We start from the raw sequence: 56680 nt of genomic DNA, 5'->3' as shown, positions 1-56680 counted from the left end.
CCGGCGCCCGACGAGATAGCGGGCCCGGGCCGCCGCCGGGCCCCGGTCGCGCCGGTCCTCGTCATCGGCTCCCCCTTCCTGTGGTGGATGCGCGTCGGCGAGCTGCGCGCGGTCCTCGCCCCGGTCATCGCGGGCACGGGTCCCTCGGCGCACCCGGACATAGCCGCCGCCCGCCGCTTCGTGCGCGGGCTGGACGCGGCCGTGGCCGTCGCCTCGACCCCGGGCCGCTGCCCGCTGACCCGCGGGGTGTGCGCGGTCCTCGGCCGGGTGGCCCGGCTGCTGCTGCGCGGCTGCCGGGAGCACGCGACGCAGATGGAGCGCGGGGTCGCGGCGGCGGCGGCCGAGCGCGCCCAGGCCGTCGACTACGGCCTGCGGATCGTCGCGCAGGAACAGGTCGGGCTGGCCTACGCCGGCTGGGACCGGCTGCTGACCAGGGTCGCGCTACCCGCCTGGCGCATGGGCCGCTGGCCGTCCCGGCTGGACGCGGGCGTGGTGGCGGCGCTGACCGAGCTGTCCCGCCGCGACCGGCTCGCCGAGGGCTTCGCCTCCCGGCTCGGCGAGCGACCCGCGTGCGACCTGCTGGAGGAGCCCGGCGCGGTGGACGAGGCCGCCTCGCTGCTGGCCGCCCGTCTCTTCCACGGCGGCCCGGCCGAGCCCGGCCCCCACTGGGCTCCGGTGGACTGGCAGGCGTATCCGGAGGAGGTCGTGGACCGCACCTGGCGCGCCGACGCGGCCCGGCTGCACCGCGTCCTGGACTCTCTCGGCGTCCATACCTCCCCCGACCCCCGGGAGCCCGGCCCCGGCAGCCCCACCCTGGCCCGTCTCCTGGACCACCTCACCGAGCCGTCCACGGCACGCACGAGCCCCGGCCGCCCGACCGACGCCCACCCGGAACCCCCGGAGCCTCTGGCCGACGGAGCCGACGGAGCCGACGGAGCCGACGGAGCCGACGGAGCCGACCGAGCCGACGGACCGGCGCCCGGCGGCACCGCACCCGGCACCTCCGCCGACACCGTCGGCCTCCCCGCCGACCCCTCTCACCCCGCCTCCGCCGCCGACTCCGCCTCCCACGACACCCCCCTCCCCGGCCCCGAGCCCGCCCCCTGTCCCCGCTACGGCGACGAAGAGGACTGCGACCCCGCCACCGAGCGCAGTGCCGCCCTCGCCGCCGGGCTGAGCGCCGAGCTGGCCCGGGAGGAGGCCGCCGTGCCGGGCGGCGACGCGGCGCCCAGGAGCCCCGAGAGCGCCCTGTGGGACGACTGCGGCTGCGTGCTGCCGCCCTTCCCGCTCCAGCCCCAGCGCACCGCCCGCGAACTGCTCGCCGACCACGTCACGGCGATGGTGTGCTGCGCGGCCGTCGACACCGCGGGTGCGGTCCCCGCGCTGGACTGGCTGGACGGCCCGTCCCTGCTGCTCGGCGGCGAGCGGGCCGCCGATCTGGCACCGAAGGTTTTCCGCCTGATCGAGGAGGGAGACCCGGGCCCGCTGCGCGACTGGCTGGTCCGGTCCGGAATACGCCCCGAGAAACCCGTGCGGCTCGTGTGACCCCGTCGTAGCGCCGTTTTCACCGCCGTAACGGAGAGTCGACTTCCACTTCAGGTCAATTCGCAACGACTAGTGACCGGGCCCGTGCGTTATGTGATGTGCTGGGACCGACCACGCCTTTGGCAAAGGCACGCGACATACGACAGCACGGTCGAGCACAGCGAGGACAGCGAGCACCACCGAGACAGGCACGGGGGTATGAGGGAGGGGAGCGACCATGGCCTCGGACCACATTCGCCGCTGGGAGTCCGGAGCGCTCGCGCACGCCGTCACGGACCCCTTCGGGCAGGGCCCGGTGCCCTGGCTGCGGGGCAGTGAGACGTACTTCGACGACACCGGCCACGTCGTGCCCTGGTACGTCGACCCCGGCACGCAGCAGCCGGCCCGCGGCGGGGCGCGCGTCCCGGCGCCCCGCACGGCCGGGGCCGGCCCCCGGGCGGCCGACGACGTGCACCGCCAGATCAAGGGCTTCGCCTCCACCGGCGCGGTCTCGCCCGGCGAGGCGATCGACTTCCACATCACGGTCGACCCGCCGCAGGAGTTCGGCGTCGACATCTACCGCATCGGCCACTACGGCGGTGACGGCGCCGCCAAGATCACCACCAGTCCCCGGCTCTCCGGGATCGTCCAGCCCCAGCCGCTGGCCGCCGACCGCACGGTCTCCTGCCATCACTGGTGGCTGTCCTGGCGCCTCCAGGTGCCCGCCCACTGGAGCATCGGCGCCTACGTGGCCGTCCTCACCACCCGCGACGGCTACCGCTCCCACGTGCCGTTCACGGTCCGCGACGACCACCCCGCCGACCTGCTCCTGCTGCTGCCGGACATCACCTGGCAGGCGTACAACCTGTATCCGGAGGACGGCCGCACCGGCGCCAGCCTCTACCACGCCTGGGACGAGAAGGGCCGGCTGCTCGGCGAGGCCGACGCGGCCACCACGGTCTGCTTCGACCGTCCGTACGCGGGCGCGGGCCTGCCCCTGCACGTCGGCCACGCCTACGACTTCATCCGCTGGGCCGAACGCTACGGCTACGACCTCGCCTACGCCGACGCCCGCGATCTGCACGCCGGCCGGGTGGACCCCACCCGCTACCGGGGCCTGGTCTTCCCGGGCCACGACGAGTACTGGTCGGGACCGATGCGCCGGGCCGTGGAGGCCGCCCGCGACCACGGCACCTCGCTGGTCTTCCTCTCCGCCAACACCATGTACTGGCAGGTGGAACTGGGCCCCTCCCCGTCCGGTGTCCCGGACCGGCTGCTGACCTGCCGCAAGCGCAAGGGCCCGGGCCGGCCGGTGCTCTGGCGGGAGATCGACCGTGCCGAGCAGCAGCTGATCGGCATCCAGTACGCGGGCCGGGTCCCGGAGCCGCACCCACTGATCGTCCGCAACGCCGGCCACTGGCTGTGGGAGGCGACCGGCGCGCACGAGGGCGACGCGATCGAGGGACTGGTCGCCGGCGAGGCCGACCGCTACTTCCCGCGCACCCCGCTGCCCGAGCACGACGAACGCATCCTGCTCGCGCACTCCCCCTACACCGACAACGACGGCGTCCTGCGCCACCAGGAGACCTCGCTCTACCGCGCGCCCTCCGGCGCCTGGGTGTTCGCCTCCGGCACCTTCGCCTGGTCCCCGTCCCTGGACCGCCCGGGCCATGTGGACTCGAGGATCCAGCGGGCCACGGCGAACCTCCTGGACCGCATCTGCAAACGCGACTGACCCCCTGGCCGCACCCCGATCACCCGCATACGGGAGAATCGAGGCACTTGGACAGAGCCACGGGGAGGAACCGTGTCCGGATTCGTAGAAAAGCCCGAGCCGATCGAGGTTCCGGGCCTGGTGCACCTGCACACCGGAAAGGTGCGCGAGCTGTACCAGAACGAGGCGGGCGACCTCGTGATGGTCGCCAGTGACCGCATGTCGGCCTACGACTGGGTGCTGCCCACGGAGATCCCCGACAAGGGCCGCGTCCTCACCCAGCTCTCCCTGTGGTGGTTCGACCAGCTGCGCGACCTGGCCCCCAACCATGTGATCAGCACCGAGCTGCCCGAGGGCGCCCCCGCCGACTGGGCGGGCCGCACGCTGGTGTGCAAGTCGCTGAAGATGGTCCCGGTGGAGTGCGTGGCCCGCGGCTACCTCACCGGCTCGGGCCTGGTCGAGTACAAGGAGTCCCGCACGGTCTGCGGCCTCGCCCTCCCCGAAGGTCTCGTCGACGGCTCCGAACTGCCCGCCCCGATCTTCACCCCGGCCACCAAGGCCGAGGTCGGCGAGCACGACGAGAACGTCTCCTACGAGGAGGTGGCCCGCCAGGTCGGCGCCGAGACCGCCGCCCAGCTGCGCCAGTCCACCCTCGCGGTGTACGCGCGGGCCCGGGACATCGCCCGGGACCGGGGGATCATCCTGGCCGACACCAAGTTCGAGTTCGGCTTCGAGGGCGACACCCTCGTCCTCGCCGACGAGGTCCTCACCCCGGACTCCTCCCGGTTCTGGCCGGCCGACGAGTGGCAGCCGGGCCGCGCGCAGGCGTCGTTCGACAAGCAGTTCGTCCGTGACTGGCTGACCTCGGCCGAGTCCGGCTGGGACCGCAAGAGCGAGCAGCCCCCGCCGCCGCTGCCCGAGCGGGTCGTCGAGGCGACCCGGGCCAAGTACGTGGAGGCGTACGAGCGGCTGACGGGCGCCGGCTGGTCGTAGCGGCGAAGAGCCCCCGGCTCCGGCCGGGGGCAACGCCAGAAGCCCCCGGCCGGAACCGGGGGCTTCTCCATGGAGCGGACGACGAGGCTCGAACTCGCGACCTCAACCTTGGCAAGGTTGCGCTCTACCAACTGAGCTACGTCCGCAGTGCGCCGTGGCGCGAGAGCAACTATACCCAACCTCGCTCCCGTGCGAGACGCACTGCCGCATGACGGTTCTCCGCGCCGAGTTTCGTGACGGCCGCGGAGAGGTAGTTCCGCACGGTCCCCGGTGACAGCGCGGCCCGCTCGGCGATCTCCGCGACCGGTGCCCCGTCGGCGGCCAGCTCCAGCACCTCGGCCTCCCGCGCGGTCAGCGGCGAGTCCCCGGCGGAGATCGCGTCGGCGGCCAACTCCGGGTCGACGTAACGGTTTCCGGCGTGCACGGTGCGGATGATCTCGGCGAGCCGCTGGGCGCTGACGGTCTTCGGGACGAAACCGCGCACACCGGCCGCGAGCGCCCGTTTCAGATGCCCGGGGCGCCCGTGCCCGGTGACGATCAGCACCTGGCAGCGGGGCAGTTCGGCGCGCAGCGATGTGGCGACCTTCACACCGTCGGCGCCCGGCATCTGGAGGTCCAGGACGGCGACGTCGGGTTCGTGCGCCCGCGCCATCGCCAGTGCCTCGGGGCCGCTCGCCGCCTCCGCGACGACCAGCAGATCGTTTTCCAGCGACAGCAGCGCGGCCAGCGCGCCCCGGATCAGATGCTCGTCGTCGGCCAGCAACAGCCGTACCGGAGCGCTCACGAGGTGACTCCTCTCACAGTCGTCAGGGGTACTTCGGCCCTCAGCCGGAACCGGTCCCCGTCGGCGGCGACGAGTCCCGCCTCCAAGGTGCCGCCCACGGCGGCCAGCCGCTCCCGCAGTCCGGCGAGTCCCGAGCCGCCGCCACCGCCCGGTGCCACGGCACCGTCGTTCTCCACCGTCAGCACCGCACACCCCTGCCGTATCCTCAGCCCCACCTCGCACCGGATCGCGTCCCCGTGCCGCAGCACGTTGGTGGCCGCCTCGCGCACCACCCAGCCGAGCGCGGACTGCACCTCGGCGGGCAGTCCGGCGGCCTCCGCCCGGACCTCGCAGGCGATGCCGGCCGCCGCCAGCACCCCTTGGGCCCCGGCGAGTTCGGCGCCCAGGTCGGCCTCTCGGTAGCCGCGTACGACGGCCCGGACCTCGCGCTGGGACTCCTGCGCGATGCGCTGCACCTCGATCATCTGCTCCACCGCCTCCGGCCGCTCCCGCCGGGCCAGTTGGACCGCCAGCTCGCTCTTGAGGGAGATGACGGACAGGTTCCGCCCCAGCACGTCGTGCAGATCCCGCCCGAACCGCAGCCGCTCCTCCGCCACGGCGAGCCGGGCCCGGGTCTCGCGGGCCTCGTCCAGCTCGTACACGCAGTTGAGCAGCCAGACGGAGAAGATGCAGGTGAGGGCGAGGAATCCGGCACCCAGGAACACCATGAGGCCGGTGACCACCGCGAGGGGCCAGGGCGCCCCCAGCGGCAGCGCCATCAGCGCGGCGCCGCAGGCGAATCCGGAGACGATCGCGAACACCCGCCGCCGGCTGCGGACACCGAGCGCCTGCATGCCCCCGCCCCAGGACAGCAGCCCGCCGTAGACCGTGCCGATGGCGGTGCCGGTGCCGGTGCCGGTGTCCGTGCCGGCCGGTCCGAACCGGTGCAGCGCGAGGGCGGTCGCCGCGAGGACGAAGGTGAGGACGGCGAGCGCGCTCAGGGCCCGCACCGGCTGGGGGCGCCGGCCGCGCGTCCAGTCCAGCGCCCGGGAGGCGGTCACGGCGACCGCCACCGCGTGCACGGCGACCATGGCGACCAGCCGCCCCGCGAGCCCCGGCGCCACCTGCCCGACCGCGGGCAGGGCCACCCCGACGATCTCCACCACGGTGAAGAAGTGGAACGACCAGCGCGTGTACGTCTCGACCTTCGCCGGTGTGCTCTTGCGCCGCCACCAGCCGCGCGGCCCCGTCATCCCCGTGCCCCCCCGTCGCCTCCCGCTCTCGGCGCCCTGTCCGTGCTCAGCGCCGGGGCTCCCAGCGGAACCGCCGCCGTACAGCAAACACCGACACGAGGATCCAGGCCACCGCGGTCGCGAGTGCGGTGAGTGTCTCCCCCGCGCTCAACTGGCCCGTCCAGCCGCCGCGGAAGAGCCGGACCGCGGGGGAGAGCGGCAGCAGCTCGCAGACGGCCGCCAGCCGGTCCGGCATGACCTCGACCGGGACGGTGATCCCGGAGCCGGCCATCGACACGAACATCAGCGGCAGGGTGGTGATCTGGGCGCTCTCCACGCTGCGGGTGACGGACGCGGTGAGCGCGCCGAGCGCGGCGGCGACCAGCAGGCCGCTCACCAGGCCGGGCAGGATCAGGTACGGCGCCTTCGGCGCGCCGGTGCGCAGCAGCGCCGCGCACCCGGCGCACAGCAGCAGCGACTGGGCCAGGCCGATGCCGACCGCGGGCAGGGCGGTGCCGGTGAGGATCTCGGCGTCGGAGAGCTCACCGGTGCGCAGCCGTTTGAGGACGAGTTCCTCTCGGCGGGCGACGTAGGCGTTGACCAGGGAGGCGTACACGGCGAAGAGGAAGGAGAAACCGACCGCGGCCGTCAGCAGGGTGGTGCCGATGGTCAGCCCCTGCTGGTCCAGGTCCATCTGGTCGAGCGCCGGCCGGATGCTGAACGGCAGCAGGAGCGGCACGGCCAGCGCGGTGAACACGACACCGCGGTTGCGGCCGAGGAGGGCGAGTTCGGCCCGGCCGAGCGCTCGCAGCCGCCGCGGGGAGACCGGACGGAGTCCGGGGGCCGAGCCGCTCACGCCGCCACCTCCTGCTCCCGCGCGATCCCGAGGAAGGCTTCCTCCAGCGAGGCCGAGCGGATGTCCAGCCCGCGCAGTGCGACGCCGGACCGCTCGGCCCAGAGGAGGACCGCGGTGGCGGTCCGCTGCAGTTCGTGCGTGCGCAGCCGGACGACCCTGCCGTCGTTCTCGTGCGCGCAGACGCCGAGGTCGGCGAGGGGCGGCAGGTCGCCGAGGACATGGCCGTCGGGCAGTTCGAAGGACATCCGGGAGGGACGGCCGGCGGTGACCTCGGCCGGGGTGCCGGAGGCGGCGATGCGGCCCTCGTGCAGGATGGCGAGCCGGTCGGCGAGCCCCTCGGCCTCCTCCAGGTAGTGCGTGGTGAGCAGCACGGTCGTGCCCGCGGCGCGCAGCTCGCGCACCAGGGCCCAGGTGTCCCGGCGGCCCTCCGCGTCGAGTCCGGTCGTCGGCTCGTCGAGGAACAGCACCTCGGGATCGCCGAGCAGCGCGAGCGCCAGGTCGAGGCGCCGGCGTTCGCCGCCGGAGAGCTGCTTGACCCGCACCCGGTGCTTGCCGGCGAGCCCCACCAGCTCCAGCACCTCTGCCTCCGGCCGTGCCCCGCTGGTGCAGCCGGCCCACATCCGGGCGGTCTCCGCGACGGTCAGCTCGGCGGGGAAGCCGCCCTCCTGGAGCATCACGCCGGTGCGGGGCCGGACGGCGGCCCGCTCGCGGCAGGGGTCGTGGCCCAGCACTCTGACCCGGCCGCCGGTCGGCACCGCCAGTCCTTCCAGCAGTTCGACGGTGGACGTCTTTCCGGCACCGTTCGTGCCCAGCAGCGCGAAGATCTCCCCGCGTGCCACGGAGAAGGTGATTCCGCGTACGGCCTCGAACCCGCCCCCGTACACACGCCTGAGGTCGGTGACCTCGATCACGTGCTCGTGTCCGTGGATGTTCATGCCACCAGCGTCCCGGCGGCGGGCACCGGCGGGCAGTGCGCGGTGTCATCACTCGGCATGACAAATGTCAGGACCGGTCGCCGGACAACGAAAAGACCCCGGTCCGATGGACCGGGGTCTCATTCCCGAGCGGACGACGAGGCTCGAACTCGCGACCTCAACCTTGGCAAGGTTGCGCTCTACCAACTGAGCTACGTCCGCACTGCTCCCGATCGGCTCCCACCGATCGGTGCGAGCACCAGCCTACCTGATCCACAACAGTGGTCGTGTCGGCGGTGCAGAGCGGGTGACAGGAATTGCACACTGCGCCTTCCCCCTGGAAGGGGGATGTTCTGCTACTGAACTACACCCGCATGGTCCTCGGGATCCGGCCTCTCGGCCTCGCCCCTCGGCGTGTCTCAGACATTAGCTGATCAGCAGGGGGGTAGCGCAAGTCGGTTCCGCTCGCGGTCCCCGGCCGCCCCAAGTGCACGGCCCTCAGGGTCCGCTGACGGACCCTGAGGGCTCGCCCCTTCGCGGGCTCACTGGGCGGCGCTGAACGCCTCGTAGACCTTCTTCGGGATGCGTCCGCGGGCCGGGACGTCCATCTTGTTGGCCTGGGCCCAGGCGCGGACGGCCGCCGGGTCGGGGGCGACCTCCGTCTGCTTGTACGCCTTGCCGGACCGCGACCGCTTGCGGCCGGCCTCGACATAGGGCGCGAGCGCCTCGCGCAGTTTCCCGGCGTTGGATTCGTTCAGGTCGATCTCGTACGACTTGCCGTCGAGTCCGAAGGCGATCGTCTCCGCCGCTTCCGAGCCGTCGATGTCGTCAAAGAGAGTGACCACGACCTTTTGCGCCACGAATATCGGTCCCTTCGTGCGGCACGTCGTTACAGCTCAACGCCGACGACATGCCGAGTATCGGCTATTGCCAATTCATTTGTACAGTGCCCGGCAATGGAAAGTGAAGCCCGACTAAAACCGTCCGCGTGTCCGGGTCGCAATAGGTGAACGGACGGACGGTGGGAACTTTCCCAGAACTTTTCGCGGGTGTGCGGCTTCGACACCCGATCGTGATGCGCCTCACGTAGTTTCCTCCAACTCTACCCGCGTAGAAATTTTGTGCGGGTAGTCTGAAGGAACCTGCTCAGCACCACACACCGGGAGTGCCAGTGGCACGCGTCGTAGTCGACGTCATGCTCAAGCCGGAGATCCTCGACCCCCAGGGCCAGGCGGTCCAGCGTGCGCTGCCGCGCCTGGGATTCGAAGGGATCTCGGACGTACGTCAGGGAAAGCGTTTCGAACTGGAAGTTGACGGGCCGGTTGACGAGGCCGCGCTCGCCCGGATCCGCGATCTTGCGGAATCCTTCCTCGCCAACACGGTGATCGAGGACTTCACGGTCCGGATCGACGAAGTCGCGGAGGCGGCGAAGTGACCGCTCGTATTGGCGTCGTCACTTTCCCGGGCAGCCTGGACGACCGGGACACCCAGCGTGCGATCCGTATCGCCGGCGCCGAGCCCGTCGCCCTCTGGCACAAGGACAAGGACCTCAAGCAGGTCGACGCCGTCGTGCTGTGCGGCGGATTCTCCTACGGCGACTACCTGCGGGCCGGTGCCATCGCCCGCTTCTCGCCCGTGATGGAGCCGCTCGTCGAGCAGGCGAAGGCCGGTCTCCCGGTCCTCGGCATCTGCAACGGCTTCCAGATCCTCACCGAGGCCCACCTTCTCCCGGGCGCGATGCTCGGCAACGACCACCTCCACTTCATCTGCCGCGACCAGAAGCTGCGGGTGGAGAACGCAGAGACCTCCTGGACCGCCGACTACCGCGCGGGCCAGGAGATCCACATTCCGCTGAAGAACATGGACGGCCGGTACGTCGCCGACGAGTACACGCTCGACAAGCTGGAGGCGGAGGGCCGCGTCGCCTTCCGCTACGTGGCCCGCGACGGAGTCGCTGATGAGCGCTACAACCCGAACGGCTCGCTGCGGGACATCGCCGGCATCACCAACGAGGCCGGGAACATCGTCGGCCTCATGCCGCACCCCGAGCACGCCGTCGAGCCGCTGATCGGTACGGGCCGTACCGACGGGCTCCCGTTCTTCACCTCGATCCTCAAGAAGCTGGTCAACGCATGAGCCGGACGCCTCTGGACACGGTCGAGCACGCGGCCGCGACCCCCGACGTCGAGCTGCCCTGGGCCGAACTCGGTCTGAAGAAGGACGAGTACGAGCGGGTGGTGGAGATCCTCGGCCGCCGCCCGACCGGCGCCGAACTCGCCATGTACTCGGTCATGTGGTCCGAGCACTGCTCGTACAAGTCCTCCAAGGTCCACCTGCGGCAGTTCGGCGAGAAGGCGCCCCAGTCGGACGCGCTGCTCGTCGGCATCGGCGAGAACGCCGGCGTGGTGGACGTCGGCCAGGGCTACGCGGTCACGTTCAAGGTCGAGTCGCACAACCACCCGTCGTACGTCGAGCCCTACCAGGGCGCGGCCACCGGCGTCGGCGGCATCGTCCGCGACATCATCGCGATGGGCGCCCGCCCGGTCGCGGTCGTGGACCCGCTGCGCTTCGGCGCCGCCGACCACCCCGACACCAAGCGCGTCCTGCCGGGCGTCGTCGCCGGCATCGGCGGCTACGGCAACTGCCTGGGCCTGCCCAACATCGGCGGCGAGGTCGTCTTCGACGCCTGCTACCAGGGCAACCCGCTGGTCAACGCCGGTGCCATCGGCGTGATGCGGCACGAGGACATCCACCTTGCCAAGGCCTCCGGCGCCGGCAACAAGGTCATCCTGTACGGCGCCCGCACGGGCGGCGACGGCATCGGCGGCGCGTCGATCCTGGCCTCCGAGACCTTCGACGACGCCAAGCCGTCGAAGCGCCCCGCCGTCCAGGTCGGCGACCCCTTCCAGGAGAAGCTCCTCATCGAGTGCACCCTGGAGGCGTTCCGGGAGAAGCTGGTCGTCGGCATCCAGGACCTCGGCGCGGCCGGTCTGTCCTGCGCCACCTCCGAGCTGGCCTCCAACGGCTCGGGCGGTATGAGCGTCACCCTGGACGACGTCCCGCTGCGCGACTCGACCCTGTCTCCTGAGGAGATCCTCATGAGCGAGTCGCAGGAGCGCATGTGCGCGGTCGTGGAGCCGTCGAAGGTCGACCGCTTCCTGGAGATCTGCGAGAAGTGGGACGTCATCGCCACCGTCATCGGTGAGGTCACCGACGGCGACCGCCTGGAGATCTTCTGGCACGGCGAGAAGATCGTGGACGTCGACCCGCGTACGGTCGCGCACGAGGGTCCCGTCTACGAGCGCCCCTACGCCCGCCCCGACTGGCAGGACGCCCTCCAGGCCGACAGCGCCGACAAGCTGCCCCGCCCGGCGACGAGCGAGGAGCTGAAGGACCAGGTCCTGAAGCTGGTGGCCTCGCCGAACCAGGCGTCGAAGAAGTGGATCACGTCCCAGTACGACCACTTCGTGCAGGGCAACACCGTCCTCGCCATGCCGGAGGACTCCGGCATGATCCGCGTGGACGAGGAGAGCGGTCTCGGCGTCGCCATCGCCACGGACGGCAACGGCCGTTACGCCAAGCTCGACCCGTACGCGGGCGCCCAGCTGGCCCTGGCCGAGGCGTACCGGAACGTCGCCACGACCGGTGCCAAGCCGCTGGCCGTCTCCGACTGCCTGAACTTCGGCTCGCCCGAGGACCCCGCGGTGATGTGGCAGTTCGCCGAGGCCGTGCGCGGTCTGGCGGACGGCTGCCTGCAGCTGGGCACCCCGGTGACCGGCGGCAACGTCTCGCTCTACAACCAGACGGGCGAGGTGGCGATCCACCCGACCCCGGTGGTGGCCGTGCTCGGCGTGATCGACGACGTCGCCCGCCGCACCCCGGTCGCCTTCCAGGAGGAGGGCCACCTGCTCTACCTCCTCGGCGACACCCGCGAGGAGTTCGGCGGCTCGGCCTGGTCCCAGGTGATCCACGACCACCTGGGCGGCCTGCCCCCGGCCGTGGACCTGGAGCGGGAGCGCCTGCTGGCCGAGATCCTGATCTCCGCCTCCCGCGACGGCATGATCGACTCCGCGCACGACCTGTCCGACGGCGGCCTGATCCAGGCCGTGGTGGAGTCCGCGCTGCTCGGCGGCAAGGGCGCGCGTCTGGTCGTCCCCGACGGTCTGGACGCCTTCACCTTCCTGCTCTCCGAGTCGGCCGGGCGTGCCGTCGTCGCCGTGCCGCGTTCGGAGGAGGTCCGGTTCAACGACATGTGCGGTGCGCGCGGCCTGCCCGCCACCCGCATCGGCGTCGTGGACGGGGACGCGGTCGAGGTGCAGGGCGAGTTCGCGCTCACCCTGGAGGAGCTGCGCAAGGCCCACGAGGAGACCATTCCGGCGCTGCTGGCCTAGCCTCGCGGCGCGCCGCCGCCCGTCTCCCCAGGAAGGCCCCGCCCGGGGTTCCGGGCGGGGCCTTCCGCGCCGGGCGGGGCCGTTTCGCCGGCCGTTCCGCCGTGCGGGGCCGGCCCTTCGGCCGCCGTGGCGGGGCCGGCGCACCGCGTCGTCACCCGGCCCCGGAGGCCCGTGTCGCGAGGGCATAGGCTCACCGCCATGCCACCGGCCAGGAAACGCGCCCGCAGCTACGACCCCGCCAGGACCCGGACCGCGGTCTTCGCCCAGCTCGGCCACGTACGGCAGGCCGTGCGCGGCCTCGCCCCCGAGCAGCTCGCCCTGCCCACCCGGCTCGGCGACTGGACCGTACGGGACCTGGTCGCGCACATCGGCACGGCGGCCACCGCCCTCCACCGGGCCCTGGACCTCCCCGCCCCGCCCCGGCAGACGGTCACCCTCGTCGAGTGGGCCTTTTCCACCGGGCACCGGGCCGCCGGCATCGACGACTCCACCCGGGGCGCCACCGCCGCCCACCCGGACCTCGACGCCTACCTCACCGACGCCGACCACACCCTGCGCGCCCTGCTCGACGAGCACCCCGGCGGCCGGCTGCTGGAGACCGGCGCGGGCGCCCTGCCGCTGGACGACTACCTCGTCACCCGGACGGTCGAACTCGTCGTCCACACCGACGACCTCAATGCCGCCGTCCCCGGCCTGGACGTGCCGTACGACCGGCAGGCGCTGGCCGCCGCCACCCGGCTGCTCGCCGACGCCCTCGCCGCGAAGGCGCCGGGCGGCTCCACGGAGGTGCGGGTGCCGCCGTACGCCGTCGTGCAGTGCGTCGAGGGCCCCCGGCACACCCGCGGCACCCCGCCCAACGTCGTGGAGACCGACCCGCTGACCTGGATCCGGCTGGCCACCGGCCGCTCGGTCTGGCAGGAGGCCGTGGCGGCGGCGAAGGTCAGCGCGAGCGGGGAGCGGTCGGACATCGGGGGTCTGCTGCCGGTCATGTCCTGACGGAACCGGCGGCCCGGCCCGGCCGTCGAACCGGTATGAAACGGCACAAGCAGCGCATGTTCCTGGTGATGGCCGCCGTGCTCGTCCCGCTCGCGGCGGCCTGTGGGAGCGCCCAGGGCGCACCGGCCGGGCCGCCCCTGACCGGAGTGGAGTGGCGGGTCGACAGCCTCACCGCCGACGGCGTCACCCGGCAGGCGCCGGCCGCCGCCCGCATCCGCCTCGGCACGGACGGCCAGGCCACCGGCAACCTCGGCTGCAACGGGTTCAGCGCCCGCGTCACCGTGGCCGGCGACCGGATCACCCTCGGCGGCCTCCGGAGCACCAAGATGGCCTGCGACCCCGAGCGGATGGCCTTCGAGCGCGCCCTCGCCCGCGCGCTGACCACCGGCACGCTCACCGCCCGGACCGACGACGGGAGGCTGACGCTCACCGACGGCGACGGCGACCTCGTCCGGCTCAGCCGAGGCGCCCCCGAATGATGTGCGACACCTCACTCATGGATACGGGCCGAAGGGCCGCGAGCGTCGGCCACAAGGGCACCACCGGCCACTCTGGCCCCAGGCCCACCCCGCTGACCTGCGTAAACCCAGAAAGCACCAAGGTGATCGGCAAGCCGGGATCTGTTAAGGCCGTGTATCCCCAATTCGGACCAGTGGTCGATCTCGCCTACACTCGGTGGCGTGCCACGTGGTGACGGTCGACTCAATCACGATCTGCTTCCCAACGAGAAGGGCCCCCAGGACGCTTGCGGCGTCTTCGGCGTCTGGGCTCCGGGCGAAGAGGTCGCAAAGCTCACGTACTTCGGGCTCTACGCCCTCCAGCACCGGGGTCAGGAATCCGCGGGAATCGCGGTCAGCAACGGCTCCCAGATCCTCGTCTTCAAGGACATGGGCCTGGTCTCCCAGGTCTTCGACGAGACCTCGCTCGGTTCGCTCCAGGGTCATATCGCGGTCGGACACGCCCGCTACTCGACCACCGGCGCCTCCGTGTGGGAGAACGCCCAGCCGACGTTCCGTGCCACCGCGCACGGCTCGATCGCGCTCGGTCACAACGGCAACCTGGTCAACACGGCGCAGCTCGCCGCGATGGTCGCCGAACTGCCGAACGACAACAACAGCCGCTCCACCCGGGTCGCGGCCACCAACGACACCGACCTGCTGACGGCCCTGCTGGCCGCCCAGGTCGACGAGGACGGCAAGCCGCTCACCATCGAGGAGGCCGCGCACGCGGTGCTTCCGAAGGTGCGGGGCGCCTTCTCCCTCGTCTTCATGGACGAGGGCACCCTCTACGCCGCCCGTGACCCGCAGGGCATCCGCCCGCTGGTCCTCGGCCGCCTGGAGCGCGGCTGGGTGGTCGCCTCCGAGTCCGCGGCGCTCGACATCTGCGGCGCGAGCTTCGTGCGGGAGATCGAGCCGGGCGAGTTCGTCGCCATCGACGAGAACGGTCTGCGCAGCTCTCGATTCGCGGAAGCGAAGCCCAAGGGCTGTGTCTTCGAGTACGTGTACCTGGCCCGCCCGGACACCGACATCGCCGGCCGGAACGTGTACCTCTCCCGGGTGGAGATGGGCCGCCGTCTGGCCAAGGAAGCCCCCGCAGAGGCCGATCTGGTCATAGCGACCCCGGAGTCCGGCACTCCGGCCGCCATCGGCTACGCGGAAGCCTCCGGCATCCCCTTCGGCAACGGCCTGGTGAAGAACGCCTACGTCGGCCGGACCTTCATCCAGCCCTCGCAGACCATCCGCCAGCTGGGTATCCGCCTGAAGCTGAACCCGCTGAAGGAAGTCATCAAGGGCAAGCGCCTGGTCGTCGTGGACGACTCCATCGTGCGCGGCAACACCCAGCGGGCCCTGGTCCGCATGCTGCGCGAGGCCGGCGCCGCCGAGGTCCACATCCGGATCTCCTCCCCGCCCGTGAAGTGGCCGTGCTTCTTCGGCATCGACTTCGCCACCCGCGCGGAGCTGATCGCCAACGGCATGACCATCGAGGAGATCGGCACCAGCCTCGGCGCCGACTCCCTGGCCTACATCTCCATCGACGGCATGATCGAGGCGACCACGATCGCCAAGCCGAACCTCTGCCGCGCCTGCTTCGACGGCGAGTACCCGATGGAGCTGCCGGACCCCGAGCTGCTCGGCAAGCAGCTTCTGGAGACCGAGCTGGCGGCCGGCCCCGCCGCCACGGCCGCGGCCGACGCGATCCGCCGCCCGTAACACCCTGCAGTACGACACGAAAGCTCTCACAGTCATGTCTGAGACAACTGGTGCCAGCTACGCAGCGGCGGGCGTCGACATCGAGGCGGGCGACCGCGCCGTCGAGCTGATGAAGGAGTGGGTGAAGAAGACCCAGCGGCCCGAGGTCCTGGGCGGCCTCGGCGGCTTCGCCGGGCTCTTCGACGCCTCCGCCCTCAAGCGCTACGAGCGCCCGCTGCTGGCCTCCGCCACGGACGGCGTCGGCACGAAGGTCGACATCGCACGCCGCATGGGCGTCTACGACACCATCGGCCACGACCTGGTCGCCATGGTCATGGACGACATCGTGGTGTGCGGTGCCGAGCCGCTGTTCATGACCGACTACATCTGCGTCGGCAAGGTCCACCCCGAGCGTGTCGCGTCCATCGTGAAGGGCATCGCGGAGGGCTGTGTGCTGGCCGGCTGCGCCCTGGTGGGCGGCGAGACGGCCGAGCACCCCGGTCTGCTGGGGGCGGACGACTTCGACGTCGCCGGCGCCGGTACGGGCGTCGTGGAGGCCGACCGCCTGCTGGGCGCGGATCGTATCCGTACGGGTGACACCGTGATCGCCATGGCGTCCTCCGGGCTTCACTCGAACGGATACTCCCTGGTCCGCCACGTCCTGCTGGACCGCGCGGGCCTCGCCCTGGAAGCGGAGATCCCGGAGCTGGGCCGCGCCCTCGGCGAGGAGCTGCTGGAGCCGACCAAGATCTACTCGCTGGACTGCCTGGCGCTGACCCGGACCGCCGAGGTGCACGCCTACAGCCACATCACCGGCGGCGGGCTCGCGGCCAACCTGGCCCGGGTGATCCCGGACGGCCTGCACGCCGTGGTCGACCGCTCCACCTGGACCCCGGGCGCGATCTTCGACCTGGTCGGGAAGACCGGCGACGTCGAGCGCCTGGAGCTGGAGAAGACCCTCAACATGGGCGTCGGCATGATGGCGATCGTGCCGGAGGAGTCCACCGAGGTGGCCCTCGCGACCCTGGCCGACCGCGGGGTCGAGGCATGGGTCGCCGGCGAGATCACCGACCGGGGCGACAAGGAGACCGGCGCCGAGCTGGTCGGGGACTACGCGAGCTGAGCCTGCGGGCGGCACCGCGGGTAGCACCGTGGGCAGCACAGAACCCGGTCGGTGGCAGTGCCACCGACCGGGCGGGTGCTGAGTACTAGGTCAAGCGCCGCGACGGTGCTGTGAGGGACCCTCGTCCTCGTCCTCGTCGTCGTCCTCATAGAGGTCGGCGTACCGAGAGTAAAGATCGTCCTCGTCGTTCTCATCGTCCTCGAACGGCTCGCCGTTCGGCGGCTGGCTCGAAGTCGATGCGCCCAGTTCACTGGCCAGACGTGACAGATCAGTCCCACCGCTGTTGTACTTCAGCTGGCGGGCGACCTTTGTCTGCTTGGCCTTGGCCCGGCCGCGCCCCATGGCTCGACCCCCTCGGTGACGGGGCTCGACGGCCCCAGAGTCTGACACGCGTTCATGATCGGAACGGACCCTCCGTGGAGAGGCCGGTCCGTAGGGCTTCCACGGTACCTGAGCCCGCGCCCATACGGTACGTCGCCCGCAGCACGCGCGTGTGCCCTGGACCTTCGAGGCGCCCCGTCCTCGCTGGTCAATGGCGATTTTAACCACTTATCGGGGAACGACCCGCCGGTGGAAGTGAGAGTTCTCTCTAAGTTGCCGCCGACGGGTACCGCTCATATGTGCGATCGGGCTAGTGCGCGACCCGGCTCGCACGGGCGTCGGCCATCCGCTGCTCGGCGATCCGGTCGGCCGCGGCGGCCGGCGGGATCCCGTCCTCCTTCGCACGTGCGAATATGGCCAGCGTGGTGTCGAAGATCCTCGCCGCCTTCGCCTTGCACCGGTCGAAGTCGAACCCGTGCAGCTCGTCGGCCACCTGGATGACCCCGCCGGCGTTCACCACGTAGTCCGGCGCGTAGAGGATCCCGCGGTCGGCGAGGTCCTTCTCCACACCCGGATGGGCCAGCTGGTTGTTGGCCGCCCCGCACACCACCTTGGCGGTGAGCACCGGCACGCTGAGGTCGTTCAGGGCGCCGCCGAGGGCGCAGGGGGCGTAGATGTCGAGGCCCTCGACCCGGATCAGCTCCTCGGTGTCGGCGACCGCCGAGACCCCTGCCGGGTACTGGTCGAGGATCCGCCGGACGGTGTCCGCGCGCACGTCCGTGATCACGACCTCGGCGCCCTCGTCGCGCAGGTGCCGGACCAGGTGGTGGCCGACCTTGCCGACGCCGGCGATGCCCACCTTGCGACCGCGCAGCGAGGGGTCGCCCCACAGGTGCTGGGCGGAGGCGCGCATGCCCTGGTAGACGCCGAAGGCGGTGAGCACGGAGGAGTCGCCGGCGCCGCCGTTCTCGGGGGAGCGGCCGGTGGTCCAGCGGCACTCGCGGGCCACGACGTCCATGTCGGCGACGTACGTGCCGACGTCGCAGGCGGTGACGTAGCGCCCACCGAGGGAGGCGACCATGCGGCCGTACGCGAGGAGCAGTTCCTCGGTCTTGTCGCGCTCGGGGTCACCGATGATCACGGCCTTGCCGCCGCCGTGGTCGAGACCGGCCATGGCGTTCTTGTAGGACATTCCGCGCGCGAGGTTGAGGGCGTCGGCGACGGCCTCGGCCTCGGTGGCGTACGGATAGAAGCGCGTGCCGCCGAGGGCGGGGCCCAGGGCGGTGGAGTGGATGGCGATCACGGCCTTGAGGCCGCTGGCCTGGTCCTGACAGAGCACGACCTGCTCATGGCCGCCCTGGTCCGAGTGGAACAGGGTGTGCAGGACATCAGCAGGCGCGCCGGTTACGTCGGTCACTGTGGTGACTCCTGTGTACATAGCGGCGAGTGGGGTGCGGTCCCCGTACGGGTGGCGGAGAGCCGTGGCATGAGCGTAGAGCCTCGGCCCACTCACCATCCGCGCAGTGTTCAGGATCACCCTCCAGGGCCCTCTGCGCACGCATGACCGTGGCACGATTTGCAGTGGTTTCGAGCCGGGTCCGATGGGGAGGGGAGCAGGCGTGCCGAAGGTGTCCTCCGTGGTCGTCCCCTATGCCGCCTACCTGCGTGTGTACGAGCCGCTGGGCGCCTTCCCGGAGCCGGAGCGCGGCCACTGGGCGCGCTACGCCCGCCGCTCCGACCGACCCTCCTACCAGGACGAACTGCGGCGTTCCCTGGCCGACTTGCTGCCCACCCCGCCGATCGCGGTGCCGGTGCACGAGAGCGGCGACGCCTTCGTGCTGGAGGTCGACGGCGTGGTCTGCGTCTGTCCCTGGCGGACCCGGCTGCGCGGCTGGCAGGCCCTGGACGAGCTGGCCGAGGAGCTGCCGCCGCCCGTGCTGGACGCCGTGCTGCCGCCGCTGGTGCGCCGCCAGGCCGCCCAGGACTACGAGCGCTGGCTCGCCCGCAACCCCGACGCCCGCCCGTGGATCCGCACGGCGACCTGGCAGGTGCCGCTGAACTGGTTCGTGCTGGTCTCGGACGAGGAGCGGCGGTACGACAAGGGGACCGCCGACGTGCCGCCGGTGCTGCGCTACCGCACGCCGATGGTGCAGGCCCGGCGCCGGGTGGCGCGGGGGCTGCGCACGCTGAAGGACGCCGTCGAGGAGGGGCCGCTGATCGACGGCCTGCTGGACGTCGGCCGGTGGCTGGAGGAGTTCCACCCGCGCTCGCTCGTGGAGCTGGACTACGGCGGGCTGGTGCACGTGCTGCCGGCGGGGGAGCTGGAGGGCGACCACTCGGCGGCGGACGTGGCCGCCGGCATCGAGGCGCTGCGCCGGGGGGACGGGACGGCCGCCGGGGAGGCGTACGGGCGGCTGGTGGAGCGGTGGCGGGCCGTGCGGGACAGACGTTCCGCGAACTGAGTGACGTACGTCACGGTCAAATCGCGTCCCAAGGACGTACGTTCTACTCGCCTAGACCACCTGATGGGACGTTGGTCCCGATCTGGACTTTTGTCTCAAGGGTGACGGACAGCACTTACCCGGCTCTTGCGCCCCTTACCGCTCCTCGTGCCAAAATAGGACAAGGAGTCCGGGGAGGGCTCCATCCGCCCAACTATGCTCCGCTCTGGGCGGATTCTCAGCATTGCACGCTTTGGGGGGTCTGGTGACTCCTGATCGCCCCTGTGACTGATCGTCACAGTGGCGTGACTGTCCGCTATGGCATGGTCCATCGGCTTCCGTCGCTGATGAACACCTGGGAGGGCAATTCCATCGGTTTGGCCGACGCGGCTGGACAGATGGTGTAGTTGTAGTGCCGAGGACAAGCCGTTCGTCCTATAACCGACTCGACTCGCGTCCGCCATTTCGGGCAACGCGGGTCAAGGTGCAGAATTTAGAGGAAAGAACCGAGAAGGTTCGGTTCTCCCGAGGAGGCCGCTCATGACCGCTCGCACCCCTGATGCCGAGCCGCTGCTGACCCCGGCTGAGGTCGCCACCATGTTCCGTGTCGACCCCAAGACGGTCACGCGGTGGGCGAAGGCCGGCAAGCTCACTTCGATCCGTACGCTCGGCGGGCACCGCCGCTACCGCGAGGCCGAGGTTCGTGCCCTGCTGGCGGGTATCCCGCAGCAGCGCAGCGAGGCCTGAACAACTCCATAACCGGGCAAGACGGTCGGTCCCCCAACCGGCCGAGGCGCCCGAAACCCTAGCTCCAAGCGACGCGGGACCTGCCCCAACAGGACCCTCGCCCAGGCCGAAGAGAACGTTGTAGGCAAGCGACACAGGGTGCGTCGTAGATCGCGCTGGACTCCGCCGGGTCCAGCGCGATCTTTTTTGTGCGCAGGTCGGTGGTGGGGGCGCTGCTGGTGAGCGTCCTTGTCGGAGTCTGGGGGCGCCTGTCGGAACGGCTGTGCGCGGTCCTTGGGGAGGGTGCAATTGCACATATTAAATTGACCCGTTGTATGACGGGGGTAAGTTCCACTGTTTCAAAAACCCATGCGGTGACTCCCGTCACATGTCCGGACGCTTGTTCGCTCCGGTCGGCATGCGCTAGTGGAACCGATCGCTCCAGCGTCCCATGCCCGCAAGGGGGTTGGGCCCGGCGGGGTCACGCGGGACGAGGGCCTTCGTCCTCGGCGGTCTCCTGGTCGGCCTCCTGGCCGCGGGAGCCGGCGTCCATCGCCAGCTGCAGCAGGCGGTGGCAGACGGGACAGTGGCGGGTGAGGTGCCGGTAGGACGAGGCGGCCGACAGGTGCGCCCTCAGAAGTGCCCGTGTCTCGTGCCGTACCGACGCCGCCATACGCCACCTCCAGGGGCCGCACGGGAGGAACGAGCCCTGCTCCCTGGGTACCGAGGGAATGTGACGCCGTCAAGGGCGCGAGACCGCCCGCGCCACCCCCCGGGGGCGCCCCGCGCAAGCCGGCCGTGCGTCCTTCCCCGCCACGGTGACGGGAGGCGCCCCGGACGCGCCTGAGGCCCGCTGCCCCTTCCGGGCGTGAACCCGGGCGCGACCGGGGCCCGCTGCCGCCTCGGAGTGCGGGCCTCGGGTGCGGGGCTCGCTGCCGTCTCGGGGTGCGGGCCTCGGATACGACGGAGACCCGCTCTCCCTCTCGGGTGCGGGCCTCGGTCTCTGTGCGGTCCTGACGGGATGTGCTGTGTCTGATGGCGGCTGCGCCGCGGGCGCGGTCTCCGCCGTGCGGGGTGACGGTGCTTGGTGGTGGGGGGATACGACGGAGGCCCGCTCTCCCTCTCGGGTGCGGGCCTCGATCTCTGTGCGGTCCTGACGGGATTTGAACCCGCGGCCTCCACCTTGACAGGGTGGCGAGCACTCCAAACTGCTCCACAGGACCTTGCTTCGCTGCGCTTGTTCGTGCGTTGCGCTGCGAGAAGGACTGTACAGGAGGGTGAGGGTCCTGGTCGAACTCACCCTCCGTACCCGTACGGCTACGGCGCTGCCGTGTCGATCGCCTTCACGATCCGCTTGTCCGAGACGGGGTACGCCGTGCCCAGCGCGTGGGCGAAATAGCTGACCCGCAGCTCCTCGATCATCCAGCGGATGTCCAGGACCGAGGACGGCACCGGGCGGCCCTTGGGGAGCTGCTCCAGGAGCCAGGCGTACTCGTCCTGCATCTCGTGGACCTTCTCCATGCGCGTGGTGTCCCGCTGGACGTTGGTCGCCATCTGCTGGAGCCGGCGGTCGGCGGCCACCATGTAGCGCATCAGGTCGGGCAGGCGCCGTATGCCCGCCCAGGTGACGAAACCGGGCTTCACGAGGGCGTCCAGCTGCTTGCGGACGTCCGTGAGGTTGGCGAGCAGCGCCGGGCTGCGGACGGCCTTCAGACGGCGCTCACAGGCCTGCCAGGCGGCGAGGACCTGCTGCACCTGGGCGACCGTGCGGACCGTGGTGTCCACGATCTCCGCGCGCACCTTGTCGTACAGCTTCCGGTAGGACTCCTCGTCCCACGCCGGCCCCCCGAAGTCCGCGATGAGCTTGTCCGCCGCCGCCGTCGCGCAGTCGTCGAACAGGGCCTGGATCGAGCCGTGCGGGTTGGCGGAGAGCGCCAGCTTCTGGGCGTTCGTCAGCTTCTCCGAGGCGAACTTCGCCGGGTTCACGGGGATGTTGCGCAGGATCAGCCGGCGGGTGCCCTTCCACATGGCTTCCGCCTGCTCGGCCTCCGTGTCGAAGAGGCGTACGGAGACCGTGTCGCCGTCGTCCACGAGCGCGGGATACGCCTTGACCGGCTGTCCGGCCCGGCGCGTCTCGAAGACCCGGGTGAGGGTCCCGATCGTCCAGTCCGTCAGCCCCTTGCGCTCCAGGGACTCGCCGCCCTCCCGGGACGCGGTCGCCGCCGCGGCCTGGGACAGCGCCTGGCGGGCCTTCGGCTTCAGGCTCAGCTTGAGCGCTTCCAGGTCCTTGTCCTCGGCGAGCTTGCGGCGCCGCTCGTCGACGATCCGGAACGTGATCTTCAGATGGTCGGGGACCTTCGCCCAGTCGAAGTCCTCCGCCTCGAAGGGGACACCGACCATGCGCTTCAGCTCGCGGGCCATCGTGACCGGCAGCGGCTCCTGGAGGGGCACGGCCCTCTCCAGGAACGCGCGCGCGTAGTTCGGCGCGGGCACGTAGTTGCGGCGGATCGGCTTGGGGAGGGAACGGATCAGCTCCGTCACCACCTCCTCGCGCAGGCCCGGGATCTGCCAGTCGAAGCCCTCGTCGGTGACCTGGTTGAGCACCTGGAGCGGGACGTGGACCGTCACACCGTCGGCGTCCGCGCCCGGCTCGAACTGGTACGTGACCCGGAACTTCAGGTCGCCCTGGCGCCAGGTGTCCGGGTAGTCGGCCTTGGTGACCGCCTCCGCCGACTCCCGGATGAGCATCTCCCGCTCGAAGTCCAGGAAGTCCGGCTGCTCCTGCCGCTTCCGCTTCCACCAGGAGTCGAAGTGGGCCCCCGAGACGGCGTGTTCGGGCACCCGCTGGTCGTAGAAGTCGAAGAGCGTGTCGTCGTCCACGACGATGTCCCGGCGCCGGGCGCGGTGCTCCAGCTCCTCGACCTCGCTGAGGAGCTTGCGGTTGTCGGCGAAGAACTTGTGGTGCGTGCGCCAGTCGCCCTCGACCAGGGCGTTGCGGATGAACAGTTCGCGGCTGACCTCGGGATCGATCCGGCCGTAGTTCACCTTGCGCTGGGCGACGATCGGGACGCCGTACAGCGTGACCTTCTCGTACGCCATCACGGCCGCCTGGTCCTTCTCCCAGTGCGGTTCGCTGTACGTCCGCTTCAGGAGGTGCCCGGCGAGCGGTTCCACCCACTCCGGCTCGATCTTGGCGTTGACCCGCGCCCAGAGCCTGCTCGTCTCCACCAGCTCGGCCGACATCAGGAACTTCGGCTGCTTGCGGAACAGCGCCGAGCCCGGGAAGACCGCGAACTTGGCGTTGCGGGCGCCCAGGTACTCGTTCTTGTTGCCGTCCTTCACGTCCTTCATCCCGATGTGGGAGAGCAGGCCGGCGAGGAGGGAGACATGGACGCGGTCGGCCGGGGCGTCGTCCTCGTTGAGGTGGATGCCCATCTGCTTGGCGACCGTGCGCAGCTGGGTGTAGATGTCCTGCCATTCGCGAATGCGCAGGAAGTTCAGGTACTCCTGCTTGCACATCCGGCGGAAGGAGCTGGAGCCGCGCTCCTTCTGCTGCTCGCGGATGTACCGCCACAGGTTCAGGTAGGCGAGGAAGTCGCTGGTCTCGTCCTTGAAGCGGGCGTGCTGCTGGTCGGCCTGCGCCTGCTTGTCGGCGGGGCGCTCGCGCGGGTCCTGGATGGACAGGGCCGCGGCGATGACCATGACCTCGCGCGCACAGCCGTTGCGGTCGGCCTCCAGGACCATCCGGGCCAGGCGGGGGTCGACGGGCAGCTGGGCCAGCTTGCGGCCGGTGTCCGTGAGCCGCTTGCGGACGTCCTTCTGGTCCGGGTCCAGGGCGTGCAGCTCCTGCAGCAGCTGCACGCCGTCGCGGATGTTGCGGTGGTCCGGCGGGTCGATGAAGGGGAACTTCTCGATGTCGCCGAGGCCGGCCGCGGTCATCTGGAGGATGACGCTCGCCAGGTTCGTGCGGAGGATCTCCGCGTCCGTGAACTCCGGGCGGGCGTCGAAGTCGTCCTCGGAGTACAGGCGGATGCAGATGCCGTCGGACGTACGGCCGCAGCGGCCCTTGCGCTGGTTGGCGCTGGCCTGGGAGATGGGCTCGATGGGCAGCCGCTGGACCTTGGTGCGGTGGCTGTAGCGGCTGATCCGGGCGAAGCCGGGGTCGATGACGTACTTGATGCCGGGGACGGTGAGGGAGGTCTCGGCCACGTTGGTCGCCAGAACGATCCTGCGGCCGGTGTGCGGCTGGAAGACCCGGTGCTGCTCGGCGTGGGACAGCCGGGCGTAGAGGGGCAGCACCTCGGTGAATCTGTACTTCTTCTTCTCCAGGGCGTCGGCGGTGTCCCGGATCTCCCGCTCGCCGGAGAGGAAGACGAGGATGTCGCCCTTCCCCTCGCCCATCAGCTCCTCGACGGCGTCCGTGATCGCCGTGATCTGGTCGCGGTCGGCGTCCTCGGAGTCCTCCTCCAGGAGCGGCCGGTAACGCACCTCGACGGGGTACGTCCGGCCGCTGACCTCGACGATCGGGGCGTCGCCGAAGTGCCGCGAGAAGCGCTCCGGGTCGATGGTGGCCGAGGTGATGACGACCTTGAGGTCCGGGCGCTTCGGCAGCAGCTGGGCGAGGTAGCCCAGCAGGAAGTCGATGTTGAGGGACCGTTCGTGGGCCTCGTCGATGATGATCGTGTCGTAGGCGCGCAGCTCGCGGTCGGTCTGGATCTCCGCGAGCAGGATGCCGTCCGTCATCAGCTTGACGAAGGTGGCGTCCGGGTTCACCTGGTCGGTGAACCGGACCTTCCAGCCGACGGTTTCGCCCAGAGGCGTGTCCAGCTCGTCCGCGACCCGCTCGGCGACGGTCCGGGCGGCGATACGACGGGGCTGGGTGTGCCCGATCATGCCGCGCAGGCCGCGGCCCAGCTCCATACAGATCTTGGGGATCTGCGTGGTCTTGCCGGACCCGGTCTCACCGGCCACGATGACGACCTGGTGATCGCGGATGGCTGCCGCGATCTCGTCCTTCTTCTGGCTGACGGGCAGCTGCTCGGGGTAGGTGACGGCCGGCACGCGGGAGCGTCGCTCGGCCATCCGGTCCTCTGCGCGGCCGATCTCGGTCTCGATCTCGGTGAGGACGGCGGCACGGGCCTCGGGCTTACGGATCTTGCGCGCGCCCTCCAGCCGTCGGCCGAGCCGGTGCGCGTCGCGCAGCGACAGCTCGGTCAGACGGGGGGCGAGGGTGCCGAGGGCGGGGGCGGGATGCGTAGACATACGCGGTCCAGGATCTCACCCCAGCCGAAAATCACGCGAACGATTTGACCGCGGGCGGTGGCGAGCGCCTCGAAGGGGCGCGGGACCGGGTCCGAGGTGCGGCTTCCGCCGCCCGGATGCGGCCGACCGCGAAGGGGGTGCGAGCCCGGCGACCGACGGGCACCTCCCACGGCGAGATGCCAAAGTAACCGTTATGTCCGATTCCCCGCACGGAGAGCACGGTTCCCCGCACGGAGGCCAGGGTCCCCCGCGCGAAGAACGCGATGCCCCGCACGGAGAGCACGGCCGGCACGGAGAGCACGGCCGCCCCCCGACCCGCGCGGAACGCTGGACGGCGTTCCGGAAGTCGCCCTTCCTGCCCGCGACGGTCCTGCTGCTGCTCATCGCCGCGGCGGCCGGCCTGTTCGCCGGTTCCTACACCTACGCCATGGCCAACCCGACCCCGCACGTCATTCCCACGGCGGTGACCGCGTCCAACGACGAGCCGGCGGCCCGGCGTTTCATCGACGGCATGGAAAAGGCCCTGAACGCCTCACTGAGGCTGCACGCCTACGACAGCCGGCGGGCGGCGGTGCGGGCGGTGGACGAGCAGAAGGTGTTCGCCGTGGTGGAGGCGCCCGCGGGCGGCCGGTCGGTCACCCTGGACGTGTCGGGTGCCTCGGGGGCCACGGTCGCCCAGCTGCTCGGGGAGGCGGCGGTGAAGGTGGGCCGGGCCACCGGCACGACCGTGGTGGTCCGCGACCTGAAGCCGTTGCAGAAGGGCGATCCGCGAGGGCTCGCGATCTTCTACATCTCGCTCGCCGCCGTGATCATCGGATTCATCGGAGCCATCCAGCTCAGCGTGCACGCGAAGGCGCTCAACCCCCTGGAGCGCATCGCCTTCATCGTCGCCTACGCCCTGCTCGGCGGGTTCACGATCGCCGCGGTGGTGGACTGGTGGCTGAAGGCGGTGCGGCTGCCGTTCGTCGAGTCGTGGTTCATCCTCGCCCTGACGATGTTCACCTCCGGCATGGTGTTCACGATGTTCAACACCCTGTTCGGACGGTGGGCGATGCTGCCGACCTGGGGGCTGATGGTGCTGCTGGGCAATCCGTCGTCCGGCGGCGCGGTGTCCTGGCCGCTGCTGCCGTCCCCGCTCGGCACGATCGGCCGCTGGCTGCCGCCCGGTGCCTCGGTGAACGCCCAGCACACCGCGGTGTACTTCCGGGGCCACCAGCACGCGTTCCCGTTCCTGGTGCTGGCGGGCTGGGCGGTGGTCTCCTGCGCGGTCTTCGTGATCTGGCGCGAGCGCCACCCCGGCGGCCGGCCGGTCCGGCCGGCCCACGCGGCCTAGGGGGTGCGCTGGGCGGGCGGGGCCGGCGGGGCGGCCTCGGTGTGCCTGCGGGCCGGGCCGTCCCCGAGAGCGATCGACCTCGCGGTGTTGGAGACGGCCTTGATGCCCAGGTAGGCGGTGGTCATGCTGCTGACGGCGGTGAACGCGGCGGTGAGGACGCCGACGGTCACCGCCTTGTCCCCGTCGAGCTGCCACACGCCGAAGACCGCGACCCCGGCGATCGCGAGATTGCCGAGGACGACCGCGAGCAGCCCGTAGCGGGCCCGGTCCTTCTCCAGTTCGGTGTCCCGGATGGCTCTGGCCTCGTCCCCGCCCATGTCGTCCCCCCCGCCGTCGCGCACCACGCGCGATCAGCCTGAACGTAGCGCCGACCGGGCGTGGTGCCAAGGCGTCATCGGACGTCGACGTAGTCCTCCGTGCCGCTGCCCACGAAGTGCTTGCTGTCGGGGTACAGGTGGACCGGTACCCAGGTGCCGTCCTGCCGCGCCGTGAAGCCCTTGCTGAAGGATCCGTTGCTCTTCGTGGTGACCGTGGACATCAGGTACCAGCTCTTCGCGCCCTTGGGCCGGAAGAGGATCTGCACCTTCTTGGCGCCGTACGACTTCCAGGTGCCGGAGCCGGCCGCGCGCTCCTGGAGCACGCCCTTGACGGTGATCGTCCGGCCCTTGGCCACCGGCTCCGGGGACGCGTTGGCGTCCTTGACCCGGGTGAGGGCGCGGTTGCGGCGCAGGGTCTTGCTGACGCCGCCCTTGATGTCCTTGGTGGTGGAGCCGGCGTAGTGCAGCCGCCAGTAGCCGTCCGTGTAGCCCGGCATCTTCTCCACGACGAACTGCGAGCCGTTGGTGGTCTGCACGGTCTTCTTGGTGGTCCAGCCCGTCCTGCCGTCGCGCGAGTACTGGATGTCGACGCCGATCCGGTCGTTGGTGTCGCGTCCGACCAGGTCCACGCTGCCGGTGACGTCGAGCTGCGCGTACTTGTCCAGCGCCGCCGTGAACTCGGTGAACTTCGTCGTCGCGGTGACCGCCACGGTGACGTCGGCGGTCGCGGTGCGCTGGATGAAGGGGTTGTACGGGTACGGCTGGAAGGCCACCTCGTAGACGCTCTTGCTGCCGTACGGGGACCGCGTGAAGGAGAAGCGGCCGTCGGCGTCGGTGGTCGCCTCGACGGGGCTGCACGTGGTGCAGTCCTTGTAGTCCATCTCCAGCGGTACGCCGGGCAGCGGTTTCCAGTCCGCGCCGCTCTGGTACTGGAGCGTGCCGGTGACGTCGATCTTGTCGCCGGCGGTGACGTGGAAGCTGTTCTTGTCGAGGACGAACCGGGTCGGCGCCGCCTGGGGCCGGACGTCGATCCATTCGCTGGCCGCGTAGCCCAGGGCGCCGTTGTAGGCGGCGAAGGTCCAGCCGCCCGAGGTCGTCTCGTGGGCGACGGAGAAATGGCCGGCGTCGTCCGTGACGGCGCTCGTGTCGGCGTGGTCGACGTTGAGGTCCACGGTGGCGCCGGGCAGCGGCACCGTCGCGCGGGTGCTGGGGTCGCGGACCACCATGTCGCCGCTGACCGTGATCGTCCTGTGCTCGATGTCCGGCTCGGCCGGCGTGACGGAGAAGCTGCTGAAGACCGGCTGCTTCTGGTAGTGCAGGGTGCCCGCGTTCTTCTCGACGGTGGTCTCGCCCGAGCCGTCGGTGGCCTCGACGTCGACCGTGTAGTCGCCGAGGGTGTCCAGGTGGATCGGCTGGGACGCCCAGACGGCGTCCCAGGACGAGGACTCGTACCGCTTCGTGAAGCCGGTGATCGTGGCCACCGGCTCGTCGGTCTCGCTGCCGCCGGCCGGGCGCAGCTCGGCGACGAGCTTGCTGACCTCGCCGCTGTAGTTGAGGCGCACGTCGAGCACCGACCAGTCGGACTGGTCGCTGTAGGCATCCTTGACGGTGGGGCCCGCGGCGTGGGCGGTGCCGGGTACGGCGAGCGTGGCGACCACGACGGCGCCGGCCGTCGCCAACCCTCTGGCAATCGGTCTCAAGAACCCCCCTCAGGGTTTTCATGGACGACGAAACCCCCCTCCGGTTGTGCGGGAGGGGGGTTTCCGTTCGTGTCACTGGGGCCGGGCAGGAACCGGCGGCCTATCGCTTTCAGGCCATGTCCCGCCCTGGCGTGGCCTGATCGTACTGGTCACGGGTGATCAGGGCCAGTGCCGAGGAGGAAGGTGATTGCCTCGGTCGACCAGTGGTCGCTGGCGCCGGGACAGGCCGCGACATAGGAGGCGACCGCCTCCTCGTCCCAGGCGCCCGCGGACAGCAGGCCGGCGGCCAGGAAGCGGATGTAGGCGGCCGAGGGAGGAACCCACTGCACGTCGTTCATCCCCCAGGGCGCCGTGAAGGTCAGTACGGGCAGGCCGTCCAGCTGACCGGCGCAGACGAGGGTCTCGTAGCGTCCCTCGCCGAGTACGGCACGTCCCCGCTGGAGTACGTCCGCCAGATCCAGGTCGACTCCCGGCCCCCGGTACATCTCCTGAGCGGCGATGTCGGCGAACTGGTCGCTGGTCACCAGGTGCGCCCTGGCCAGCACCCGGCCGTTCGCCCGGGGATCGTAGAAGGCCCTGCCTCCGCCCCACACCGGCGACTCGGTGGCGAAGTACATCGCACCGGTCAGTTCCACGGGGATCGACCGGTCCGGCATGGCGGGGTTGCGGCATCCCGGATGCTCCCGCGCCGCCTCGGGCAGGCGTCCGCCCTTGATGTAGGCGGCGAGACGGTCCAGGTGCACATTGGAGCCGTAGGAGGTGTACCAGACCCGCTCGGGATGCCGATCGAGCGGCAGCGCCGGGTCGATGCTGGATAAGGCCTTCACCAGGTCTGCTCCATGGGCGCACCGGGGGATGGGGCGGGCACGAAAGAGCCCCTCTCCATTGACGCTGGAGAGGGGCTCAAGCCCTGTACAGGGCTGCGGTGGCTGGGGCCGGGGTCGAACCGGCGACCTTCCGCTTTTCAGGCGGACGCTCGTACCAACTGAGCTACCCAGCCACGGTGTTTCACGTGAAACACCAGCGGTCCTGACGGGATTTGAACCCGCGGCCTCCACCTTGACAGGGTGGCGAGCACTCCAAACTGCTCCACAGGACCAAGCGTGCGTGCAACAGTGTCGCACACGGTAATGCGTGCCCCCAACGGGATTCGAACCCGTGCTACCGCCTTGAAAGGGCGGCGTCCTAGGCCGCTAGACGATGAGGGCTATCGGCCCGCCTGGGCGCTTCTCAGCGCGTCGGGGACGTGAGAAGCATATGGGATGGCGAGGGGTATCGCCAAAACGGTTTACGGCGAGGCCGCGGGAGGCGGGGAAGAGGGGGCGGGAGAGGCCGTGGGAGAGGGCGGTCGGGACGAGGGTGCGGGCGAGGGGGAGACCGGGCGGGACGACGGTGCGGGCGAGGGGGAGACCGGGCGGGACGACGGTGCGGGCGAGCGTGTGGCGCCGGGCTGGTTCTCGTCCGCCAGATGGCGGCCGACCTCGGCCGTCGTCAGGCCCAGGCCCCCCAGCTTGATCGCGTCCCACGCCTGCAGCCTCCGGCTCTCCCGGTCGAAGTAGAGGATCGACGCCTCGATCGGGGCGGGGTACCTGTGCTCCACGGCCCGCAGGCCGCTGCCGCCGGTCGAGCCCTCCCTCCGCAGCCGCGTGCCGTACGGCAGCATCTCCGTGCCCTCGTGGTGCAGATGCCCGCAGAGCACCAGCGGCACCACGCCGTCGGTCTCCCGGGCCGCGGACGGCTCGTGCGCGACGGCCACGTCCACGGGGGTGCCGGCCGCCTGCTGATCGCGCAGGGCGCTGGCCAGCCGCGCCCCCGCCAGCTCCTCCGACGCCTCGCTGCCGGGCACCGTGGAGCGGTCGGGGGTGAACTGCGGATCGCCGATGCCCGCGAACCGCAGTCCCGCCACCGTCTCCGCCCGGCCGTCGTCCAGGACGTGCACGTTCTTCATGCGCTCCAGATAGCGCTGGGTGGTCCGGGAGTCATGGTTGCCCCGCACCCAGACGTACGGCACGCCCAGGTCCCGCACGGGGTCCAGGAAGCCGTTCTCCGCCGCCGCGCCGTGGTCCATCGTGTCGCCGGAGTCGACGATCACGTTCACCTGGTACTGCTTCACCAGCGAACCGATGATCTTCCAGCTCGCCGGATTGAGGTGGATGTCCGACACGTGCAGGACCCGGATGGTGGAGGGGTCGGGCTGGTAGGCCGGGAGCGTGGACGTGACGTCGTAGAGCTTCGTCACGTTCGTCACCAGGCGTGCCAACTCCTGCTGGTACACGTCGAATTCCGTGACGATGCTGCGCGCGTTGCCGACCACCGAGGGTGCCGAGCTGAGCAGCCCGGAGAACCTCGGCTCCAGAACCGACTTCGGGTTCCAGGTGGCGTACGCCGACGCGCCCGAGGCGGCCAGCAGCGCCAGAGCCAGTCCGCCGGCGGCCAGGGCGCGGCGCGGGCGGCGGTAGACGGCGAGGCCGAGGGCGGTGGCCCCGGAGACCACGGCGACACAGGAGCGCACCGCCAGGTCGAGCGTGCCGTGCTCGACGTCCCGGGCCACCTCGTCCTGGAGCCCGGAGAGCCGCTCGGGGTGGTCCACCAGAGCCTGGGAGCGCTCCGGGTCGAGCTGGTCGACGTTCACGTCCAGGCGGACCGGGGCGATGTGGCTGTCCAGGCTGAGCGCGCCCAGCGGCGAGATGTTGATCTTCGTGCCGCCGCTGGCGGAGGGGCGCAGCGCCATCGTCGTGTCCATCGGGCCGACCGGGGCGCGGACGTCGCCGACGACCAGCAGGCCCAGCCAGGCGCCGACGAGGACGACGGTGACGAGACCGAGGGCACGGGTCCAGGGGCGGGCGCGGGAGCCGGGTTCGAGAGCGGGGAGCGGGCGGGTGCGGGAGGAGCGGCGGTTCGGGGTCCGGTTCAGCATGCTGTTCAGGGCTGCGAGGGGGACGCGGGCCATTGGTCCCGTATGCCCATGTACCGGCATGCGTATGCGACGGTTCGGCACTCTCCCGCGGGCCTCGCGTGCCGGACAATGACCATGTGCTGGAGATGACGCGCGAGGAGTTCGAGGAACTGGTCGCCGAGGCGCTCGACCGGATTCCGCCGGAGCTGACACGGCTGATGGACAACGTCGCGGTGTTCGTCGAGGACGAACCGCCCGCCGACGACCCCGAGCTGCTCGGGCTCTACGAGGGGACCCCCCTGACCGACCGGGGCGAGTGGTACGCCGGCGTCCTGCCGGACCGGATCACCGTCTACCGGGGGCCGACGCTCAGGATGTGCGAGAGCCGGGAGGACGTGGTCGCGGAGACCGAGGTGACCGTGGTGCATGAGATCGCCCATCACTTCGGCATCGACGACGCCCGGCTGCACGCCCTCGGCTACGGCTGAGCACGGGCGGGGGCGGGAGCGCGCACGGGCGGGCGGTGCGGCTCGGGCGGCGGCGTGCCGGTGCCCGCGGGGCACGGCGCCTGTGCGTGCGGGGTGGCGCGTGTCCTCTTGCGGGCGGCGGGAGTTGGGCAGGTTGACTCTTTCCTTGTCCCCGGAGGTGGCCGCCGTGCGCCCCTTGAACGTACCCGTCCGTCTCGTCGTCACGGTACTGGCCGTCACCGCCGCCGCCGGCTGTGTGAACGTGGGGGACGACGCGGGCCGGGCCCGGCCCGTCCACTCGGCCGGGCAGCGCGGCGGGGAGGCGTCCGGCGGCGGCCCGGTGGCGGGCGTGGGCGGCCTCGTCGGCGAGGGGGGTGTGGTCGGTGACGGAAAGCACGGGCACGGCGGCAAGGCGAAGCACGGGAAGGCGGCCTCGGCCTCGGCCAGCCCGACGGGCGCGGGCAGCGCGTCGGCGCCCCCGGCGCAGCCGGGCGAGCCGGGGGAATCCGTCACCCCCGGGGTGCCGGAGCCGACCAGGGAGCCGCCGACGCCCCCGGCCAGCTCCGCCCCGCCCGAGCCGCCGGCCTCCACCCCGCCGCCGCCCGTGACGGAGCAGCCGTCGGCCGAGCCGTCCTCGTCGGCGCACGAGGAGACGGGGCCGCAGCTGGTGCAGCGGGAGCCGGCGCCCGCGGCGGGCATGGCGGCGTGACGTGTCCGACACCGGGAGCGGTGCGGGCACGGCGGCGTGACGTATCCGACGCCGGGAGGCGGTCCGGGGGCCGCGTCCGGGAGGCGGCGCGAGCCGCGGCCGGGGGGAGTGCGAGGCACGTCCGGGAGGCGTGGCGGGGCGTGGCTCGGGGGCGGTGCGGGACGGTGTCGATGGTGGTGGAGCCGCGCTGACGTGGGGCTATGCGGCTCGGTTTGCCTTCGGGGGTGGTAGGTGCGTATGGTGGTAGATCGTTTGATCCCATTTGCCCGGCGCCATCACAGAGCGCGCCGTGTGGCGCGTACTCTCCTTTGCCGTGGCGGACCGCATTGAGGCGGTCGTGAGCGAATCACGGAGTTGACGGGCGCGTGCCGAAGAGACTCCGGAAGGTTTCGCATTCGCATGTCCGTGTCCAGTACTGACCAGATCGTCGTGTCCGAGAACGAGAACCAGCTCGAAGACGTGACGACCGAGGTCACCGAGGCCCCCGAGGCCACTGACACCCCTCAGTCCCCCCAGATCACCTTCGCCGACCTCGGCCTGCCCGAGGGCGTCGTGCGCAAGCTCGCGCAGAACGGTGTGACCTCCCCCTTCCCGATCCAGGCCGCGACCATCCCGGACGCCCTGGCCGGCAAGGACATCCTCGGCCGTGGCCGCACCGGCTCCGGCAAGACCCTCTCCTTCGGCCTGCCGACCCTGGCCCGGCTGGCCGGCGGCCGCACCGAGAAGAAGCGGCCCCGCGCCGTCATCCTCACCCCGACCCGTGAGCTGGCCATGCAGGTCGCGGACGCCCTCCAGCCGTACGGCGACGTCGTCGGCCTGAAGATGAAGGTCGTCTGCGGCGGCACCTCCATGGGCAACCAGATCTACGCCCTGGAGCGCGGTGTCGACATCCTCGTCGCCACCCCGGGCCGGCTGCGGGACATCATCAACCGCGGCGCCTGCTCTCTGGAGGACGTGCAGATCACCGTCCTGGACGAGGCCGACCAGATGTCCGACCTGGGCTTCCTGCCCGAGGTCACGGAGCTGCTCGACCAGGTCCCGGCCGGCGGCCAGCGGATGCTGTTCTCCGCCACGATGGAGAACGAGATCCAGACCCTGGTCGACCGCTACCTGAACGCCCCCGTCTCCCACGAGGTGGACGCGGCCCAGGGCGCGGTGACGACCATGTCGCACCACATCCTCATCGTGAAGCCCAAGGACAAGGCGCCGGTCACGGCCGCGATCGCCTCCCGCAAGGGCCGCACGATCATCTTCGTCCGCACCCAGCTGGGCGCCGACCGCGTCGCCGAGCAGCTGCGCGACGCGGGCGTGAAGGCCGACGCGCTGCACGGCGGCATGACCCAGGGCGCCCGTACGCGCACCCTGGCCGACTTCAAGGACGGCTACGTCAACGTCCTGGTCGCCACCGACGTCGCCGCGCGCGGTATCCACGTCGACGGCATCGACCTGGTGCTGAACGTGGACCCGGCCGGCGACCACAAGGACTACCTGCACCGCGCCGGCCGTACCGCCCGTGCGGGCCGTACCGGCACGGTCGTCTCCCTGTCCCTGCCGCACCAGCGCCGCCAGATCTTCCGCCTGATGGAGGACGCGGGCGTCGACGCCGCGCGCCACATCATCCAGGGCGCCGGCGCCTTCGACCCGGAGGTCGCCGAGATCACCGGCGCCCGCTCCATGACCGAGGTCCAGGCCGAGTCGGCCGGCAACGCCGCGCAGCAGGCCGAGCGCGATGTCGCCCAGCTCACCAAGCAGCTGGAGCGTGCGCAGCGCCGTGCGACCGAGCTGCGCGAGGAGGCCGACCGGCTGGTCGCCCGGGTCGCCCGCGAGCGCGGCGAGGACCCGGAGGCCGCGGTGGCCGAGGCCCAGGCGACGGCGGCGGAGGAGCTTGCCGTGGCCGAGGCGCCGGCGGAGCGCGAGACCGAGCGCGAGGAGCGTCCGGCGGCCGCGGCCCCGTACGAGCGTCGCGAGCGGCGCGGCTACGACCGTGACCGTGGTTTCGAGCGCCGTGACGAGCGCGGTGACCGGGGTGACCGCGGTGGGCGTTCGTTCGAGCGTCGCGAGGACCGCGGCGAGCGCCGTCCGTTCGACCGTGACCGTGGTTTCGAGCGCCGTGACGACCGGGGTGACCGGGGCGAGCGCGGTGACCGTGGCGGCCGTTCCTTCGAGCGCCGTGACGACCGCCGTCCGTTCGACCGGGACCGGGAGCGCGGTTTCGACCGCCGCGACGACCGTGGTGGCCGTGGTTTCGAGCGCCGTGACGACCGGGGTGACCGGGGCGAGCGCGGTGACCGTGGCGGCCGTTCCTTCGAGCGTCGTGACGACCGGGGCGAGCGCCGTCCGTTCGACCGTGACCGTGGTGGCCGTTCCTTCGAGCGCCGTGACGACCGGGGCGGCTTCCGCCGCGACGAGCGTGGCGGGCACCGGGGCAGCGACCGTCCGTTCAACCGTGACCGCCGTGACGACCGTCCGGGCTTCCGCTCCGGCAGCAGCAGCCACGAGCGCCCCTACGGCCGCCGTGACGACCACCGGGGTGGCTCCTTCGGCCGCCGCGAGGACAAGCCGCGCTGGAAGCGCAACGGCTGACGCCGAGTGAGCTGAGGAAGGGCCCGTACGACACTGTTCGTACGGGCCCTTTCGCATACCTGTCGAGTGGCGCATATCACACCCCCGTCCAGGGAATTGCTGGGGGCATGACAGACGACGCGAGCGTGAGCGGACAGCGGGGAGCACCCGGCCTCTCGGACGAGGAACGGCTGGCCCAGCTCGGCTACACCCAGGTCCTCGCCCGCCGTATGTCGGCGTTCTCCAACTACGCCGTCTCCTTCACGATCATCTCGGTCCTCTCCGGCTGCCTGACGCTCTATCTCTTCGGCATGACCACCGGCGGTCCCGCGGTGATCACCTGGGGCTGGGTGGCGGTGGGCCTCATGACCCTGTTCGTGGGCCTGGCGATGGCCGAGATCTGCTCCGCCTACCCGACGTCCGCCGGCCTGTACTTCTGGGCCCACCGCCTGGCGCCGCCGCGGTCGGCGGCGGCCTGGGCGTGGTTCACGGGCTGGTTCAACGTGCTGGGCCAGGTCGCGGTGACCGCGGGCATCGACTTCGGCGCGGCCTCCTTCCTGGGTGCCTACCTGAACCTCCAGTTCGGCTTCGAGGTGACGCCGGGCCGCACGGTGGCCCTGTTCGCGGCGATCCTCGTCCTGCACGGCCTGCTGAACACCTTCGGCGTCCGGATCGTCGCGTTCCTGAACGGCGTGAGCGTGTGGTGGCACGTGCTCGGGGTGGCCGTGATCGTCGCGGCGCTGGCCGTGGTCCCCGACCGCCATCAGTCGGCGTCCTTCGTCTTCACCGAGTTCATCGACCGGACGGGCTGGGGCAGCGGGCCGTACGTGGTCCTGCTGGGCCTGCTGATGGCCCAGTACACCTTCACCGGATACGACGCCTCGGCGCACATGACCGAGGAGACCCACGACGCGGCCACGGCGGGCCCGAAGGGCATCGTCCGCTCGATCTGGACGTCCTGGATCGCCGGCTTCGTCCTGCTCCTCGGCTTCACGTTCGCCATCCAGTCGTACGACGAGGAACTGGCCTCCCCGACCGGCGCGCCCCCCGCCCAGATCCTGCTCGACGCGCTCGGCGCCACGGCCGGCAAGCTCCTGCTGCTGGTCGTGATCGGCGCCCAGCTCTTCTGCGGCATGGCGTCGGTGACGGCCAACAGCCGCATGATCTACGCCTTTTCGCGGGACGGCGCGCTGCCCCTCTCCCGGGTCTGGCACACGGTCAGCCCGCGCACCCGCACCCCCGTGGCGGCGGTCTGGCTGGCCGCGCTCGCCGCCCTGGCCCTGGGGCTGCCGTACCTGATCAACTCGACGGCCTACGCGGCGGTGACCTCAATCGCGGTCATCGGCCTCTACATCGCGTACGTCATCCCGACGTTCCTCCGGATCCGCAAGGGCGCCGCGTTCGACCGCGGTCCCTGGCACCTGGGCCGCTGGTCGGGGGTGATCGGGGTGGTCTCGGTGGCGTGGGTGGCGGTGATCACGGTCCTCTTCATGCTCCCGCAGGTCTCCCCGGTCACCTGGAAGACCTTCAACTACGCCCCGGTGGCCGTCCTGGTCGTCCTCGGCTTCGCGGCGACCTGGTGGCTGGCCTCGGCCCGCCACTGGTTCCTGGCCCGCACCCCGGAACCCGCTCCCGTTCCGGCCGAAAAGTGACCATCTCCCCGCTTCAGGGGCGTCCGACGTGGCCGTGTCGCCGATACCCGATCGGCGACACGGCCACGTCCGGCTATGCTCGGACGAGCACCATCGCCCGGGCCCTTAGCTCAATTGGCAGAGCAGTGGACTTTTAATCCATTGGTTGTGGGTTCGAGTCCCACAGGGCCTACGGGTTGCAGGCGGCGGTTAACCCCTCTGACCTGCTAAGCAGCGTCCGGGTCGGCTTCGGCTGACCTGGACGCTGACTCGTTTTCGGGCTCTTGCGTGAGCGATGCGTGAGCGGGCGTGCGCATGTCCTGCGGATCGGGTGCATCCAGGACTGGCCGAGTTCGCAAGCGTGTACGGCTCCCTGGGGTATCGACGGCAGTCAGCGGGGGAAACCTTGGATCTTCGGCATCAGACGGCGAACTTCGTCAACGCGTCCTGGTCGATGGTGGGGCTGCGCGACCTGATCTACGAGATGCTGAGCCTCCTCTTCACGGAACTCAGCGAGCACGGTGGCATGGCCGGCGACAACGATGCGGGCCGGTCCTTCGCCCAGGTGTACAAGGAAGCCGTCGCGACGGTGTTCGACAAGTCCGGCTTCGCTCATCAGGTGATGGCCAACGGCGCTGGCGCTCTGCTCAAGTCGTCGGAGGAGCTCCTGAAGCAGGACAGCAAGATCGCGGCGGAACTCCTCGGGAAGAGCCCGCTGGACATGGGGATCGGCGCGCAGCCGTCCGGCCCTGACTGCAACCCGCGCGCCAGCCACAACGCGCAGGACCTGCCCGAGGTCGTTGGCGAGACCAGCGGCGTCGACCAGTATCTCTTCAATGAACGCTTCCTGGGGCAGCCCCACAAGCTTCGTGCTGTGGCCAAGACGTGGCGCCAGGCGGCCAAGGTTCTGGAAGACGCCTACTGGGACTCGGAGGCCGCGTGGAGGACCGCGACGCTGGACCAGGCCGGTGAGACAGCGAGCGCGGTCGAGGGCTTCTTCAAGGAGTTCGTCGGCAAGAATCCGCTGCCCAGTGAGGTAGGCGAGCACGAAACCCTCATGGCGAATCTTCCCGTCGCCTGCAAGATGCTCGCCGATGCGTGCGACGCCTACGCCGATCACATAGAGACAGCCAAGCGGCGGCTGCCCTACGAGGAGACCTCACCCCTCGACAATCTCTGGCCGTGGGAGCAGCCGAGTCTCGGAGGAGACGGCCACGACGGCGGGCTGCACGAACTCGTCGCGGGGGACATGCGGATCGCTGCCCTGGGCAAGATCCCGCCGGCCCTGGACAGCTCCAAGGCGCGGGTGCCGATGCCGCAGCCGGACAGCGGTGGCTTCGCGCCTGGCGTGCCGCCGCTCCTCGGTCCACTGATCCGCATACCGACCCTGGTTCCGGCCGCCTACCGCCCGGCAAACGGCCCACGAGTCCAGCCGATCTCCCCGGAGATTCCGCCGGACCCTCGCTTTCCGCCGCTCAAGGCTGGCGAACAGAAGAACTTCCAGACCTGGCTGAACTCCCTGCGTACGGGGGGCTTCTCAGGCGGCAGGCCGGCCGAGGTCGCCTACCAGATGCGGGTGGCCGGCTATCCCGAATACGAAGTGCCCATCCCGACCGGGCACAGCGTGAACAACACGCTCATGGTGGACGGGTTCCGTGATGCCGACGGGATGGCCATCGAGGCCAAGTACGTCAACAAGCCGAACCAGCGGTGCTACCGCTCGCTCGACGAACTCCGCGTGAACCACGAGAGCGGAAAGAAGGACTTCCTCTACCGGTCGGATCGTGACGAGCTGAAGAAGTACGCCGCCGCGCTCCGCGACCCGCGTAACAAGGAGATGCGCGGAGTGGAGACGGTCACCAATAACCAGGAAGCCGTCCGGTACTGGCGCATCATGATGGCTGCCTACGGCGTCAAGGGCCATGCACGCTACGTCCCCTGACTCCGCCGCCTCGCACAGGAAGCAGACCCCCATGGAACCGGAGCAGGTCGCGGAACTGCGCACCATGTACATCTTCACCCCGCCGAACGGGCAGAGCTGGGGGCTGACCTACGAGGGCCTGGAATCCCTGCTCCGGGAACGCAACCCTGGCGGGTTCATCCGTGTCGACGATGGAACTGACGGTCCCATCAGCGGGTCGTCGATGCATTTCGGGATCGCCCTGGACGACGAGCAGCTGGACGGCATGGCGCTGCTGTCTCCCGAAGGCGTCTCCGTCAAGGACTGCACCGCACAGTCGGCGGCGAGGTTCGTCCTCTGGCTGAGGAACATCGTGGTGCCGGCTGGTATGGCCGTCATGTTCAACACGGAGTGGGGTCTGGAGGCCGACCTCCCGGACGCTCCCGTGCCGGATGCCACGCGCCCGCGCATCGCCGCCGCCTTCATGGAGCACCTTGTGCAAACGGGCGACCTCGACTGAACCATCACCTGGGCGCCGTAGCGGGTGGCGAGGTGAGCGGCGTTGTGACCGGGGCCGCAGCCGAGTTCCAGCAGCCGCTTGCGGCGCAGATCCGGGCCGAGGATCTCGGCGCCGGGCCCGCTGCCGGGCCGCGTGGTCCATTCCATGCGAGCGGGTACGGACAGCGGTTCGGCAGGGCTGGCCGTAGTGCGCTGGAGGGCGTGGACGTACCACGGGGAAGCCTGGGCGAGCACGTCAGACCTCCAGGAGGTGGAGGCCTGACCTGCTACGCGGCGCCCGGGTCGGCTTCGGCCGGCCCGGGCGCCGCGGTGTTTTCGGGGGCCGCGGCGCGGCCGTCTAGTCCGCTCCGACGATCCGCTCCACCGCCGCCGCCACCAGTTCGTCGCGTTCCACCTCCGTGAGGACCCCCGGAAGGGTGAGCTGTTCGACGATCAGCCAGTTCAGCGCGAGGTAGAGGAGTTTGACGGCCGTCGCGTCGCCGGGGAGGCCGCTGGCCTCGTGGTAGGCGACGTTGGCGGCGAGGTCGGCACGGACGCGTTCGGTGAGGATCATGCGCAGGTCCGGGCGGCGGGTCGCTTCCAGGCGGAGTTCCAGCAGGGCGAGGTAGCCGGTGCGGAAGGAGGCGATGCGGCCGACCAGTTCGCGCATCAGCTGCGTGTACGCGGCCCGGTTCCGGGGGGCGGTCCGCTGGCGCTCGTTGGTCGCCTCGTCGGGTGTCAGGCGTTCGTAGACGCGGGCGCCGGCCTGGGTGAGCAGGTCGTCGCGGCTGGCGAAGTAGTTGGACGCCGTGCCGGTGGGTACGGCCGCCTCGGCGTCCACCGCCCGGAAGGTCAGCCCCCGGGCGCCCTCCCGGGCCAGCACTTCGATCGCCGCGTCGACGAGGGCGGCGCGCCGCTGGTCGTTCCGTCTCACCATGGGTCGTGACTCCGGGGGTGGTGGGTGCCGTCCTTCACTCCGGGCAGAGTACTGCGCTTGAAGTGGTGACGGCTCCCGGTGCGGCGTGCGGCTGCCCGCGCTACCCGGCCGCGTACGCCCGCAGGAACGCCGCCACGCCGCCTTCGAGCAGGCGGTCCCGCCGCGCGGCCGGGAGCGGCAGTACGCCGTAGTGGGTCTGCTGGATGACGCTGTACGAGATCAGGGCCGTGAAGTGGCTCGCCGCGAGCCCCGCGTCGCCGTGGAGGTTCAGCAGACCGGCCGCTTCGAGGCGGGCCATCGCCTCGGTGAGGGCCCGGCCGACCGGTTCCGGGCCGGCCTCGTGCCAGGCCTGCAGGACCTCGGGCGGGACGTGGTCGGCCTCCGCGTGGATGTGGCGGACCAGGGCGAAGTGGTTCGGGTAGTCGGTCATCAGGCCGCTGAAGGCGCGTGCCAGGGCGACCAGATCGCGTTCCAGGTCCACGGGGCGGGGCGGCCGGTCCGGGTCCAGCACGGCGTGCAGTCGCGCGAGTTGGGCGTCCCGTACCTCGCTCGACGTCCAGGTCACGACCGTCTGGAAGAGCTGTGCCTTGCCGCCGGGGAAGTGGTTGTAGAGCGTGCGGGTGGAGACGCCGGCCGCGGCGGCGAGCGTGTCGACCGAGGCGCGGGCGTAGCCCTCGCGGCCGAAGACCGTGCAGGCCGCGCTCGCGATGTCCATCTGCTTCCGGAGCTTGCGCGGCGACACCTCGGCCCGCGCCCGCTCCAGCCGGGACTCGTTCGTCTCGCCCACGCCCGCCTCCTTCGTGACCGGCCCACTCTAACCGAAGTACAACGCGCGTTGTAAAAACTACAACGCACGTTGTACTTTGCTGACGGGGGCGATCGCCGGAAGCGGTCGCCCGTCATCCGACCGCTCAGAGGGGGACACCCATGTCCGTTACCGATTCCGCCGCCGGTGCCCGTGCCGCCGAGGACCGTCCGCTCCGCGTCGCCGTGATCGTCGGCAGCGTGCGCGAGGGACGCCGGGGGCCGGCCGTCACCGACTGGTTCCTCACCACCGCCGCGGAAGCCGACCCGAGCCTCGAACTCGACGTCGTCGATCTCGCCGAGGTGGACCTGCCGCTGGTGCTGCCCGGCTGGGGCGGCACGCCGAGCCCCGAGGCCACCGCCGCGCTGCGGGACGTCTCGCCGCGGCTCGCCGCCGCCGACGCGTTCGTGATCGTCACGCCCGAGTACAACCACAGCTTCCCGGCCGTCCTGAAGAACCTCATCGACTGGCACCTGCGCGAATGGCAGGCCAAGCCGGTCGGTTTCGTCTCGTACGGCGGTCTCGGCGGCGGGCTGCGCGCGGTCGAGCAGCTCCGGCAGGTCTTCGCCGAGCTGCACGCCGTGACCGTGCGCGACTCGGTCAGCCTGCACGGTCCCTGGTCCGGCCTCGGCGAGGACGGCGTCCCGCGCGACGCCGACGTGTGCGCCGGCGCCGCCAAGGGCATGCTCGGCCAGCTCACCTGGTGGGGCCGGGCGCTGCGCACCGCGCGTGCCGAGCGTCCCTACGCGGGCTGAGGGGCGGGCGGTGACCACCCTGCGGCCGCCCGGCACCGCACGGCCGGCTCCCCCGGCCGGCGGTACGGCCCCGGCCGCCCCGGCCGCCCTGTACCGCGTCGTCACCGTCGTGGTCCTCGGCACCACCATGGCCGTGCTCGACATGACGATCGTCAACGTCGCGCTGCGGCACCTCGCGCACTCCTTCGAGGCACCGCTGGAGACCATCCAGTGGACCGCGACCGCCTACACCCTCGCCCTCGCCGCGGTCATCCCGGCCGCCGCCTGGGCGATGGGCCGGATCGGTGCCAAGCGCACCTACCTGCTCGCGCTCGTCCTGTTCACCCTGGGCTCCCTGCTCGCCGCCTGCGCCTGGGACGCGGGCAGCCTGATCGCGTTCCGCGCGGTGCAGGGGCTGGGCGGCGGTCTGTTGCAGCCGGTCGGCATGGCGATGGGCATGCGGGTCGCCGACCGGGCCCGGCTCGGCCGGGCGATGGCCCTGCTGGGGCTGCCCATCCTGGTCGGCCCGGTCGCCGGCCCGGTGCTCGGCGGCTGGCTGGTCGACGCCGCCTCCTGGCACTGGATCTTCCTGATCAACCTGCCCGTCGGCGCCGTCGCCCTGCTCCTCGCGGCCCGCCTGCTGCCCGAGGACGCCCCGGACGCCCGTGGCCCGGCCCGGCCCCGGCTGGACGTCCCCGGCCTGCTGACGCTCTCGCCCGGCCTGGCCCTGCTGCTGTACGGCCTCTCGCGCGGCGGCGAACGCGGGGACTTCACGGGCCCCGGCGTGCTGCTGCCGACGCTCGCCGGTGCCGTGCTGGTGGCGGTCTTCGTGCGGCGGGCGCTCACCGTCCGGGCGCCCCTGCTGGACCTGCGGCTGCTGCGCGACCGTACCTTCGCCGCCGGCATCGGCACGCTCGCCCCGTTCACCTGCGGCTACTTCGGATCGATGCTGCTCGGGCCGCTGTTCTGGCAGCAGGAGCGGGGTCTGAGCGCGACGGCGGCCGGACTGCTCGGGGCGCCGGTCGGCCTCGTGGTCGGTACGACGATGCAGATCGCGGCCCGGCGGATCGACAAGGCGGTCCCGCGGCGGCTGGTCGCGGCGGGCTGTGCGGTGGGCGCCCTCGGGATGGCGCTGCTGTCCTGGCAGACCGGTACGGCGGGCGTTCCGGCCTGGCGGATCGTCGGCGCCGGCATGGTGATGGGCGTCGGCGCCGGGATGACGCTGATGCCGACGATGACCACCGCGACCCGCGGCCTGTCCGCGGACCGGCTGGCCGCGGCGAGCACCGCGCTGAGCATCAACGCCCAGCTCGCCGCGTCCGTCGGCACGGCCCTGCTGTCGGTGGTGCTGGGTGCGGCGGGCCCGGGCCCGGCCGGTTTCCGGCTGACCTACGCCGTGGCGGCGACGCTGCTCGCCCTGGCGGTCCTGCCGGCACTCCGCCTCCCGGCCCTGGGCCGGGACTGAATCCCCCGGCTAGCCCGCCGTCAGCTCGGCCAGCGGGAGCGTGTGCTGGGTCTGGAGCACCTTGGCCCGCAGGTAGCGGACGTTGTGGTCCGTGGTGAAGACGCCCGTCGGCACCCGGTCCCGCACGGTGACGCCCAGCGAGCGCAACTGGGCGGCCTTGTCGGGGTTGTTGGAGAGCAGGTCCAGTTCCGTGACGCCGAGGGCGGCGAGCATCTGCGCGGCGGCCGTGTAGTCGCGGGCGTCCTCCGGGAGGCCCAGGGCGGCGTTCGCCTCGTAGGTGTCGAGCCCCTCGTCCTGGAGGGCGTAGGCGTCGAGCTTGTTGTAGAGGCCGATGCCCCGCCCCTCCTGGCGCAGGTAGAGCAGGACGCCGCCGCGGTCGGCGATGCGCTCGACCGCCTCGCGCAGCTGCGGGCCGCAGTCGCAGCGGGCCGACCCGAAGACGTCGCCGGTCAGGCACTCGGAGTGCAGGCGCACCAGCGGGACCGGCCCGGGCTCGCCGAGGACGACGGCGAGGTGCTCCCGGCCGTCGGTGAGGCCGTGGAAGGTGACGAGTTCCGCGTCGGCGCCGTAGCCGTCGGCGAAACGCAGCGGTACCCGGACGCGGACGCGCGGGGTGGCGGCGGGGAAGTCGGGCATGCGGGGTCTCCGGGTTCGGTGCCGAGTCATGTGCTTCATATTTGAAGCACATGCAGGCCCGTGACCCTATCCCATGCTTCAAAGTTGAATCAACTGTCAGTCGGGTGTCGAGCCCTGGCAGGGCGTCGACCGCCGGCGCCACGGCACGTCCTCCGTCGCGGCACCCGCGCCCTCGTCGTCCCCCTGGAGCCCGCGCGCGATCCCGGTGCAGATCTCCTCCAGCTGCCGGACCTGCTCCGGGGTGATCCGGTCGAAGAGCAGGGCGCGCACGGTCTCGACGTGCCCGGGTGCCGTACGCTCCAGTACGGCCGTCCCCTCGTCCGTCAGCACCGCCAGCGAGCTGCGCCTGTCCCGGCGGCAGTTCTCCCGGCGCACCAGGCCGTCCCGCTCCAGCCGGGTCACCGCGTACGTCAGCCGGCTGCGCGTGATCTTCAGGGTCTCGGCGAGATCGGTCATGCGCAGCCGCCGGTCGGGGGCGTCGGAGAGGTTCGCCAGCACCGAGTAGAACAGGTGTGGCATGCCGCCCTCCTGCTGGAGCTGCCGGTCGATCGCGTCCTCCAGGAGGCGGGAGGCGGCGATGTAGGCGCGCCAGGCGCGCTGCTCCTCGGGGGTGAGCCAGCGGGTCGTCATGCCGCCAGTGTAAGTTTGTTTCAAACTTGAACCAAGTTGTGCCGTCCGTTCCCCCACCCCCGCCTCCGGAAGAAAGGGCGCCGATGCCCCTGCCGTACGTGCTGCTGTCCGCCGCCGTCTCCCTCGACGGCTACCTGGACGACACCGGCCCCGATCGGCTCCTGCTGTCCAGCCCGGCCGACTTCGACCGGGTCGACGAGGTACGGGCCTCCGCCGACGCCATCCTCGTCGGGGCCGGCACGATCCGCGCCGACAACCCCCGCCTGCTGGTCAACTCCGCCGAGCGGCGTGCGGTCCGCGCCGCGGCGGGCAGGCCGGAGTACCCGCTGAAGGTCACCGTCACCGGCTCCGGCGACCTCGACCCCGCGGCCAACTTCTGGCACACCGGCGGCGAGAAGCTCGTCTACACGACCGACCGGGGTGCCGAACGCGCCGGCCGCCTCCTCGGGCGCACCGCCGACGTCGTCCCGCTCGGCCCCGCCCTGGACTGGCGCACCCTGCTGGAGCATCTGCACGACGTGCGCGGCGTCGAACGCCTGATGGTGGAGGGCGGCGGCACGGTGCACACCCAGCTCCTGCGACAGGGCCTCGCCGACGAACTCCAGCTGGTCCTCGCCCCGATTCTCGTCGGTGACCCCGCCGCCCCGCGCCTGTTCGGACCGGGCGGCTACCAGGGCGGACGCCTGCGCCTGCGCGACACCCGCCGGATCGAGGACGTCGTCCTCATGCGGTACGAGCCCACCGCTCCCGGCACCGGCCCGCTCCCCACCGCCGCCGACCGCCACTGGCTGCGTACGGCCTGTGCGCTCGCCGAGCTGTGCCCGCCCTCGGAGACGGCCTTCAGCGTGGGCGCGGTCGTGGTCGCCGCCGACGGCACGGAGCTGGCCCGGGGCCACTCGCGCGAGGGCGCCGACCCGGTGGTCCACGCCGAGGAGGCCGCCCTGGCGAAGATCGACCCCGCCGATGCGCGGCTGCCCGGCGCCACGGTCTACAGCAGCCTGGAGCCCTGCGCCCGCCGCGCCTCCCGGCCCGCGCCCTGTGCCGAGCTGATCCTGCGGGCCGGGGTGCGCCGGGTGGTGACCGCCTGGCGAGAGCCCGACACGTTCGTCACCGCGGCCGACGGCACGGGTGTCCTGACCGCCGCGGGTGCCCGGGTCGTCGTACTCCCCGAGCTGGAGGCGCTCGCCAAGGCGCCGAACGGCCATCTGCTCGGCTGAAAACACTCAGGGCCGGAATCCGATGGATTCCGGCCCTGAGTCTTCAGTAGCGGGGACAGGATTTGAACCTGCGACCTCTGGGTTATGAGCCCAGCGAGCTACCGAGCTGCTCCACCCCGCGTCGTTGTGTCTCTACTGTACGCCATCCGCGGGGTCATCTGCACATCGGTTCCCACGGGCCCCGGTCGACGTCACCGAAAGTGACCGTACGGGCGCCGAGTGCAGCGCGGCCGTGTCACCATCAAAACCCTCAGTGACTGCTGAACCCTGCCGAAGCCCGGCCGACTCGCCCGCTTTGGCGGAGTGCCGGACCATAAGTCCGCCGTCGAAATCGTTAATGATCAAGCCGGACGGGCTTGGAAAGTGACTGGCAGGTCTATTAACGTTCGATAACGCAGCGCGGTCGTCCCAGCCGTCACCCGAGACGGCTCCGTGCGCACGCGCCGAATCCCGCAAGGGAACCGGGGAACCACCACCCTGGGGTGAATCACGCGGATGTCGTCGTGAACTCGTGTAGTCCACGACCGGTATACGCGCGTAGGAGACCTTCCTGCTCCGAACCCGTCAGCTAACCCGGTAGGCGGAGGAAGGAAAGGAGCGCGCCCGCGTGGCGTCCAACCGGCCTGTCCCCGAAGCCCCGTTCATACCGGCACAGCGCGAGACCGAGACCTTCGGCTACGGCGCCTATCGCGCCGAAGAGGGCCCGTGGGAGGAGTGGAACCCGACCGAGGACTCCGTCGCCCCGGTCCGAGGCCGGCACCGGGTCGCCAAGCAGCGCGGCGGCTTCGCGCGCAGCTCCACCGTCCTCGGCGTCGGCGTCATGGCGGCCGTCGGCGCGGGCGGCATGGCCAGCGCCAACACCGGCAAGCCGCCGGTCTCCATCTCCCTGCCGGACCTGCCCTCCGTCGGCTCCCTCTTCGAGGACGGCTCGGCCGACGCCCAGCCGGCCGAAGCCGCCGCGACCACCACGCTCAGCAGCGTCGGCGTGAGCGCCGTCGACGACGAGGACCAGGGCGACGCGGGCGAGGCCCTGCGCAACCGGATCATGGCCCAGGCCGAGCAGCAGCAGGGCCAGGCCGAGAGCAAGGCCACCGCCGCCGCGCTCGCCGCCGCCGAGAAGCAGAGTGCCGCCGCCGCCGCGAAGGCCGAGAAGGAGGCCGCCGCCAAGGCCGCCGAGGCCAAGGAGAAGGCGGAGGCCGACGCCAAGAAGGCGGCCGAGGAGAAGCGCCGGGCCGAACTGGCCAAGCAGTACACGCTGCCCACCTCCTCGTACACGATCACCTCGACGTTCGGCCAGGCCGGCTCGATGTGGTCCTCCGGCTATCACACCGGTCTCGACTTCGCCGCTCCCACCGGCACCCTGATCAAGGCCGTCCACAGCGGCACGATCACCGAGGCGGGCTGGGCCGGCTCCTACGGTTACCGCACGATCCTCACCCTGGACGACGGTACCGAGCTGTGGTTCTGCCACCAGTCCTCGATCAGCGTCTCCGTCGGCCAGAAGGTCGGCACCGGCGACGTCATCGGCCGTGTCGGCGCCACCGGCAACGTCACCGGCCCGCACCTGCACCTGGAGATCCACCCCGGCGGCCAGCCCACCGGTATCGACCCGATGGCGTGGCTGCACGGCAAGGGCCTCAACCCCTGATCCACCCGAAGGGCTGTTTGGCGGGAACTCGGCGCCGGCGGCGGGATGCGATCACCCACCGCCGGCGTTGACATAACGTATGACGTCACTTCGCAAACTCGGCTCTTCCGATCTCGAGGTCTTTCCGCTCTCGCTGGGCGGCAACGTCTTCGGCTGGACCGCCGACGAACAGACCTCCTTCGCCGTCCTCGACGCCTACACGGCGGCCGGCGGCAACTTCATCGACACCGCCGACGCCTACTCCGCCTGGGTCGAGGGCAACAAGGGCGGCGAGTCCGAGACGATCATCGGCAAGTGGGTCAAGGCGCGCGGCAACCGCGCCGATGTCGTGATCGCCACCAAGGTCAGCCAGCACCCCGACTTCCAGGGCCTGTCCGCCGCCACCATCAAGGCCGCCGCCGACGCCTCCCTGCGTCGCCTGGACACCGACTACATCGACCTCTACTACACCCACTTCGACCAGCCCGAGGTGCCGGTCGAGGAGATCATCGGCGCGCTGGACGAGCTGGTGAAGGCCGGCAAGGTCCGGCACATCGCCGCCTCCAACATCACCGCCGAGCGCCTGAAGGCATCCCTCGACTTCTCCGACCGCGAGGGCCTCGCCCGCTACGTCGCCCTCCAGCCGCACTACAACCTGGTGTCCCGCGACACCTACGAGGGCCCGCTCCAGGACCTCGCCGCCCGCGAGGGCCTGTCCGCCGTCCCGTACTTCTCCCTGGCCTCGGGCTTCCTCACCGGCAAGTACCGGCCCGGTACGACCGTCGACAGCGCCCGCGCGGGCGGAGCCCAGAAGTACGCGGACTCCGAGCGCGGCCAGAAGGTCCTCGCGGCCCTGGACGAGATCGCCGCCGCCCACGAGGCCCCGGTCGCCACGGTCGCCCTGGCCTGGCTGGCCGCCCAGCCGACGATCACGGCCCCGATCGCCTCGGCGCGGACGGTGGACCAGCTCCCGGCGCTGCTCGGTCTGGCGGACCTGAGGCTGACGGAGGCCGAACTCGGCAGGCTCACCGAAGCATCGGCCTGACCGCTCCCGCCGGGGCGTGATCCGGCGGCGGCCGGCGGTGACGGCGTGATCCGGCGGTGCCGAACCCGCGGCACCCCGTACGGCTAGGTCCGATACGGGTTGTACGCGGGGTACGGCATCGCCGGATACCCGTACCCCTGGGGCACCGGACCCGCGTACACCGGCCGGACCGGCGCGGCCGCCCGCGCCGCGTACTCCATGGCCGGGCGGGCCAGCTCGCGGCGCCGCCACAGCTCGTCCAGCAGCTCCCGCTCCCGTACGACGAAGCCGGCACCGGCCTTCCCCGTGCGCCCCCGGTGCCGCAGGAACGCCAGCGAGGTGGCGTACGCCTCGTACCGCGCCACCTCCCGCGCCGCCTGGCGCCCGTGGTGGTGCCGGGCGTAGTCCCGGGCCATCCGGCGCGCCCGCATCGACCCGAGGGCGAACGGCTCGGCCGGCCCCAGCCAGCCGGCCAGCACATACACCGGCAGTTCCTCCCGCACCGTGCGCAGCTCCCGCTGCCGGGTCCAGATCGCGAGCCAGGTCAGCACCGCGAACGCGGGCACCATGAAGGCGGCGTAGACGGCGAAGAAGCCGTACTGGCCGAAGGTGGAGGAGCCGTTCCAGAAGGCGTGCATGCTCATCGCGAGCAGCAGCCCGCCCACCGGCAGCAGGACCCGGCGCACGTGCTGCCGCTCGGCGGACAGCGCGGCGACACCGAATCCGATGCCGGTCAGGACGGTGAACAGGGGGTGCGCGAACGGGGACATCACGATGCGCACGAAGAAGGTGGCGGCGGTCACGGAGGCGATGCCGCGGTCGCCGGTGAGCTGGTCGGTACCGAAGGCCGTACCGAGGTAGAGGATGTTCTCGGTGAACGCGAAGCCGGTCGCGGTGATCCCCGCTATCACCACGCCGTCCACGATCCCGGTGAAGTCACGTCTGCGGAAGAGGAACACCAGCAGCACGGCGGCGGCCTTGGCGGACTCCTCCACGATCGGCGCTATCACCGTGGCGCCGAGGGTGTCGGCACCGGCCGGATCCGCGGTCGAGGTGGCGATCCACCGGGTCGCGAAACTGTTGGCCACGATGGCTATCAGCGCCGCCGCACAGGCCCCCCAGGCGAAGGCGAAGATCAGGTTCCGCCAGGGTCCCGGCTCCACCCGGTCCAGCCACCGGAAGGCGGCTATCAGCCAGGGCACGGGCAGCACGGCCAGTCCGAGCCCGACGAGGAAGCCCTCCGTGCCGGTCTGCCGCCGCACCAGCGCGAGGATGACCAGGCCGGACAGCGCCAGCAGCGTGGTCAGTGCCCCGTACCGCACCCACCTGCGCTGCCACCAGCGCGGGTGGCGGAGCTCGCCGGCGCCGGGGATCGGTGGGTACGTCGGAAACGGAGGACTGGTGGCCACGGCATCGACCCTAACGGTGACGCGACGAGGGGCTGGAGCGGATTATCGGTCCTGGCTGTGCGGTACGCGGCGGAACAGCAGATCGTTCACCACATGTCCCTTGTCCAGTCCCTGACCCTCGAAACGGGTCAGCGGCCGGAACTGGGGGCGCGGCGCGAAACCGCCGTCCGCCTGGGTGTTCTCGAAGGCGGGATGGGCGGTGAGCACGTCCAGCATCTGCTCGGCGTACGGCTCCCAGTCGGTCGCGCAGTGCACGATCGCGCCGGGCCGCAGCCGGGTCGCGGCGAGCGTCAGGAACTCGGGCTGGATGAGCCGCCGCTTGTGATGCCGCTTCTTGGGCCAGGGGTCGGGGAAGTAGACGCGCAGCCCGTCCAGCGAGTCCGGGCGGAGCATCTCGCGGAGCAGGATGATCGCGTCGCCGTTGCCCACGCGGACGTTGGACAGGCCGTTCCGGTCGGCGAGACCCAGCAGGTTGCCCTGGCCGGGGGTGTGCACGTCGACGGCCAGGATGTTGGTGTCCGGGTCGCCCGCGGCCATCTGCGCGGTGGCCTCGCCCATCCCGAACCCGATCTCCAGGACCACGGGGCCCGCGTTGCCGAACAGCTCGCCGAGGTCGATCACCTGCTGCCCGTCGATGTCCAGCCCCCACTTGGGCCACAGCCGCTGCAGCGCGTCGGCCTGCCCGGCCGTCACCCTGCTCCGCCGCGGCTGGAAGCTCCGGATCCGCCGCTCGAAGTGCGAGCCGGCGGGATCGGCCTTGGGCCCGTCCGGGAAACGCGGCTCTCCCTTGGCCCGGGTGTGCCGGACGGAGACACCGGGGGCGTGGGGGGCCGCGGGCGGGGCGTCGGGGGTGTTCAGCGAGTCAGACACAGTGAGCACAATTTTACGGGCCCGGACGGGTCACTCCGGCGCCCCCAGCATCTCCAGCGCCCGGCGCCCGATCTCCCGGCCGATCGGCAGCGAGGCGGTGGCCGCGGGCGAGGGCGCGTTCAGCACGTGCACGGTCCGGGCCCCCTCCCGGATCAGGAAGTCGTCCACCAGCGTCCCGTCCCGCAGCACCGCCTGCGCCCGCACCCCGGCCGGGGCCCGCACCAGATCCCCGGCCTCCACGCCGGGCAGCAGCCTGCGCACGGCCTCCAGGAACGCCCCCTTCGACACCGAGCGGTGCAGCTCACCCGCCCCGTACCGCCAGTGCCGCCGCGCGATCGCCCACGATCCCGGCCAGGCCACCGTCCCGGCCAGCTCCCGGGGCCGTACGATCCCCCAGCCGTACCCCTCACGGGCCAGCGCCGGCACCGCGTTGGGCCCGATGTGCACGCCCCCGTCGATCCCGCGGGTCAGATGCACCCCGAGGAACGGGAACGCCGGGTCCGGTACCGGATACACCAGCCCCCGCACCAGCTCCGGCCGCGCCAGCTCGTAGTACTCCCCGCGGAACGGCACGATCCGCACCCCGGGCTCGTCACCGGTCAGCCGGGCCACCTCGTCGCAGTACAGCCCGGCGCAGTTCACCAGCACCCGGCCGCGGACCACGTCCCCGGCCGCGGTGAGCACGGCCACGCCCCGGTCCGCCCGGCGGTCCGCCCGGACGACCCGCGCGCCGTAGCGGATCTCCGCCCCGGACGCCCGCGCCAGTTCCCGCGCGACGCCCACGAAGTCGCACACCCCCGTCGTGCCGACGTGTATGGCCGCGAGGCCGCGCACCTCCGGCTCGTACTCGGCGATCTGCGCGGGGCCCAGTTCCCGCACCGGGATGCCGTTCTCCCGGCCCCGCTGCACGAGCGCGTGCAGCCGCGGCAGCTCCTCCCGCTCGGTGGCGACGATCAGCTTGCCGGTGACGGCGTGCGCGATGCCGTACTCGGCGCAGAACTTCACCATCTCGGCGGCGCCCCGCACCGCGTACCGCGCCTTGAGCGAACCCGGGCGGTAGTAGATCCCGCTGTGGATGACCCCGCTGTTGCGTCCCGTCTGGTGCCGGGCCGGCCCGGGCTCCTTCTCCAGCACGGTCACGCGCGTACCCGGCGCGGCGCGGGTGATCGCGTACGCCGTCGACAGCCCGACGATTCCCCCGCCGATCACGAGCACATCACAGTCGTACGCCCCGGCCCGCACCTGCACCACCTCCGCCATCGATAGTGCACTGCGCCACTGACAGCGGCTTCAAACGCGGGGCGGCGCGGCCTATGCCGGTGCCATCAGCAGCGGCCGCGCCCTCTCGCGCAGCTCCACCACCCGCGGCTCGTCCCCGTACGGCTCCAGCCGGTGCAGCAGATCCTTCACGTACTCGGTGGTCCGGGCCGAGGAGATCCGTCCGGCCACCTCCACGGCCCGCACGCCCTGCTCGCACGCCGCGTCGAGATTCCCCGACTCCAGCTCGGCGACGGCGGAGACGACCAGCCGCAGACCGTGCGACCGCACGAACTCCTCCGTCGGCTTCGACAGGGCCTGTTCCGTGAACCGGCGGACCTGGCGCGGCGCCTTCAGGTCCCGGTAGCACTCGGCCGCGTCCGCGGCGAACCGGTCATAGCCGTAGAAACCGAGCCACGAGGGGTCGTTGTCCCCCTCCCTGGACCGCTCCAGCCAGCTCTCGGCCGCCTTCAGCGCCGCGCCCGCCGCCTGCGCGTCCCCCGCACGCGCGTGTGCCCGTGCCTCGACCAGCCGGAAGAAGCTCATGGTGCGGGCGGTCGCCAGCCCCCGGTTCCGCTCCAGCGCGGCCTGCGCCAGGTCGACGCCCTCGTCCCCGAAGCCGCGATACGTCGCCTGCAACGACATGGAGGCGAGCACGTAGCCGCCCAGCGGGACGTCCGCCGCCGCGCGGGCGAGCCGCAGCGCCTGGATGTAGTACCGCTGCGCGGCCTCCTGCTGCCCGGTGTCGAAGGCCATCCAGCCGGCGAGCCGGGTGAGTTCCGCGGAGGCCCCGAACAGGGCCCGGCCCACCTCGTCGGAGTAGGCGCCGAGCAGCAGCGGAGCCGCCTCCACCCGCAGACACTCCGGCACCATCGAGGAGCGCCAGTCCCCGCCCCCGTACTTGGAGTCCCACCGCCTGGCGTCCTCGGCGGCCTCCCGCAGCTTCTGCACATCGCTGTGGCCGACTTTGATCGGTGCGCCGGTCTCCTCGACGGAGCCCGCCTCTCGCGCGACCGAGCTGTCGGCGGGGGTTATCAGCCATCGTGAGGCGGGCGTTGCGTATGCGCTCACTGCGAACGACCCGGCGAGGGACTGCCAGATGCCACCGGAGCCCGCCCGGCGGCCGGCGAGGTCCAGGCGGTACAGCTCCGTCGCCGACTTCACCGCCTGTCCCACGTCTCTGGGGAAGGCGAGACCCACTTCGGGCGCGGGGTCCGCGTCCGCCAGGCCGATCTCGTGGAGCGGCACCGGGCGGCCGAGCTTCTGGCCGATGGCGGCGGCGATGAGGTGCGGCGCCGCACCCTGCGGCACCATGCCCTTCGACACCCAGCGCGCCACCGACGTCTTGTCGTAGCGAAGCGTCAACCCGCGTTGCGCGCCAAGGTCGTTGACGCGTCGCGCGAGTCCCGCGTTGCTGATTCCCGCGAGGGCGAGAACGGCGCCGAGCTTTTCGTTCGGCCCGCGTTGCTCCCTGGACATGCGCCACCCCTCGACACAGACGGCTGTCGCGCTGGCATAACCACGCGGCATTCGTAAACCCAGCGTAGTTCGCCGCATCCCAAGCGTTAAGGGGCATTGTTCCGGATGGCGGGATTGTGGTCCGTACGGAAGTACGGCCCTGTACGCACCGTGCACGCTGTGTCGCCACGTGCCCCCGTGCGTGTGGCCGTGCGCCTGTCCGTGCGCTCTTCTCCGGCCATCCCGGGAGCGGTTCCATGGCACCTGCGTGGGTCGGCCCGCTGTACTGGATCCAGTGGGCTGGGGGACACCGCCGCCTTCATCCCCGCGGGTGGCGGACCGGTCCGGGAGGCGACATCCGCCTCCCGGACTGTGCGCGTGCGGGCGCCGGCGGCCGCTCCGCGGGCCTGTACGGAGCGTGCTCACCTCCGGCGCCCCGCCACTTAATTGGCCGAAAATCGACCCGCGTTCACCGCGGTATTTTCCGCTCCGACCATGCAACTTGAGGGCGCGAAGGGCGTTTTGGGGGAGCGCATTGGGGGCGCATTCACGCCGCACCCTTCGGGGTCCGCCGGGACCGCGTCCTCCTCGCCCGTCCCGGCCGCCCGTCAACTGCCCAGGCCCGCCACACGAACTTCCCTCGATCGAAGGCGGTGCCACCGCGCCTCTCCGGCGTGCCTCTCATGGCAGCATGGGGTCCGGTTCGTACGGTGCACTGGTTGTCCACAGCCTGTGGAGGCGTCGATGCGGTGGTTGGTGGGTTGGAGCAGCACCGCCGCGGGCGTCGCCGGGATCGGCTCCGCGGGCGCTCTCGGCTACGACGGCGAGACCCTGCACCCGGTCGGCTCCCAACTCCTGTGGGGCGACCCGGATCCGCTGTGGGCCGTCGGCGACTGGCGCCCGGACGAGGTGCGCGTGGTGCACGCCGACGCGCAGCACCGGATCGCCGTCCTCGGCATCTGCGGCGCCAGCGACGAGGAGCTGCGCCGCGGTCTGTTCACCGCGCGCGGGGGCGCGGTGCGCCATCTGACCACCTGGCCCGGCAGCTACACGGCCGTCGTCCAGGCCGGCCGCCGCATCACCGTCTGCGGCGATCTCGCGGGCGCCCGCCCGGTGTTCCACACCCCCTGGGCCGGCGGCACGGCCTACGCCACCGCCGCGCTGCCCCTCGCCGACCTCGTCGAGGCCAACCTCGACTTCACCCACCTCGCCGCCCTGCTCGCCGCCCCGGACGTGCCGGCCGCGCTGCGCGACACCACCCCGTACGACGGGGTACGGCGCGTTCCGCCGGGGCATGCGCTGGTGTTGCGCGCCGGGGCGCGCGAGATCGCCGGGTACGAGCCCGTGGCCTCCCTCGCCGTGGCCGCGCCCCCGGCCGACCCCGACCGCGCCGTGGACGCCGTACGGGACGCCCTCGTGGAGGCGGTCCGCACCCGGCTGTCGGCGCCCCGGCACGTGCCCGATCTGGACCCCGGACCGGTGCCCGGCATGGGACCGGCCGAACGGCGGGCCGCGCGCGGGATGCCGGTTCCCGGCATCGGCGCCGACCTGTCCGGCGGGCCCGCCTCCGGCACCCTCGCCCTGCTCGCCGCCGGGCTGCCCGGCAGACCCGGCACGCTCCTCGGCCACGGCACGGGCGCGGGCGAACGCCTCCTCGCCGTCACCTTCAACGACCTGGCCGTGGCCGGCCGCGAGGCCGAACTCGAACGCGCCGGAGCCCTCGCCGCCAACCCCCGCCTGCACCACGTCGTGGTCACCGGCGGCGAGGAGACCCTGCCGTACGCCGACCTCGACGGCCCGCTGACCGACGAGCCGGGCCCCTCCCTGGTGCTGGCGGCCCGGCACCGGGCGCGGCTCGCCGCCGGCAGCGCCGACCACTTCACCGGCCACGGTGCCCGCCAGGTCCTGGACGCCCACCCCGCGCGCCTCGCCGATCTCCTGGTGGACCGCAAACGACGCCACCTGGTCCGGCCGGTCGCCGCCCTCGCCCGTGCCGACGGGTCGGTGCTGGTCCCCGCGCGCGTGTACGGCGCTGCCCGGCGTCTCGCCCGTACGCCGTACCGGACGGGTCTGGAGGTGCTGGCCGAGCGGCTGATGCGGCGCCGCTTCGACGAGCCCAAGGGAGCGGTCGGCGCGTCCCTCGCCGCGCTGACCTGGGCGAGACCCGGGCCCGCCGCCCGGTGGCTGACGGGGGAGGCACTGGCTGAAGTATCGGTTCTGCTGCAGGCGGAGGCGGACCGCTCGGGAACCGGCGCGCAGCGCCCCGGCGACTACCGCGCGCGGGCGGCACTCGCCCGGCACGCCGCCGACCTGCGCGTGCTGGAGCAGGCCGCGGAGGTCCGCTCCCAGCGCCTGCACGCGCCGTTCCTCGACAACCAGGTCGTCCGCGCCTGCCGTGACCTCCCCGAGGCCCTGCGCGTCCAGCCCGGCGCCCGCGCCGCCATCCTCCGCACGGTTCTGGAGGGCGCCGGCGTCACCGACCTCCCGCCCGGCTGGGGCGCCCCCTCCCACGCCTCGACGGCGGCGGCCGCGCGCGCGGGCCTGCGGCTGGCGGCCGACCCCCTCCAGGATCTGTTCGCCACGCCCCTGCTGGCCGACGCCGGCCTGGTGGAGGCCCGCGTCGTCCGCAAGGCCCTCCGCGCCGCCGCGGCGGGCGACCCCCTGCCGCTGGACGGGCTGGCCGACCTCATCTCCCTCGAACTCTGGCTCCGCCGCCTCCTGGCCCGCCGGGGCACGTGCTGGTCGGGCACCCCGACCCGCTCCCGCGCGGTGCCGTCCGGCATCCAGCCGCGAAGAAGCGCGCTGGCCTCCGGCGCCTGACCGGTTCCCCTCCGGGGAGGGGACCGGTGGGCTGTCGCCCCGTGCGCCGTGGGGGTGGCGCCGGTCCGTGTGTGGCTGCGGGCCGGTGGTGGCTGGTCGCGCAGTTCCCCGCGCCCCTGGGGAGTTGCGGTGGGCCCTGGTCCGGGAGTGCGGGCCGGGGAGGGGGCCGGTGGGCTGGGGGTTGTCGCTCCCGCGTGCCGTGGGGGTGGCGCCGGTCCGTGTGTGGCTGCGGGCCCGCGGTGGCTGGTCGCGCAGTTCCCCGCGCCCCTGGGGAGTTGCGGTGGGCCCTGGTCCGGGAGTGCGGGCCGGGGAGGGGGCCGGTGGGCTGGGGGT

46 protein-coding genes, 9 tRNA genes, 1 pseudogene and 1 riboswitch (1 of these 57 only partly in view) are annotated in these 56680 nt (G+C 71.7%); of the genes and pseudogenes, 26 read left to right on the top strand and 30 right to left on the bottom strand.

Annotation, left to right across the window (positions count from 1 at the left end; genetic code table 11):
• The 3 genes from ACZ7KF_RS14710 to ACZ7KF_RS14700 all read left to right on the top strand — a co-directional run.
• On the top strand, positions 1–1545 hold the 3' portion of the coding sequence (locus ACZ7KF_RS14710; protein WP_471074457.1) for a M48 family metalloprotease. It extends 408 nt beyond the left edge of the window; only the last 1545 of its 1953 coding nucleotides appear in the window; the start codon falls outside the window, past its left edge; the stop codon is at positions 1543–1545.
• 217 nt (positions 1546–1762) lie between these two features.
• Positions 1763–3259, top strand: a complete 1497-nt coding sequence (locus ACZ7KF_RS14705) for a N,N-dimethylformamidase beta subunit family domain-containing protein (protein WP_471073558.1) — start codon at positions 1763–1765, stop codon at positions 3257–3259.
• A 72-nt stretch (positions 3260–3331) separates the two neighbouring features.
• Positions 3332–4231 (top strand): phosphoribosylaminoimidazolesuccinocarboxamide synthase, encoded by a 900-nt coding sequence (locus ACZ7KF_RS14700; protein ID WP_471073555.1) that lies wholly within the window; start codon positions 3332–3334, stop codon positions 4229–4231.
• Between the two features lie 70 nt (positions 4232–4301).
• Here ACZ7KF_RS14700 and ACZ7KF_RS14695 read toward each other — a convergent pair.
• The 8 genes from ACZ7KF_RS14695 to ACZ7KF_RS14660 form a co-directional block, all read right to left on the bottom strand.
• A tRNA-Gly gene (locus ACZ7KF_RS14695) sits at positions 4302–4377 on the bottom strand.
• Positions 4378–4400: 23 nt separating this feature from the next.
• On the bottom strand, positions 4401–5015 hold the full coding sequence (locus ACZ7KF_RS14690) for a response regulator (RefSeq protein ID WP_471073552.1): 615 nt from the start codon (positions 5013–5015) through the stop codon (positions 4401–4403).
• Complete coding sequence (locus ACZ7KF_RS14685; protein WP_471073549.1) at positions 5012–6247, bottom strand: sensor histidine kinase; 1236 nt, start codon at positions 6245–6247, stop codon at positions 5012–5014. The genes ACZ7KF_RS14690 and ACZ7KF_RS14685 overlap by 4 nt, the downstream gene beginning before the upstream one ends.
• 46 nt (positions 6248–6293) lie before the next feature.
• Positions 6294–7082, bottom strand: coding sequence for an ABC transporter permease (locus tag ACZ7KF_RS14680; protein ID WP_471073546.1), 789 nt, complete (start codon positions 7080–7082; stop codon positions 6294–6296).
• Complete coding sequence (locus ACZ7KF_RS14675; RefSeq protein WP_471073544.1) at positions 7079–8017, bottom strand: ABC transporter ATP-binding protein; 939 nt, start codon at positions 8015–8017, stop codon at positions 7079–7081. The genes ACZ7KF_RS14680 and ACZ7KF_RS14675 overlap by 4 nt, the downstream gene beginning before the upstream one ends.
• A 128-nt stretch (positions 8018–8145) precedes the next feature.
• Positions 8146–8218, bottom strand: a tRNA-Gly gene (locus ACZ7KF_RS14670).
• A gap of 80 nt (positions 8219–8298) precedes the next feature.
• A tRNA-Gly gene (locus tag ACZ7KF_RS14665) sits at positions 8299–8370 on the bottom strand.
• Positions 8371–8538: 168 nt separating this feature from the next.
• Positions 8539–8856, bottom strand: coding sequence for a histone-like nucleoid-structuring protein Lsr2 (locus tag ACZ7KF_RS14660; RefSeq protein ID WP_225826789.1), 318 nt, complete (start codon positions 8854–8856; stop codon positions 8539–8541).
• A 311-nt stretch (positions 8857–9167) separates the two neighbouring features.
• Between ACZ7KF_RS14660 and purS the strand changes: the two genes are divergently transcribed.
• From purS to purM, 7 genes are all read left to right on the top strand, one after another.
• The gene (gene purS / locus ACZ7KF_RS14655) at positions 9168–9431 is read left to right on the top strand and encodes a phosphoribosylformylglycinamidine synthase subunit PurS (RefSeq protein WP_059249901.1); all 264 of its coding nucleotides are present in this window, start codon (positions 9168–9170) and stop codon (positions 9429–9431) included.
• A complete protein-coding gene (gene purQ, locus ACZ7KF_RS14650) occupies positions 9428–10132 on the top strand; it encodes a phosphoribosylformylglycinamidine synthase subunit PurQ (protein WP_471073540.1) in 705 nt (234 codons plus the stop codon). Before purS ends, purQ begins: the two co-directional genes overlap by 4 nt.
• Positions 10129–12387 (top strand): phosphoribosylformylglycinamidine synthase subunit PurL, encoded by a 2259-nt coding sequence (gene purL / locus ACZ7KF_RS14645; RefSeq protein WP_471073537.1) that lies wholly within the window; start codon positions 10129–10131, stop codon positions 12385–12387. The genes purQ and purL overlap by 4 nt, the downstream gene beginning before the upstream one ends.
• Positions 12388–12585: 198 nt before the next feature.
• A complete protein-coding gene (locus ACZ7KF_RS14640) occupies positions 12586–13383 on the top strand; it encodes a sterol carrier family protein (RefSeq protein WP_471073534.1) in 798 nt (265 codons plus the stop codon).
• Positions 13384–13418: 35 nt separating this feature from the next.
• A complete protein-coding gene (locus ACZ7KF_RS14635) occupies positions 13419–13862 on the top strand; it encodes an META domain-containing protein (protein WP_471073531.1) in 444 nt (147 codons plus the stop codon).
• A 201-nt stretch (positions 13863–14063) separates the two neighbouring features.
• Positions 14064–15593 (top strand): amidophosphoribosyltransferase, encoded by a 1530-nt coding sequence (gene purF, locus ACZ7KF_RS14630; RefSeq protein WP_471073529.1) that lies wholly within the window; start codon positions 14064–14066, stop codon positions 15591–15593.
• Positions 15594–15627: 34 nt separating this feature from the next.
• A complete protein-coding gene (purM, locus tag ACZ7KF_RS14625; RefSeq protein ID WP_471073525.1) occupies positions 15628–16695 on the top strand; it encodes a phosphoribosylformylglycinamidine cyclo-ligase in 1068 nt (355 codons plus the stop codon).
• Between the two features lie 90 nt (positions 16696–16785).
• On the opposite strand, the gene ACZ7KF_RS14620 is transcribed toward purM, so the two are convergent.
• Together ACZ7KF_RS14620 and ACZ7KF_RS14615 are read right to left on the bottom strand one after the other, a co-directional pair.
• On the bottom strand, positions 16786–17037 hold the full coding sequence (locus ACZ7KF_RS14620; RefSeq protein ID WP_153540080.1) for a DUF3073 domain-containing protein: 252 nt from the start codon (positions 17035–17037) through the stop codon (positions 16786–16788).
• Positions 17038–17326: 289 nt separating this feature from the next.
• Positions 17327–18433 carry a Leu/Phe/Val dehydrogenase gene (locus ACZ7KF_RS14615; protein WP_471073522.1) on the bottom strand — a complete coding sequence of 369 codons (1107 nt, stop codon included), beginning with the start codon at positions 18431–18433 and terminating at the stop codon, positions 17327–17329.
• A 202-nt stretch (positions 18434–18635) separates the two neighbouring features.
• On the opposite strand from ACZ7KF_RS14615, the gene ACZ7KF_RS14610 reads away from it, so the two are divergent.
• Together ACZ7KF_RS14610 and bldC are read left to right on the top strand one after the other, a co-directional pair.
• Positions 18636–19478, top strand: coding sequence for a DUF8083 family protein (locus ACZ7KF_RS14610; RefSeq protein WP_471073519.1), 843 nt, complete (start codon positions 18636–18638; stop codon positions 19476–19478).
• A gap of 519 nt (positions 19479–19997) precedes the next feature.
• A complete protein-coding gene (bldC, locus tag ACZ7KF_RS14605; protein ID WP_003949541.1) occupies positions 19998–20204 on the top strand; it encodes a developmental transcriptional regulator BldC in 207 nt (68 codons plus the stop codon).
• Positions 20205–20664: 460 nt separating this feature from the next.
• On the opposite strand, the gene ACZ7KF_RS14600 is transcribed toward bldC, so the two are convergent.
• The 3 genes from ACZ7KF_RS14600 to hrpA all read right to left on the bottom strand — a co-directional run bounded on the left by ACZ7KF_RS14600 (position 20665) and on the right by hrpA (position 25445).
• Positions 20665–20856: a DUF6274 family protein gene (locus ACZ7KF_RS14600; RefSeq protein ID WP_471073516.1), complete on the bottom strand. Its 192-nt coding sequence runs from the start codon at positions 20854–20856 to the stop codon at positions 20665–20667.
• Between the two features lie 475 nt (positions 20857–21331).
• Positions 21332–21406: transfer RNA gene (locus ACZ7KF_RS14595), tRNA-Asp, on the bottom strand.
• Between the two features lie 94 nt (positions 21407–21500).
• Complete coding sequence (gene hrpA, locus ACZ7KF_RS14590; RefSeq protein ID WP_471073514.1) at positions 21501–25445, bottom strand: ATP-dependent RNA helicase HrpA; 3945 nt, start codon at positions 25443–25445, stop codon at positions 21501–21503.
• A gap of 193 nt (positions 25446–25638) precedes the next feature.
• Here hrpA and ACZ7KF_RS14585 point away from each other — a divergent pair, with 193 nt between their 5' ends.
• The gene (locus ACZ7KF_RS14585) at positions 25639–26778 is read left to right on the top strand and encodes an ABC transporter permease (RefSeq protein ID WP_471073511.1); all 1140 of its coding nucleotides are present in this window, start codon (positions 25639–25641) and stop codon (positions 26776–26778) included.
• Here ACZ7KF_RS14585 and ACZ7KF_RS14580 read toward each other — a convergent pair.
• The 7 genes from ACZ7KF_RS14580 to ACZ7KF_RS14550 all read right to left on the bottom strand — a co-directional run bounded on the left by ACZ7KF_RS14580 (position 26775) and on the right by ACZ7KF_RS14550 (position 31745).
• On the bottom strand, positions 26775–27095 hold the full coding sequence (locus ACZ7KF_RS14580) for a hypothetical protein (RefSeq protein ID WP_471074454.1): 321 nt from the start codon (positions 27093–27095) through the stop codon (positions 26775–26777). The genes ACZ7KF_RS14585 and ACZ7KF_RS14580 overlap by 4 nt on opposite strands.
• 74 nt (positions 27096–27169) lie before the next feature.
• Complete coding sequence (locus ACZ7KF_RS14575; RefSeq protein WP_471073508.1) at positions 27170–28795, bottom strand: hypothetical protein; 1626 nt, start codon at positions 28793–28795, stop codon at positions 27170–27172.
• Positions 28796–28944: 149 nt separating this feature from the next.
• Positions 28945–29622, bottom strand: coding sequence for a histone deacetylase (locus tag ACZ7KF_RS14570; RefSeq protein ID WP_471073505.1), 678 nt, complete (start codon positions 29620–29622; stop codon positions 28945–28947).
• Positions 29623–29721: 99 nt separating this feature from the next.
• Positions 29722–29795 (bottom strand) — tRNA-Phe (locus ACZ7KF_RS14565).
• A 24-nt stretch (positions 29796–29819) separates the two neighbouring features.
• Positions 29820–29894 (bottom strand) — tRNA-Asp (locus ACZ7KF_RS14560).
• Between the two features lie 36 nt (positions 29895–29930).
• Positions 29931–30003 (bottom strand) — tRNA-Glu (locus tag ACZ7KF_RS14555).
• An 80-nt stretch (positions 30004–30083) separates the two neighbouring features.
• Complete coding sequence (locus ACZ7KF_RS14550; RefSeq protein ID WP_471073502.1) at positions 30084–31745, bottom strand: metallophosphoesterase family protein; 1662 nt, start codon at positions 31743–31745, stop codon at positions 30084–30086.
• Positions 31746–31828: 83 nt separating this feature from the next.
• On the opposite strand from ACZ7KF_RS14550, the gene ACZ7KF_RS14545 reads away from it, so the two are divergent.
• From ACZ7KF_RS14545 to ACZ7KF_RS14515, 7 genes are all read left to right on the top strand, one after another.
• Complete coding sequence (locus ACZ7KF_RS14545) at positions 31829–32179, top strand: metallopeptidase family protein (RefSeq protein ID WP_030348836.1); 351 nt, start codon at positions 31829–31831, stop codon at positions 32177–32179.
• 166 nt (positions 32180–32345) lie between these two features.
• Entirely contained in the window at positions 32346–32867 is a 522-nt protein-coding gene (locus ACZ7KF_RS14540; RefSeq protein ID WP_471073499.1) for a hypothetical protein, read from the top strand.
• Positions 32868–33266: 399 nt separating this feature from the next.
• Positions 33267–35450 (top strand): DEAD/DEAH box helicase, encoded by a 2184-nt coding sequence (locus ACZ7KF_RS14535; protein ID WP_471073496.1) that lies wholly within the window; start codon positions 33267–33269, stop codon positions 35448–35450.
• A 107-nt stretch (positions 35451–35557) separates the two neighbouring features.
• Positions 35558–37081, top strand: a complete 1524-nt coding sequence (locus tag ACZ7KF_RS14530; protein WP_471073493.1) for an amino acid permease — start codon at positions 35558–35560, stop codon at positions 37079–37081.
• Between the two features lie 99 nt (positions 37082–37180).
• Positions 37181–37253, top strand: a tRNA-Lys gene (locus tag ACZ7KF_RS14525).
• 213 nt (positions 37254–37466) lie between these two features.
• Positions 37467–39002, top strand: coding sequence for a restriction endonuclease fold toxin-2 domain-containing protein (locus ACZ7KF_RS14520; RefSeq protein WP_471073490.1), 1536 nt, complete (start codon positions 37467–37469; stop codon positions 39000–39002).
• A gap of 31 nt (positions 39003–39033) precedes the next feature.
• On the top strand, positions 39034–39480 hold the full coding sequence (locus ACZ7KF_RS14515; protein ID WP_471073487.1) for a hypothetical protein: 447 nt from the start codon (positions 39034–39036) through the stop codon (positions 39478–39480).
• Positions 39481–39484: 4 nt separating this feature from the next.
• Here ACZ7KF_RS14515 and ACZ7KF_RS14510 read toward each other — a convergent pair.
• From ACZ7KF_RS14510 to ACZ7KF_RS14500, 3 genes and pseudogenes are all read right to left on the bottom strand, one after another.
• Positions 39485–39713 (bottom strand): annotated as a pseudogene (locus ACZ7KF_RS14510) (SAM-dependent methyltransferase); the annotation flags it as partial.
• Positions 39714–39816: 103 nt separating this feature from the next.
• The gene (locus tag ACZ7KF_RS14505; protein ID WP_471073484.1) at positions 39817–40395 is read right to left on the bottom strand and encodes a TetR/AcrR family transcriptional regulator; all 579 of its coding nucleotides are present in this window, start codon (positions 40393–40395) and stop codon (positions 39817–39819) included.
• Positions 40396–40495: 100 nt separating this feature from the next.
• Entirely contained in the window at positions 40496–41182 is a 687-nt protein-coding gene (locus tag ACZ7KF_RS14500; RefSeq protein ID WP_471073481.1) for a TetR/AcrR family transcriptional regulator, read from the bottom strand.
• Between the two features lie 140 nt (positions 41183–41322).
• Here ACZ7KF_RS14500 and ACZ7KF_RS14495 point away from each other — a divergent pair, with 140 nt between their 5' ends.
• A complete protein-coding gene (locus tag ACZ7KF_RS14495) occupies positions 41323–41955 on the top strand; it encodes an NADPH-dependent FMN reductase (RefSeq protein WP_471073478.1) in 633 nt (210 codons plus the stop codon).
• Between the two features lie 10 nt (positions 41956–41965).
• Positions 41966–43399 (top strand): DHA2 family efflux MFS transporter permease subunit, encoded by a 1434-nt coding sequence (locus ACZ7KF_RS14490; RefSeq protein WP_471073475.1) that lies wholly within the window; start codon positions 41966–41968, stop codon positions 43397–43399.
• 9 nt (positions 43400–43408) lie between these two features.
• On the opposite strand, the gene ACZ7KF_RS14485 is transcribed toward ACZ7KF_RS14490, so the two are convergent.
• Positions 43409–44035 carry a GTP cyclohydrolase II gene (locus tag ACZ7KF_RS14485; protein ID WP_471073472.1) on the bottom strand — a complete coding sequence of 209 codons (627 nt, stop codon included), beginning with the start codon at positions 44033–44035 and terminating at the stop codon, positions 43409–43411.
• A 96-nt stretch (positions 44036–44131) separates the two neighbouring features.
• Complete coding sequence (locus tag ACZ7KF_RS14480; RefSeq protein ID WP_471073469.1) at positions 44132–44665, bottom strand: MarR family winged helix-turn-helix transcriptional regulator; 534 nt, start codon at positions 44663–44665, stop codon at positions 44132–44134.
• Positions 44666–44748: 83 nt separating this feature from the next.
• Here ACZ7KF_RS14480 and ACZ7KF_RS14475 point away from each other — a divergent pair, with 83 nt between their 5' ends.
• Positions 44749–45882 carry a dihydrofolate reductase family protein gene (locus ACZ7KF_RS14475; RefSeq protein WP_471073466.1) on the top strand — a complete coding sequence of 378 codons (1134 nt, stop codon included), beginning with the start codon at positions 44749–44751 and terminating at the stop codon, positions 45880–45882.
• A 47-nt stretch (positions 45883–45929) separates the two neighbouring features.
• Here the strand turns inward: ACZ7KF_RS14475 and ACZ7KF_RS14470 are convergent.
• Positions 45930–46003 (bottom strand) — tRNA-Met (locus tag ACZ7KF_RS14470).
• A 310-nt stretch (positions 46004–46313) separates the two neighbouring features.
• Positions 46314–46480, top strand: a riboswitch (cyclic di-AMP (ydaO/yuaA leader).
• 9 nt (positions 46481–46489) lie between these two features.
• On the opposite strand from ACZ7KF_RS14470, the gene ACZ7KF_RS14465 reads away from it, so the two are divergent.
• Together ACZ7KF_RS14465 and ACZ7KF_RS14460 are read left to right on the top strand one after the other, a co-directional pair.
• Positions 46490–47530, top strand: coding sequence for a M23 family metallopeptidase (locus ACZ7KF_RS14465; RefSeq protein WP_471073463.1), 1041 nt, complete (start codon positions 46490–46492; stop codon positions 47528–47530).
• A gap of 79 nt (positions 47531–47609) precedes the next feature.
• The gene (locus tag ACZ7KF_RS14460) at positions 47610–48554 is read left to right on the top strand and encodes an aldo/keto reductase (protein WP_471073460.1); all 945 of its coding nucleotides are present in this window, start codon (positions 47610–47612) and stop codon (positions 48552–48554) included.
• Between the two features lie 83 nt (positions 48555–48637).
• On the opposite strand, the gene ACZ7KF_RS14455 is transcribed toward ACZ7KF_RS14460, so the two are convergent.
• The 4 genes from ACZ7KF_RS14455 to ACZ7KF_RS14440 are packed head-to-tail and all read right to left on the bottom strand — an operon-like array spanning position 48638 to position 53548.
• Positions 48638–49942, bottom strand: a complete 1305-nt coding sequence (locus tag ACZ7KF_RS14455) for a PrsW family intramembrane metalloprotease (RefSeq protein WP_471073457.1) — start codon at positions 49940–49942, stop codon at positions 48638–48640.
• Positions 49943–49984: 42 nt separating this feature from the next.
• Complete coding sequence (gene trmB / locus ACZ7KF_RS14450) at positions 49985–50812, bottom strand: tRNA (guanosine(46)-N7)-methyltransferase TrmB (protein ID WP_471073454.1); 828 nt, start codon at positions 50810–50812, stop codon at positions 49985–49987.
• Positions 50813–50842: 30 nt separating this feature from the next.
• Positions 50843–52063, bottom strand: coding sequence for an L-2-hydroxyglutarate oxidase (lhgO, locus tag ACZ7KF_RS14445; protein WP_471074451.1), 1221 nt, complete (start codon positions 52061–52063; stop codon positions 50843–50845).
• Between the two features lie 60 nt (positions 52064–52123).
• The gene (locus ACZ7KF_RS14440; RefSeq protein ID WP_471073451.1) at positions 52124–53548 is read right to left on the bottom strand and encodes an MFS transporter; all 1425 of its coding nucleotides are present in this window, start codon (positions 53546–53548) and stop codon (positions 52124–52126) included.
• Positions 53549–54271: 723 nt separating this feature from the next.
• Between ACZ7KF_RS14440 and ACZ7KF_RS14435 the strand changes: the two genes are divergently transcribed.
• Positions 54272–56347, top strand: coding sequence for an asparagine synthase-related protein (locus tag ACZ7KF_RS14435; RefSeq protein WP_471073448.1), 2076 nt, complete (start codon positions 54272–54274; stop codon positions 56345–56347).
• Positions 56348–56680 lie beyond the last annotated feature (333 nt).

This window comes from Streptomyces sp. NPDC038200, assembly GCF_055600785.1.
This window is presented reverse-complemented; position numbering and strand designations above follow the sequence as displayed.

Bases quoted from the DNA above. Each gene is read 5' to 3' on its own strand.
- ACZ7KF_RS14685 (WP_471073549.1), bottom strand. From the start codon at position 6,247: ATGACGGGGCCGCGCGGCTGGTGGCGGCGCAAGAGCACACCGGCGAAG.
- ACZ7KF_RS14705 (WP_471073558.1), top strand. From the start codon at position 1,763: ATGGCCTCGGACCACATTCGCCGCTGGGAGTCCGGAGCGCTCGCGCAC.
- ACZ7KF_RS14620 (WP_153540080.1), bottom strand. From the start codon at position 17,037: ATGGGGCGCGGCCGGGCCAAGGCCAAGCAGACAAAGGTCGCCCGCCAG.
- ACZ7KF_RS14585 (WP_471073511.1), top strand. From the start codon at position 25,639: ATGTCCGATTCCCCGCACGGAGAGCACGGTTCCCCGCACGGAGGCCAG.
- ACZ7KF_RS14640 (WP_471073534.1), top strand. From the start codon at position 12,586: ATGCCACCGGCCAGGAAACGCGCCCGCAGCTACGACCCCGCCAGGACC.
- ACZ7KF_RS14480 (WP_471073469.1), bottom strand. From the start codon at position 44,665: ATGACGACCCGCTGGCTCACCCCCGAGGAGCAGCGCGCCTGGCGCGCC.
- ACZ7KF_RS14460 (WP_471073460.1), top strand. From the start codon at position 47,610: ATGACGTCACTTCGCAAACTCGGCTCTTCCGATCTCGAGGTCTTTCCG.
- hrpA (WP_471073514.1), bottom strand. From the start codon at position 25,445: ATGTCTACGCATCCCGCCCCCGCCCTCGGCACCCTCGCCCCCCGTCTG.
- ACZ7KF_RS14505 (WP_471073484.1), bottom strand. From the start codon at position 40,395: ATGGTGAGACGGAACGACCAGCGGCGCGCCGCCCTCGTCGACGCGGCG.
- purM (WP_471073525.1), top strand. From the start codon at position 15,628: ATGTCTGAGACAACTGGTGCCAGCTACGCAGCGGCGGGCGTCGACATC.
- ACZ7KF_RS14675 (WP_471073544.1), bottom strand. From the start codon at position 8,017: ATGAACATCCACGGACACGAGCACGTGATCGAGGTCACCGACCTCAGG.
- ACZ7KF_RS14600 (WP_471073516.1), bottom strand. From the start codon at position 20,856: ATGGCGGCGTCGGTACGGCACGAGACACGGGCACTTCTGAGGGCGCAC.
- ACZ7KF_RS14440 (WP_471073451.1), bottom strand. From the start codon at position 53,548: ATGTCCAGGGAGCAACGCGGGCCGAACGAAAAGCTCGGCGCCGTTCTC.
- ACZ7KF_RS14635 (WP_471073531.1), top strand. From the start codon at position 13,419: ATGAAACGGCACAAGCAGCGCATGTTCCTGGTGATGGCCGCCGTGCTC.
- ACZ7KF_RS14435 (WP_471073448.1), top strand. From the start codon at position 54,272: ATGCGGTGGTTGGTGGGTTGGAGCAGCACCGCCGCGGGCGTCGCCGGG.
- ACZ7KF_RS14495 (WP_471073478.1), top strand. From the start codon at position 41,323: ATGTCCGTTACCGATTCCGCCGCCGGTGCCCGTGCCGCCGAGGACCGT.
- bldC (WP_003949541.1), top strand. From the start codon at position 19,998: ATGACCGCTCGCACCCCTGATGCCGAGCCGCTGCTGACCCCGGCTGAG.
- ACZ7KF_RS14580 (WP_471074454.1), bottom strand. From the start codon at position 27,095: ATGGGCGGGGACGAGGCCAGAGCCATCCGGGACACCGAACTGGAGAAG.
- ACZ7KF_RS14550 (WP_471073502.1), bottom strand. From the start codon at position 31,745: ATGGCCCGCGTCCCCCTCGCAGCCCTGAACAGCATGCTGAACCGGACC.
- ACZ7KF_RS14530 (WP_471073493.1), top strand. From the start codon at position 35,558: ATGACAGACGACGCGAGCGTGAGCGGACAGCGGGGAGCACCCGGCCTC.
- purL (WP_471073537.1), top strand. From the start codon at position 10,129: ATGAGCCGGACGCCTCTGGACACGGTCGAGCACGCGGCCGCGACCCCC.
- ACZ7KF_RS14485 (WP_471073472.1), bottom strand. From the start codon at position 44,035: ATGCCCGACTTCCCCGCCGCCACCCCGCGCGTCCGCGTCCGGGTACCG.
- ACZ7KF_RS14475 (WP_471073466.1), top strand. From the start codon at position 44,749: ATGCCCCTGCCGTACGTGCTGCTGTCCGCCGCCGTCTCCCTCGACGGC.
- ACZ7KF_RS14515 (WP_471073487.1), top strand. From the start codon at position 39,034: ATGGAACCGGAGCAGGTCGCGGAACTGCGCACCATGTACATCTTCACC.
- ACZ7KF_RS14535 (WP_471073496.1), top strand. From the start codon at position 33,267: ATGTCCGTGTCCAGTACTGACCAGATCGTCGTGTCCGAGAACGAGAAC.